Below are 57671 nucleotides of genomic sequence, written 5' to 3'. Positions count from 1 at the left end.
CCTCGAGCTGGTTGGCGGCGGTTGCACCGCCCCATAAGAAGTTTTCCGGAAATCCTTTTTGGATTGCAGTCATCTGTTACGCTCCTTCTCCTCCAGTGTGGCTTCTGCCCCCTCTGGCTTCTAGTGTATTAGTGTTAGCAAAAGCTCGCCGTTTCTTGCTTCCGTACCCGTATTCTTCAGGACATCCAGATAACCGGCAGAGTTGGTTACAATCACAGGTGTTGCCGTCACGAATCCGGCTGCGCGGATTGCATCCACATCGAACTCCAGCAGCAGCTGGCCCTTTTCGACTTTGTCACCTTCCTGCACCTTTTTATGAAAATGCTTGCCCTTCAGCTTGACTGTGTTGACCCCAATATGGATTAACAGCTCCGCACCGCCTTCAGAGGTGATACCAATGGCATGACCCGTAGGGAATACGGTCGTTACAGTCCCATTCACTGGAGAAGTCAATACGCCGGAGGATGGCTCTATCACAATCCCTTTTCCCATTGCCCCTGTGGCGAAAGCTTCATCAGGCAGACTTTCCAGCGGCAACAGCGCACCCGTAAGCGGACTGAAGATCAACTCTTTATCGATTTGTGTAATTTCCTGGTTCACAAACGGCCGGGAAGTATTCTCTGTAGCCGCTGCTTCAGGGTCGTCAAACCCAAGCACGAATACCAGAATAACGGCCAGTACAAAGGCCACCACAATCCCTATAGCCGCCCAGGCAAATCCTGTACCGAAATACGTTGGCAGCGCAAGCAGCCCCGGCAAGGAGAAGGCAATAGCTCTGGCACCACCTGCAGCGATAATTGCTCCCCCTATTGCCCCTGAGATACAGGCGTAGATGAATGGCTTTTTAAGCTTCAGGGTGACCCCGTAGATGGTTGGCTCGGTGATCCCGAACACAGCAGCCAATGTAGATGATCCGGATAACGCTTTTAACTGCGTATTCTTGGACTTCAGGAACACGCCGAATACAGCACCAGCTTGTGAGAGTACAGCCGCCGCCAGAATCGGCAGCATGGTATCGTAACCAAGAGTAGCAATGTTGCTGAGCATAATCGGGACAAAGCCCCAGTGAACACCAAAGATAACGAACACCTGCCAGAACGCTCCGGCGATGGCCCCGGCGACAAGCGGACTGAGATTATACAGCCAGGTGTACCCGGAAGCCAGTCCTTCACTGATCAGAGAGCCCACAGGCCCAAACGCCAGGAATGTCAAAGGAATGACAATCAGCAATGCGAACATCGGAACCAGGATATTTCGAACCGATTCATGGATAATCGAACGGAACCCTTTCTCTACATAGGATTGTACCCATACCGCCAGAATGATCGGAATAACGCTGGAGGAGTAATTGACCAGTACAATCGGTATTCCCACAAAGCTCAGCGTTCCCGTGGAGCCGACAGCAGCAATGACCGACGGGTAGATTAGTGCTCCGGCTATGGCGATGGATACGAATTGATTAGCTTTAAACTTGCGTGCCGCCGTTACCGCGAGGAATATCGGCAGGAAGTAGAACACACTGTCCGACGCCGCATTCAGAATCAGGTAGGTACCGCTTGTGGCGCTGATCCACTTCAGTGACAGAATTAATGCCAGCAACCCTTTGAGGACCCCTGCACCTGCAAGTGCCCCGAGTATAGGAGAAAAGATACTTGAAATAATATCTACTGCTTTACCGAGAACACCTGTACTTTCGGAGGAATCATCATCTTTGCCGCTTCTCTCCGCATCCTGTAAGGAGGTCTCCTTCATGATCTGATCAAAAACCTGGCTGACATTGTTTCCGATGACGACCTGGAATTGGCCGCTGTTCTCGACTACTGTGATTACACCTGGTGTTTTTTCGAGTGCCGCTTTATTCGCCTTCCCATTGTCCTTCAGCTTGAATCTCAACCGTGTGGCGCAGTGGAAAACCGAATTCACATTCGATTCACCGCCAACAAGCGCGATGATCTGTTTGGACAAGTCCTTGTTGCTCATATTGTTTGCTCCTTTAAATTAAGATGGATATATTTTGTGATCGTTGCAGTAGGGTTAGGATGTGCCAGCAGTTATCTTTAATTCCTCTGCAAACAAGAAAAACCTGAACTCACAGCAAAAGGAAACGTCAATTCACGCTTATTTTGCCATCAGTTCAGGTTTTGCCTGCCTTACCAGTAACACCCTGTCAGATGATCGTATTTAGTTGTCTGTTCCTTATCCTCTTGGCGATACCACCCCTATTCCAGGCTGTTACGCTCCGTGACACGCTGGATGTGAATCGTCAGGTAGACGTATTCGTCCTTGCTCAGGCTCTGGGCATACGCTTTTTCCAGATAATCATTGATTTTGTTTGCGCATTCAAAAGCTTTGACATACGTCTGCTTGACCTGATTGTACAAGAAGTCCTCTCCACTGTTGCTGGTTTCCTTCTTCAGTACCCGCATGGAGAAATACTGTAAATGCGTCAGGAACCGCGAATAATTGAGTGAGCTATCATCCAGCACCACCTTATAATGATAGGTGACGATGTTGAGAATATTCTGGACAATCTCTGTCATTTTGATCGTGGACTTCATTTCATTTCCGTCCATTTTCGCATTCACCAGATGCAGTGCAATGAAGCCCGCTTCATCCTCACCTAACGCAAACCCGGTAGCCTTCTCAATAAATTTCAGCGCGTCCATTCCGATGGAGAATTCCTTTTTATAGAACCGCTTGATTTCAAACAACATCGCATTTTTCAGGAAAATCCCCTTCTCCATACGCTGCACAGCAAAGTGGATATGGTCCGTTAAGGTTAGATATAGATTATCGCTGAGCTCGGTGCCCAGAATCCCGTTGGCATAGGTTACGATTTCACTCGCCAGCTCCAGATGAGCCACTGGAATATCATTCAGCAGTTCGGTTAACCGGGCCGTAAATTCGTTTTCATTAAGTAGGAAGATTTTATCGACTTTGGCGGGATCCACATAATCGCCTGCCACTTTATTGAAGGAAATGCCTCTTCCCATCACAATAACTTCCTTGCCCTTCTGGTTTTTCGTCAGGAGCACGTTGTTGTTCAGCACCTTCTCAATAATCATCTGTAGTCACCTCCTGTCACATAGTTTGTACAAAAAAAGCCTAAGTTGATCCCAATATCATTAATTAAATGATACTCGAATCAGCTTAGGCATTGCCCGCGTTACCGGTCACAATCCTGTATTACTGCTATTGTAGCATAAATAAAAGCGATTACAAGGCTTTCGTTATTAATTTTACGGAAAAATTATTTCCAGAGTCTCTCCCCAGGTTTGGACCATTGGTCCCATGGCGAGGCTGATAGCAGATACTACGTAAGGCTTATGCTCACGAACTAGGCGGATGCTTATGAACCCCGTTTGTTCGAGGGTGTTCAACGATATGAATACAATCAACACTTACTAGGAGGTAAAAATGCTGGACATTCATCAACGGCTTGCAGAGTTGTATACCTTAAGCCGCAAGCGCCCGTTGACAGACGATGAAGTAGCCGAGCAACGGCATTGCCTGCAGGCAAACGCCAAGTACTGCTGGGAAATGGCACGGCTGAACAATGAAGCCAGGCTTGCCGCAGATACAGATGATGCTGAGTGGCAGCAGGAGATCAGCGCGCAAATGTATGAAGTCAGGGTGACCGGCAGAGCAGGCAAAAGGCGCAAATAAAACAGCCCCTTCCTCACATGAATATGCCGGAAAGGGCTGCTGCTGTTATATTCTACAGGAAGCGGAACTGCGCTTCGATCAAGCCGTTATAGATGCCGTCACGCGCTGTAAGCTCGGCATGGGTACCTTCTTCTTTGATCTCGCCGTGATCCAGTACGACAATCTTATCCGCATGCCGGATGGTAGACAGCCGGTGGGCGACGATGAAGGAGGTCCGGCCCTGAAGCAGAATTTTCAGCGCCTCCTGAATCTTGATCTCCGTCTCGGTGTCAATGCTTGCTGTCGCCTCATCCAGGATCAATATCCGCGGATTGGCCAGCAGCGCACGTGCGAAGGACAACAGCTGGCGTTGTCCCATGGAGAGCGCACTTCCGCGTTCCTCGACCTCAGTCTCGTAACCACCAGGCAGCTTGCTAATGAAATCATGGGCGTCCACTGCCTTTGCCGCATCCTCGACCTCCTGGTCCGTAGCATCCAGCCGCCCGAAGCGGATATTATCCCGGATTGTCCCTGAGAAAATAAACGTATCCTGCAGCACGATCCCGATCTGCTCGCGCAGACTCTGCAGCGTCACGTCACGTGTATCCCTGCCGTCGATGGTGATCCGTCCGCTCTTGATATCATAGAACCGGCCGATCAGGTTGATGATGGTGCTTTTTCCTGAGCCCGTATGACCGACAAGCGCAATCGACTGGCCGGCCTTCACATCGAGATCGATGCCTTTCAGGGCTGCCCGGCCTTTTTCATATTCAAACACTACCTTATTAAATTGAATGTCGCCCTGAATCTTCGGCAGCGGCGTTGCCCCTGGTTGGTCTTGTACGGCAGGCTGCTCATCCAGATACTCAAAGATCCGTTCCGAGGAAGCCATCGCCACCAACAGCTGGTTATACATCTGGCCCAGGCGGTTGATCGGGTCCCAGAAGTTGCTGACATAGGTACTGAATGCCACTAGAAAGCCCACGGTAAGATCACCGGTCTGGATCAGGTATGCCCCGAACCAGAAGAGAATCATCGTTCCGAAGCCGCCTGTAATTTCAATAATCGGTCCAAACGCCTGGTTCATCGCCGACGCCTTGTTCCAGGATTTCCGGCTATCCATATTCATGGCGTCGAAATAGTTCATGTTCTCCTGTTCCTGGGTGTAGGCCTGGGTCACTCTGATCCCTTGAATCGACTCATTCAAATGGGAATTGATCCGCGAGTTCTTCATCCGCACATCCTGCCAGGCAATCCGGATCTTCTGGCGCAGCTTGGTGGAGACAAAAAACATAACCGGTACAGTGATCATCACCGCAAGCCCCAGCTTCCAGTTGATCAACAGCAAAATCACCATGATTCCGATTAATTGCACACTGTCGATCATCAGATTGACGACCCCGTTGGTGAACAGATCCTGCAGGGAGTTGATATCATTGGTGACCCGAACCAGCACCGAGCCGGCCGGACGTTTATCAAAAAAGTTGAAGGAAAGCTTTTGAATATGCCGGAACAGGTCTGAGCGCAAATCGTATATGACCCGCTGCCCGATTACATTCGTGTATTTAATCCGGTAGACCCCAGCGATCCATTGGATCAGATAGAGTACAATTACAGCAGCCGTCAAGGTGTACAGCAGGGTCAGACTGGGATTCCCCGACTTCGGAGCAATCGCCTTATCGATAGCCATACTCGTCAGGTAAGGGACCGTCAGCTTCGTAATCGTGCCGAGGATCATCATCACCGACACGAGCGGCAGCATTTGCCTGGCATAAGGCTTCATATAACTGAACAGCCTGGTGAACTGCTTCCAGTCGAACGCCTTGTCAATGACGTCATCATCCTTGTACACGAACCGTTCGTCTAGCGTTTGCTCCTGGGCCGAACCTTGCTTCATTTTTACGGATTTCTCTTGGTTAGCTTCCAGCTTCATGCCGTATCACCTGCCCCTCTTCCATTGTCCCTGGCCAGATAATCAGCATACTGAATCCGGTAGACATCCTGGTAAGGACCAGGAACCTCTATCAGCTCATGGTGGGTACCCTGCTGAACCATATGACCTTCATTCATGACAATAATCTGATCGGCATGCCGCAGCGAGGAGATCCGGTGGGCAATAATCAGGGTGGTCCGTCCGCGCATAACCTCCTGGAATCCGGCCTGGATCTCATGCTCGGTCTCCATATCAACGGCACTGGTGGCATCATCGAGGATTAGAATCCGCGGATTCTTCAGGAGTGCTCTGGCAATCGCAATACGCTGCTTCTGACCGCCTGAGAGTCCCATCCCCCGTTCGCCAACCACCGTATCATACCCGTCCGGCATTTCCATAATAAAATCATGAGCCTTCGCTAATTGTGCGGCACGGATGATCTCTTCCATGCTCACATTCTTCAGGCCGTACGAAATATTGTTGCGGATGGAGGAGGAGAACAGGAACGTCTCCTGGAAAACCGTAGCAATCTGTGACCGCAAGCTGCGCACATTATATTCACGGATATCGACACCATCCAGGGTTATGCTGCCTTTATTCACATCATAAGCCCTCATCATCAGCTGGATAATGGTTGACTTCCCGGAGCCGGTACCGCCCAGGAACCCGATGACCGCCCCTGGCTTGGCGCTGAAATGAATGTCCTTGACTGCAGGCATTTTGTTGCCGTAGGCAAATGTCACGTGATCAAAGACGACTTCGCCCTTTACTTCAGCTGCCACAAGCTCACGGGCATTATCTTTATCCTTTACATCGATAGGCTGGTTAAGCACCTCAAGCACACGTTCTCCCGAAGCTTTGGATTGCGTATAGTTGTTGATATGGAAGCCAAGACCCCAGACAGGGCCGATAATATACCAGATTAAGCTGAAAAAGGCTACAAGCTCGCCAAGCGACATCCGTCCCTTAATGACCAGTGTTCCGCCAACCCCGAGCAATATCGCTACGCTGACCGATGCCAACAGCTCCATCACCGGAAAAAACTTGCTCCACAGCTCCGCGGCAAAAATCTGATTATCCTTGTAGCGTTCATTACGGTGTGAGAACTTCTCTACCTCGAAGGATTCTCTGGCGAACGACTTGACCGTCCGCACACCGGTAACATTCTCCTGGACAGCCGTTGTAAGAGCGCTAAGCGCAAGCCGCATCTCCTGAAAGGCCGGGTGAATCTTGGATTCGAATCGGAATGCAACAGCAGCCAGAAACGGCATAGTGATCAGTGTGACAAGGGTCAGCTGCCAATTGATCGTGAACATCATAATGGAGCCAAACAGCACCATAAAAAACACATTGAGCAGTTGGGCAAATCCGAAGCCGATGAACAGCCGGATGGCCTCAAGATCCCCGGTCAGCCGGGACATCAGGTCACCTGTCTTCGCCGTGTCATAATAGCGGAAAGACAGGAATTGCAGCTTCTCATAGCAGGCATTGCGCAGGCGGTAGGCCAGAAAGTTACCCAGCCGTCCTCCGAAAAATCCATGCCCAAACTGCAGACAAGCCTTAACAAAAACCACAGCCAATACGCTTAGAGCAAGAACGGGCACCTCAGTAAACTTCATGGGCACAATAACATCATCAATCAAACGTCTTAACAAGTTGGGGGTAATAAGCCCCACTGCAGTTGCGGCCGCCAAACAAACAATCGACAGAATCAGATAGTGCAGCTTCTCCCGATAAAAGCCCCGCAGTTGCCTGAGAACATCCATATCTCTCCTCCTTAAAGCTTTAGATTTTTAGCGCTTCCATTTTTAGTGACTTTATGCAGTTTATCACCCCTGATTTAATGCGGCAAAGGGGAGAAATCACCGTTTTCTCGGTTTTTCCCGAAAGAATCGGTCTTCCTCTCCAGGAAAAGGACAGCTTCAGCTTTAAATGCTTCCATTTCCTCCAAAATCCTATTGGATTAAGATTATCCAAGATTCAGCCTGTTTTCCTGCTGGTGAGTACAGACTTTTAATGTATTTTATGTATATTTATTCTTTCCGAATAAATTGACGCAACGAAAAAGCTGCCTTCTCAAACAGATTCATCTGTTAAAGAAGACAGCCTAAATCAAGAAGAAGACGAACTTTACAGTTCGCCTTCTGCCCTTTACTTTTTGTTTTTGTTAACCGATGGAGCCTTCCATCTCGAACTTGATCAGACGGTTCATTTCTACCGCATACTCCATCGGCAGCTCTTTGGTGAATGGCTCGATGAAGCCCATGATGATCATCTGAGTCGCTTCGGCTTCGGTAAGGCCCCGGCTCATCAGGTAGAACAACTGCTCTTCGGAGACCTTGGAGACAGTCGCTTCATGCTCAAGCACGATGTTATCGTTCATGATCTCATTGTAAGGAATCGTGTCCGAAGTGGACAGGTTATCCAGAATGAGCGTATCACATTTGATGTTGGATTTCGCACCTTCCGCCTTACGGCCGAAGGAAGCAAGACCACGGTATGTTACCTTACCGCCGTGTTTGCTGATCGACTTGGAGACGATCGTCGAAGTCGTGTCCGGAGCCAAGTGAATCATTTTGGCACCTGCATCCTGATGCTGGTCCTTGCCGGCAACCGCAATGGACAATACAGAACCTTTGGCTCCGCGGCCTTTGAGTACCACTGCAGGATATTTCATGGTCAGCTTGGAACCGATGTTGCCATCGACCCACTCCATCGTAGCGTTCTCTTCCGCAACGGCACGTTTGGTAACCAGATTGTAGATATTCGGTGCCCAGTTCTGAATGGTTGTGTAACGAACGCGTGCGTTCTTCATACACAGAATCTCAACCACCGCACTGTGAAGCGAGTTTGTGCTGTAGATTGGAGCCGTACAGCCCTCTACATAATGCACGAAGCTGTCTTCATCGGCAAGAATCAGTGTACGCTCGAACTGGCCCATATTCTCGGAGTTAATACGGAAGTAGGCCTGGAGAGGCACTTCGCATTTCACACCCTTTGGAACATAGATGAAGCTTCCGCCAGACCATACCGCACTATTCAGTGCAGCAAATTTATTATCCGTAGGCGGGATAATCGTACCGAAGAACTTTCTGAACAGTTCCGGGTGCTCACGTAGTGCTGTGTCAGTATCGGTGAAGATCACACCCTGGTCTTCAAGGCTCTTCTGCATGCTGTGGTAGACAACCTCGGATTCGTACTGCGCGGAGACCCCGGCCAGGAACTTCTGTTCCGCTTCCGGGATACCCAGCTTGTCGAAGGTCTCTTTAATCTCGGAAGGAACTTCCTCCCAAGTCTTACCTTGCTTCTCGGATGGTCTTACATAATACTGGATTTCGTCAAAATCCAACTCGTCAAGATTACCGCCCCAATTAGGCATCGGCATTTTGTAGAATTGCTCCAGAGATTTCAGACGGAATTCCAGCATCCACTCCGGTTCATTCTTGATGGCGGAGATTTCTTTAACAATTTCGGCCGTAAGTCCCTTACCAGACTGGAATATCGACTTATGCTCGTCACGGAACCCGTATTGGTACTCTTCCATATCAGGCGCTTTCTTAGCCATGGTGTCAGCCTCCTTGTTTTTAGTGTTCTTGATGATGCTCTTCTTCCACGTCTATACCTTTGCGAAGTGCATTCCATGCGAGGGTCGCACATTTGATCCGCGCCGGAAATTTATTAACACCGGAAAGGGCTTCGATATCTTCATAGTCTCCAAAATCCACTGCATCCCCCTTCATCAGGGAGGAGAAGCGGTCAGCCAGCTCGAGTGCATGCTGGACGGTCTGGCCTTTGACCGCTTCCGTCATCATGGAAGCCGACGACATGCTGATTGAACAGCCTTCGCCGCTGTAACGGGCATCCTTGACGATGCCGTCCTCCACCTTTAGCTGAAGCGTAATGCGGTCACCGCAGGTTGGGTTGTTCAGTTCAATCTTCAGAGCGTCATCTGCAAAAGAACCACGGTTCCGGGGATTTTTATAATGATCCATAATTACGCGTCTATACAAGTCATCCAAGTTCATAGGCGAAATACTCCTTTGCCTTGATTAAAGCCTGCACCAGCGCATCTACATCCTGTTCCGAATTGTACAGGTAGAAGCTGGCACGGGCGGTCGAGCTGACCTGCAGCCAGCGCATCAGCGGCTGGCAGCAGTGATGCCCGGCACGGACAGCAACGCCTTCAGCATCCAGCACAGTAGCCACATCATGAGGATGAACATCCCCAAGATTGAAGGTGACCACACCGACCTGCCGGCTGCGAGGACCATAAATAGTCAGTCCGTCCACCTCCGAGAGGCGCTCTTCCGCACATGCGGCAAGCTCCATCTCGTGGCGGTGTATTTCATCCATCCCGATTTCCTGAAGGAAATCAATCGCTGCCCCGAGGCCAACAGCACCGGCGATAATCGGTGTACCGCCTTCGAATTTCCATGGAAGCTCTTTCCAGGTGGATTCATACAGACCCACATCATCGATCATTTCACCGCCGAACTCAACAGGCTCCATTGCCTCTAGCAAGGCTTTTTTGCCATACAAGGCGCCTATACCTGTAGGTGCAAGCATCTTATGACCGGATAATGCGTAGAAATCGCAGTCCAGGTCCTGAACATCCACCTTCATATGCGGTGTGCTCTGAGCTCCGTCCACAACAATTACAGCGCCGTGACGGTGAGCGATGGCTGCCAGCTCTTTTACCGGATGGGTAACACCCATTACATTGGAGACATAGGCGATGGCGACGATCTTGGTTCTATCCGTTATCGTCTCCTCGGCATCTGCAAGTGTAATCGTTCCATCCTTCTGCAGCGGAAGGAATTTCAAGGTTGCCCCTGTCTTCTTCGCAAGCTGCTGCCATGGAATGAAGTTGCTGTGATGCTCCATCTGGGTGATGACAATTTCGTCGCCTTCACCCACATGGGCCGGGCCGTAAGACGAAGCCACAATATTCAGGGCGGTTGTTGTACCGCGGGTAAAAATAATCTCCTTCGTGCTGCGGGCATGAAGGAATTTGGCCAGCTTCTCGCGGGCTCCTTCATATGCATCCGTAGCGCGGCTGCCCAGTGTATGGACACCGCGGTGCACGTTAGCGTTATCCCATTCATAATAAGACTTCACGGCCTCAATGACCTGACGCGGCTTCTGTGAGGTTGCCGCGCTGTCCAGGTACACCAGAGGATGTCCGTTGATTTTCTGGTTCAGTATGGGAAATTGCTCCCGGATGGCGCTGTTAATCATTGGCCTAACTTCCTTTCCACAAGAGATTGGAGCTGATTGCGCAGTCCCTCCAGTGGAATTTGCGACACTACAGGTGCAAGGAAGCCGTATATAATCAGTGTTTCTGCATCATGCCGTGAAATCCCCCGGGACATCAGGTAGTACACCTGCTCGTAATTGACCTGTCCTACGGAAGCGGCATGGCCTGCTGTAACATCGTCTTCATCAATAAGCAGAATCGGGTTGGCGTCGCCACGTGCTTTGGGACTCAGCATCAGAACTTTCTCCGTCTGCTGGCCATCGGCCCGGGTTGCGCCTTTCTCAATTTTCGTAATACCGTTAATAATAGAGGTTGCGGAATCGCGCATTACTGCACGGGTAATCATATCGCTCGGTGTGTTTTTGCCAAAATGCTGGGCCTGTGTTGTATAGCTGAGCTTCTGCGCGCCCGATCCCACTGCGATGACTTTGGCATCCGAGCTGGATCCGTTGCCTTTCAGCACGGACTTGGTGTCGCTAGCGGTATCACCGTAGTTCATCTCGCCTACAATCCATTCAATCGTTCCATCATTCTCAACAATAGCGCGCCGGTAAGTCACGTCGGTCGTATCCTCACCCAGCTGATGAACCGTAGCATAACGCACCTTGGCACCAGCGCCTACAAATACTTCCACCGCACCGTTGTGTAGTCCGGCTTCCGCTTTGTCCGATACATAGTTGTCGACATAGGTCAAAGAACTATTAGCTTCGGCTACAATCAGAATATGCGGAACAAAAGCAGCTTCAGCATCATCTGTGAGCAGAACCGCCTGCAGCGGGGTCTCAATAATGACGTTCTTAGGTACATAGAGGAATACCCCGCCGTTCCAAAGGGCCGCATGCAGCGCAGCAATGGAATGCTCGTCAGGCAGGACAGCTTTGTGCAGATAACGCTGCACCAGATCCCCATGCTCTTTGACTGCTGTTTGCAGATCAGTGAAAATAACGCCCTGAGCCGCTAGCTCCGGAGCAAGCCGGACATACACGGCGCTGGAGTTGCGCTGAATGATCAGACTGCCTTCCTCCTGATCCTTGATCAGAGCCGCAACAGAAGCAGGGGCTTCACTAAGTGAAGTAATGGTCTGGCTTGCTTTGTAGCTTCCATAAGTATTCACATTCCAGCGGTCAATCCGGGTCTTCTCCAATTTCGGCAATGCCAGCCCAGCGGCCAGCGTAAGTGCGTTCAAACGGCTGTCCTTCAGCCAGCCCGGTTCGCCGCTGCTCTGCGACAATTCGCTGAGCAGCTGTGCATCCACCGGAAGAATGGTTTGCGTCGTCATAAGTGGTTTCCTCCTTCCTGGCGTCTCTTAAGCTTCCTGTCCTACAGTTTCATCTTCAATGCCAAGCTCTTCCTTTACCCATTCATAACCTTCTGCTTCCAGACGCTCGGCCAGTTCGGAGCCGCCGGATTTCACGATCCGTCCCTGCATCATGACATGCACATAATCTGGCTTGATGTAATTCAAAAGGCGCTGATAGTGGGTAATCACAAGAAAACCGCGTTCCGGGCTGCGCATGGAGTTGACGCCTTCAGCGACAATTTTGAGCGCATCAATATCAAGGCCGGAGTCAATTTCGTCAAGAATGACGATCTTAGGATCCAGCATCATCATTTGCAGAATTTCGTTGCGTTTCTTTTCGCCGCCGGAGAAGCCTTCGTTCAAATAGCGGTGCAGAAACTCAGGGTTCATATCCAGTTCTTTCATTTTGGCTTCCATTTGACGGATAAAGCGGATCAAGGAAATCTCGCTTCCCTCTTCACGGCGGGAATTGATCGCACTGCGCAGGAAGTCGGAGTTCGTTACACCGCTAATTTCACTTGGATACTGCATCGCCAGGAATAGACCGGCACGCGCGCGTTCATCCACAGCCATTTCGAGCAGGTCTTCGCCTTCCAGAACAGCCGTACCCTCAGTAACCACGTACTTGGGATGACCCATCAGAGCCGAAGCCAGGGTGCTTTTACCGGTACCGTTCGGTCCCATGATGGCGTGAATTTCGCCGCCCTTCATTTGAAGGTTAATTCCCTTCAGAATTTCTTTTCCTTCAATTGATGCTTTCAGTCCCTCAATGACAAAATCTGCTGCCATAATAATGTTTCCCCCCATTGTTCGATTTGCGAAATCAGAAAGCTGTATTGTAACAGGTTATCCCTGATGCCAGCAAAATTAGATTTTATATCATATTATAATTATTATAAAGTGTAACGGAGTGATTATCAATGATTCTCACTAATTTTATTACAAACCATGTTTTTTTACAAATATCTATTTTCAATCCATGTAATCATTTAAAGTCTTGTATTTGAAAAAAATCAAAAAAGAAAGCCCCCGTACTGGAGGCTTTACTTCTATTGTAGATGCGATTATTCGCAATGGATGATCAGCCCAGGAAAGAACGCAGCATCCATTGGTTTTTCTCCAAATCGCTGCGGATTTTGATGAACAAATCGGCCGTTGGCTGATCACTCACCTGCTCGGCCAGCTCAATGCCTTCAGTAAGCTCTTCGGCCACGGTGGCGAAGTCTTCAATCAGGGTCTGAACCATGCCGCGGGTATCTTCTTTGCCTGTAGCTTCCTGAATGGTAGCCAGTTCAAGATATTCTTTCATGGTAGCCGCCGGACTGCCCTTGATGCTCAGCAGACGTTCAGCCACCTCATCCATTTTGAGGGTAACATCATCATATAGTTCTTCAAATTTCACGTGCAGGGAGAAGAATTGCTCTCCTTTCACATACCAGTGATAATTATGAATTTTGACGTATAGTACGTTCAGGTTTGCAACCTCACGGTTGAGTACTTGTTCGAGTGAAGTTGTGTTGACTTTGCCAGATGCTTTAGCCATTGTAATATCCCTTCCTTATCCATAATTTAGCCGGCTGCCTGTCCATGGTCCGGCATGCAGTTGTCTATACTGAATTTACCCTTTCATACTGGAGACGAAACATGAAATATCCTTTCTGGTGCAAGACACCAAGTCTGAACGCCTTCCTTGTTGATGGCTTATTCTGTAGGATGAGCCAAGCCTGTCCGGCTTATGCTTTTCCAGAAGTATCAACTTTGGACTGAAGTGGTGGAAGCAGCAAAAAGAGGCCCGGAGGCCTCCCTTAATAAAGTACCGGGCAGGGTGAGAGCAGCTTACAGCATAAGAAGCAAGGCCTCCGCCCCGGTCATTCCCGGTACAATTCCCAGCTTCTCAGCTTCTATGGTTACGGACTCCATAGGTGCAGACAGAAGCTGCGGCAATGTCCGCACACCAACGGCCCGGGCTGCTATAATCCTGCGGTCGCTAAGCGTTCCATTGAGCAACCCCACGTCAAGCGCTCCGCACATGATATACCCTTTATCCGTGCTGATCGACAGCAGCGTAGTCTTGGGAAGCTTTACTTCGACACCAATCATTACATGACCACCTACGACAACAGGCTCCATGGTAACCAACCAACATGACCTCCTTGTTCTTGATCCTCCATCACGTTGTATGTGTATGCTTTATTGGGGATCAGTGTGCGGATGAAGGACTAGTTCTCCGCTAAATGAGGGTCAATAGTCCTGATTTCCCAATAAGGAGGTATATGCTTATTCATGAATTAATGGTATAGTTTATATACTTTTAAAATAGTATTTTCAATAGTGTCTACTGACAAAGCTGGGGGATTTATGGACAAGAAACTACAACACACGGACGGCAATTATTTATTCAATGTCGACATCCTGATCAACGCCCGTACTAACCCGCTTGCACTGCAATACTTGCTTGAAATGTTGAACAGCAATGAGAAAATCACGGATTTCAACATTAACTCAGGTCTTGAGCTCGGAAAAACAATTGATAACCTCCTCCGGTCCGCGAAGCTTGCACTGAAGCAGGAACCCGCCACGGCTGCTCATGTACCTTTTAAATTGCCAGTGAAGCAACCGGGTAAGCAGGCTGAAAAGCCTGAACCCAAGAATGTCCCCGCAGTCACACCTGCGGCTACAACTGCGGCAACTCCTGCAGATGCGTACGGTAAAATCAGACTATACATTCAGAACAACCAACTGGTCCGGCTCCGCGCTAACCGGCACGGCAAACAGGTGTCTATGCCCTGCCGTATCCTGAATTTTGATGAAGCCGCCAATTCACTCAGTGTATATCATGTGGATGAGAAGCAAGTGTATACTTTCAAGCTCAATGAAATCGACGAATTTTCGTAGACCATGTACACCTTCACCACCAGACAAACAAGCACCTGTCCCGGAAGGAATCTTCGGGGCAGGTGCTTGTTTGTATTTTTATGGTCTTCGTTCTGAGTATCCATCAATCTTTTCGTGAAAAAGCTTCCCAAGCCAGACAAAGCCACCCGGCAATAAAACATACCCCGCCAAGAGGAGTAATCGCTCCGAGCACCTTAATGCCGGTAATACTCAGCATGTACAAGCTGCCGGAGAAGAAAATAATCCCCAGCATCAGCAGCCGTCCCGCTAAGCGCAGACGTGAGCTCTCCCCCCATTGACCTGCCGCCAGCCCAATGAGAATCAGTCCAAGCGCATGAATCATGTGATAATGCACACCGGTCTCGTAGACCTTCAGGTAGTCTTCACTGATCACAGTTTTAAGCAGATGCGCTCCGAACGCGCCTATGCCGACAGACAGCATGACCAGCAAGGCTCCATAGGCTATAAATCTTCGTTGCATGGATACACAGCTCCTTCTATTGAACTTCTCCTATCTTACCGTACCTGGACGTTGTATTTCCAGCAGCCGTAAGTTTGGAACATTTTGCAAACCGGGCTTGCATTTGCCGCCATCTTATGGAAAAGTGGGTACTACCATCATTTATATCAAATAGGATACAAGGAGTGCCTCACATGGACGATTATTCTCCGCCACAAGAAGAGCAAGTTCTGTATGAAGAAAACCCCCGGGATTTCAAACATTCCGGCCCCGGTATTGCCTCGTTTGTTATCGCCCTGATTACCCTTGCCGGCTATATTATTGCCTTTGTCGTTGTAGGTGCTAACGTCTCCTCCGTCACAGGTGGAAGCGACTCTTTCATTACCAATTCTGCAGAGTCTATCTTTTACCTGGGAATGTCTGTACTCGTCCTGGCAGCGGTTAATGTGATCGGGGCTGTAATCGGCATAATCGGACTTACCCTCCGCAAGCGCCGCAGGGTACTTGCTGTCATCGGCACTATAATTAATGGAGTCATTCTGCTGCTGTTCATGCTGATGATTGCCACCGTACTCGTTAATGCCGGTTCAGCCTGAGGCCAAACACTTACCCATTTCAAAGAAGAGGCCGCCCCGATTTTATTCGGAAGCGGCCCTTTTTTTCCTAGTGTAAACTGCAGCCCAGTACGGAATTACCGGCTGACCATACTGTCCAGCGAAGCATAGACATGCGGTCCAAATCCCTCTGAAGCCTCCCGCTGCGGAATGTTCAGCTTGATGACATATCCCTGCCCGTCCATTTCCTTCACCACATACTCCCGGGTCAAATCGGATCCCATAGCAGTAAGATAGAGCCGGATGCCGGTCATCCGCTGGTCACGCTCCTTTTGACCAAGTGCAGTCACTTTGCCAGTAGAAGCCAGCTCCTCCTCACCCTCCAGTTGAAGGGCATCGAGATTGAAGTCGGAGGGCAGCTTGGTAATCTCGGCGTAATACCCGGGATCAACTTTCATTGCCAGCTTGCCAGTCTTCGCATCAAACGTGAAGATATCGAATACATAGAGTGAATATCCCGCTCCAGTCGCCAGGGTTGCCGTCTTTTCTTCCTCCATGCCCTCCAGCGTCAGCTTGAGTGTCTTCGTCTTGGCGAGTCTACCTGTTGAAGGTGCTGCGCTTCCGCTCTCCGCAGACTTTTCCAGCTTCGACAGCACCCGCTGTGAAATGGAGGAGTCTCCTTCTACACTTCGCTGGGCATATTCGAAGACTACAGGATCATCCATATTTAAGGTCTCTAGAGACTGCTCCAGCCCCGCACCAAGCTCAAATGATGTTGCTCCTTCTTCTGTCTTGATCTCTACCGAGTGATTATCAATCTGTCCGACATAGATACCTGTACCGTGAATCATCTTTGCTTCCTGTGCAGGAGATGAACTGGGTTCAGTTGCAGAAGAAGAACTGGGTTCAGTCGAAGGGCTTGGTGACGGTGATGCCGTGCTCTGTGCCGGAGAGGGAGAGGCGGTGGACGAAGGCTCTATCGGAGCCTCGGCCGGGGTATTACCGCTGCATGCGGTTATAGCCAGCATTAATACAGCAGTTGCCGCCAGAACAGGTAGTTTACGTTGTGATTTCATGTTGACTGCCTCCTCATTGGTGAAACGGTAATCGAATCGCCTGGCTAGGCTTACTCTTATTAACGAATAACCCTTCGCCCGGGTTGCATAAACTTTCTGCTATATAGATTGGACCGTTTACAACTTGGATAGGCATTCGCCGGACGCAGCATGCTGCAAAATTAATACAATGGTGAAGAGCCTTTTTTAGAATGACCCTGAAGGAGTGATTTCCTTGAAAATAGATATCGGCTGCGGTTCCGGCAAAGAATCTGGTTATCTGGGAATCGGCCGTGAAGGTTGCCCCGGAGTGGATATCGTGTGCAATATTAATACGGGAATTCCACTGCCGGACAATACTGCAGAATTTGTTATGGCCAGCCGTGTGCTGCCGTATGTGGACAATTTATTTGCCGTAATGGCGGAAATCTACCGGATCAGCACCCACAAAGCTGTTGTTTGTATTCTGGCCCCTTATGCCCACAGTTTCCCCCACATTTCTAATCCTCTGTTCAAGCAGAAATTCGACGAGTATACTCCCCGCCATTTAACCGGCAGCTTTTTCCAGCCTTCCTCCGGAGCCATTTCTCCGGAAATCCCCGATTATCCGGTGCCTGCGCCACCCTTTGACTATCGGCTGCTTCGGATGGAGCTGTTCTATCAGTATCCTTTTGACGACATCCTTTATGAAGCCGAGGAACTGGAGATTCTGAAGACGCTGCAGTCCAATGTCGTTCATGAAATTATGTACCATTTTGCGGTGATTAAAAAACCAATAACAGCTGAAGAGCTCGAAGACATGAGCCGCAAAGCCTACCCTGAACCCCGCGCCCTGCTCGCCCGGAGAAGAGCGATCACAGAATAGACAAGATAAACTTAATTATGTGCCCATTACAAACAATTATTACCACATTCTGTCATAGGCTAATAACAAACCGAATAAAATGCATACCGTTCTCAAAAAACGAGCGGTCTGCCTTTTTTATTGTTGTCATAACATACTGTATCTTCTGTATAAGGAGGTGAAAATCATTCCTCTAGTCGTTCGGGCTACAATTAACGCGACCGGTGCCATCACTTTCACGGGCAACACGCTAGGCCTGAGCAGGTCTGAAACAACTGGTGTACCGGGCACTCAAGATAGTATCGGGGCGTTTACCACAGTAAATACTTCCTCCACATTTGGAACCTATCCCGCTGGAACTACAAATCTATATACAAGCAACAGCTCGGCTGCCATTCTGTCGATACCTTCAGGAAGTACAGTGCTGTATGCAGAGCTGATTTGGGCAGGCTCCTATATTAACGGTTCCGTCAACCTGAGTTCTGTCATTAACAATCCGATCTCCTTCACCACGCCGGCGGGCACTCTATTCAGTGTCTCCCCGGACGCAGCGACCAGCAATTCTGTCGATTTGGGCGGCGGAGGCTTCGCCTATGTACGTTCCGCGAATGTAACCAGCATTATTCAGACAGGGGGGGCCGGAAGCTATACCGCAGGCAGTGTAGTCGGTACGATAGTAATTACTGGCGATACTACAGCGAATCATGCGGGCTGGACCTTAGGCGTTATTTACTCGAATCCGTCTCTTCCTTTCCGCAATATGTCTCTCCGGGCAGGCGCTGTGCTTGTACAGGCCAGTTCTGCTCCTGTGGTCACAACCATTACTGGATTCGCGACCCCTGTGTCAGGAGCACTGGGCGGAAGAATTCTGTTCAGCGCACAGGAAGGAGATGCCAACCGTTCCGGAGATCAGGCGCTGTTTGGTCCAACTACCTCTACCCAGGTAGCGTTGTCTGGCCCCAATAACTTCTCCACCAACTTTTTTGCTTCACAGATAAATAATGATGCCGGTGTGCTCAATACAACCGGGACCTTTGGGACCCGCAATCAGACCAACGGCAGTCCTGGAACCAACATCATTGCTGGACGTCAAGGCTGGGATATCACCAATGTCGATGTCTCCGCGAGACTCGTCAACAATCAGTCTTCTGCCTTATTGACCCTAACCACTTCTGGCGATGCCTACGTTGTCAATGGAAATGCGCTGCAGATTGACATCAATGCTCCCAAAATCACCTTAACCAAAGGCTCAAATGCGGCGGGAACCATCGTCGGAGATACGTTGACCTATACCGTAACTGTCAGCAATACGGGCACTGCCAGTGCGACCAGCGCCGTTTTGTCAGATGCCTTGCCGGCAGGCTTAACTTTTGTGACCGGAAGTGTGGTTGTAGCCGGTATACCTAGGCCTATGTATGATATAACAGCAGGCATTCCCCTTGGGACTTTGACTCTCAGCACCTCTGTGACCGTTACATACCAAGCCAAAGTCACTTCATTGCCACCTTCGCAGATTGTTGCCAATACGGCCAATCTCGCATTTACGTTCCAGAGTGTCGCGGGCGGATCGATATTGACTGGAGTTATTCCTTCAAATACTGCCTCTCTGCCGGTATACTCTCCGGTCCTTGGCATTGTCAAAAGCGCCAACACCACAAATGCCACTGTCGGCGATCAAATTATTTATACCCTGCAGATTGCTAACACGGGTAATATTGGCGCAACTACTACGCTAACCGATAATATTCCCGCCGGCAGCTCCTATGTGCCCGGAAGCTTCACAGTGAACGGAACCCCGGTAGCAGGCAATCCAGCCTCAGGTATCGCCATCGGCGTCATTGCTGCCGGAGGCAGCTCAACCGTCCAGTTTCGGGTAGTGGTAAATAGTCTTTCTCCATCGTCTCAGCTCGTAGACCAGGCAACTGCCGCATATACTTTTGTGGTACCGGACGGCAGGACGGTGGCCGGATCAGCCGCTTCCAACACGCTTACAATTCCTGTTACTCTGCCGAATGTTGTGATCGTAAAAAGCGCAAGCTTCCCTGATGTTGCCGTAGGTGACGTCCTCCTATATACCTCCATAATCAGCAATAATGGAATTGCCCAGGTCACCAATCTTATATTGTCTGACCCGCTTCCGGCGGGTAGCACTTTTGTTGCGGGAAGCGTCAATGTCAACGGATCTTCGCGCCCGTCTGCTGATCCTGGAACGGGAATAACTGTAGGTACTATTGCAGCAGGCGCCAGTGTCACCGTTACCTTTCAGGTATCTGTGACCTCTGTACCTTCACCTGCACAGCTCTCAAACCGCTCATCCGCATCCTACAGCTCCGGTGTGTTTACAGGGATCACCCAATCCAATACGACGGCAACGCCTGTCTATCAGCCAGTCATAGGGATCAATAAGAGTGCGAATACAGCCAGTGCGACTGTAGGCGGGAATGTTCTCTACACCCTGCAGATGCAGAATTCGGGGAATCTGGCTGCCACAGTTATTCTAAGTGACAACATTCCGGCAGGATCAGCCTTTGTGCCCGGCAGTGTCACCGTCAACGGTGTGGTCCGTCCATCGGATTCACCCACTGTGGGGATACCGCTGGGAGCTGTGGGCCCTGGAGCAACGGTTACTGTTACCTTCCTTACAGCGGTGCAGTCACTTCCGTCTCCAGCCGTGCTAGTGAATCAAGCCAGCAGCAGCTACACCTATCAACTGCCGAGCGGGCGCTCCCTCTCTGGAACAAGCTTGTCCAGCACAGTGAGTATTCCGGTATCCGCACCGGGCATCACCCTGATCAAGAGTGTGAATCTTACCAATGCTGCTGTCGGGGAGTATATCACCTACACTGTGGCGGTCAAAAATCCCAGTGGCGTACCTGTGAACAACGTGGTCCTGTCCGATCCGGTTCCAACTGGCGGTGCATTTGTAGCCGGAAGTGTCACCATCAACGGGACGCCGCTACCTTCCGCTAACCCTGGCGCCGGCTTTAGTCTCGGAACCATCGCTGCAGGTGCCACAGCAACCGTAACCTTTCAGGTGAATGTGAGTTTCGTGCCTAATCCGGCAGTCCTTGTGAACAGGGCAAGCGCTTCTTTCACCTCCGGTTCTTTCAGTGGTGCCGCTCTGTCAAATACGATCAGCACTGCAGTGTTCATCCCCGTTATCGTTCTTGAAAAAAGCGCGAATGCAGCACAGGCCTCTGTCGGCAGCTCCCTGTCCTATTCCATTCTTGTCAGCAATACCGGGAACATTGCCGCAACGATGAACTTGACCGACACTCTGCCGCCGCAGGCAGTATTCGAAGCAAACAGCGTGAGCATTGGTGGCACGCCTCTGCCGGGATTCAATCCCGCCACAGGCATTCCTGTAGGACCACTCGCACCAGGCGACAGTGTTACCGTCTCATTCCTGGTCACAGTTACCGCGCTGCCGCCCGGCCAGCTGCTGCTTAATACAGCGGCGGCTGCCTTCAGCTTCACCCTGCCCGATGGCCGGCAGCTTGGGGGGAATTCCGTATCGAATACACTCTCCATTCCTGTCTCCGCGCCTAACGTAAGTATTGTAAAAAGCGTGAATGTCATTGACGCCGTTACGGGTGATATTCTAACATTCACCTCCGTTCTGACGAACAACAGTATTGCTGCTGTCAGCAAGATCATTCTCAGTGATCCCTTGCCTGAGAATGCAGCCTTCATTTCCGGAACCGTAATTGTGGGCGGTGTCTCCCAGCCGCTATCAATCCCGTCCGCCGGCATTCCAATCGGCAGTCTGGGCCCCGGGGCCTCAGTCGCCGTAACATTTGAGGTGAAGATAACAATGCCGATTCCTTCACAAATCAACAACCAGTCAACCGTCAGCTTTACCTCCGGTGTATTCTCAGGCTCCTCATCATCCAACATTACAACTACACCGGTCATTCAGCCGCAAATTTCCTTGGTCAAGAGTCCCGATGCGTTCAATAAAACCATTGGCGATACTGTCATCTACTCGATTATAGTCAATAATACCGGCAATCTTACCGCAAATGTAACCCTTACAGACAACATCCCGGACGGCACTGAATTTGATCCCAACAGTGTTATTGTAGGAGGATTCCCCCAGCCGGGATCAGCCCCGGATACGGGGATCGCTGTCGGAATTGTGGCTCCGGGCGCAAGTGTGACCGTCAGTTTCACCGTCATTATTGTTTCGCTGCCCTCCCCACAGCAAATAGTCAATCAGGCTTCGGCAACCTTCACTTTTACACCGCCTGACGGACGTCTGCTGACCGGCACAGCATTATCCAATGTGGTGACGATCGGCGTCTCCGCGCCTAACGTCGCTGTGGTGAAAAGCACAACCTCTACATCGGTTGCCATTGGAGATACTATCCCTTATTCCGTCAATATTACCAACAACGGGATTGATCCGGTCAACAATATAATACTAAGTGATCCTCCCCCACCGGGAACTGCTTTTGTGCCAGGCAGTGTGTCGGTCAACGGCGTTCTTTTTCCAAATGCCAATCCGGCTACCGGGATAAGCATAGGCACATTGGCTATTGGCGCATCTGCTATAGTTTCATACAGTGTAACGGTTGTATCCCTCCCGGCTAGCGTATCAATCAACAATCAGGCCACAGTTACGTATACCTCGGGCGTTTCTTTTTCCGGCTCGGTATTCTCCAATCTGGTTAGCGTCCCCGTATATCAGCCCATTATTGCCGCCGTCAAAAGCGCCAGTACAATGAATGCCACAGTAGGCGATACCGTAACCTACTTCTTAGCGGTCAGCAATACAGGCAATTATGGAGCAACCCTAACCATTACGGATAATATTCCGGCCGGTACTATCTTTGAGCCCAACAGCGTGCTGATTAATGGCTCCCCGCTCCCTCAGGCTGATCCGTCTACTGGAATTGCCGCCGGTATTGTCGCTCCTGGAGGAACAGTAACAGTCGCCTTCTCGGTAGTGATCACTTCACTCCCTAATCCTCAAGTGCTGGTGAATCAAGGAACCGTAGCTTACAGCTTCACCTTGCCTGATGGGCGGACGCTTGGCGGCTCGGTCCTGTCCAATACCATTACATTTCCTGTCTCGAATCCGAATCTCGCCGTAGTCAAAACGACAATAACAACCGCTACCACCATTGGCGATACCATTACTTATTCAGTGACATTGACCAACAATGGGATTGCTGCTGTCAATAATGCTGTATTCACAGATGCGCTCCCTGCAGGTACTACATTTGTAACAGGCAGTGTGCTGGTGAATGGTGTGGCGCGACCCGCAACCTCTCCGGCTACAGGTGTAACCATAGGCACTATTGCCCCTGGCGCTTCAGTTACCGTAGACTTTAACGTTACGGTAACCTCGCTGCCGGCAACCGGATTGCTGAACAATCAATCCTCTGTCAGTTTCACCTCCGGAGCACTCTCTAGTGTAGGCTTCTCCAATATCCAGACTACACCAGTCTATCAGCCGGTTATCAGTGCAGCCAAAAGCTCAAGCTCTGTAAATGCGACGGTTGGAGACACGATTACTTATACGGTCAATGTAAGTAATCAAGGGAATTACCCGGCAAATGCCACTTTAACGGATACCATTCCCGCCGGGTCCACTCTTCTCGCCAACAGCGTGCTGATTAACGGTTCTCCGTCTCCGGGGTCTGACCCTGCAACAGGAATTCTACTGGGGTCGATTGCCGCCGGGGCAAGCCTTAGTGTTGTTTTCTCTGTTGTTATCGATACTTTGCCGGTCAGCCAGCAGTTGACCAACCAGGCTACTGTTTCCTATGCCTATACCTTACCGGATGCCCGGACCTTCAATCAGACATCGCACTCCAACATCAATCAGATTTCAATCTCATCACCGAATGTGCTTGTCGCCAAGACTACAGCTGCAACCGATGCCGTTATCGGGGATACCATCAGTTACAGCATCTCTGTTACCAACAGCGGCATTACACCGGTCAATAATACAGTACTCAGTGATCCCATTCCGGCGGGCGCTTCCTTTGTCAGCGGCAGCGTAGTCGTTGACGGAACTCCTCTGCCGGGAGCCAATCCGGCCAATGGCATATCACTGGGCACCGTTGCACCGGGAGCAACAATACAAGTCACTTTCAGCATCCTTGTTAATACACTGCCTACGCCAGCCATTCTGAACAATCAGGCTTCCGTGAGCTTTACCTCCGGGGCGTTCTCAGGGGCTTCATATTCCAACACTCTAGCTACCCCGGTGTACCAGCCGTTCATTAACATTGTCAAAACAGCGGATACCACAAACGCAACGGTCGGAGATACTGTAACCTATTTCCTCAACATCACGAATACCGGCAACCTTGCGGCGAATGTCACGATTACAGACACCATTCCTCCAGGCGCGCTGTTTATTCCGAACAGTGTAATCGTAAATGGCGTATCACAGCCTGGAGCTGATCCGGCGAGCGGGCTGAATGTCGGCAGTGTTGCTCCGGGTGCAACTATCACCGTGACGATTACCTTGCAGGTCACCGTGGCATCGCTGCCATCACCGCAGCAGCTTGTGAATCAAGCCGCGTCCACCTTCACATTCAGTCCGCCGGATGGCCGTCTGCTCTCTGGCTCATCTTTGTCGAACAAACTGGTTATTCCGGTCTCCTCTCCTGATGTAACGGCCGTCAAGAGCACTCCTGTTATTGATGCGGTCGTCGGAGACATAATCACGTATACTATTGTGGTCACGAATAACGGAATTGTTCCCGTGAATAATGTAGTGGTGGTTGACCCGATTCCAGAAGGCAGCCAGTTCGTCACCGGCAGTGTCACGGTGGATGGAGCCGCCCGTCCCGGCGCTAGTCCTGCTACAGGCATTGTAATTGGAACGGTTGCGCCTGGAGCCTCCTCTACCACCACCTTCCAGGTAAGGGTGATTCAGACATGAGCTCTGCTTTCCCCTTTCAACCTGTTGTAACCAATCAATCCAAGGTGTTCTTCCGATCGGCAGCGGGCATAGACTCCATTACTTACTCTAATAAGATCAACACCCCGATTGTAGGTCCGGTTCTTTCTATATTAAAAAGCGCGGATCAAACCAGTGCCTCCCTTGGAGAGACCCTAGTATACACATTCGTTGCCCGAAATGAAGGCAATGTGTCGGCATTGGCTACCCTGATAGACGCTATTCCTTCTGGCGTATCCTTTATGGCCAACAGCGTCTTGCGAGATGGAGTTCCCCTTCCCGGGGTCTCTCCTTCCTCCGGCATACCGCTGGGAACGATCTTTCCACAGACCGACGTACAGATTGCCTTTCAGGTCATTGTTGTTGCACTTCCGCCTTCACTGAAGCTGAGCAATAGAGCCAAGGCCGTCTATTCCTTTAGCACTCCGGAGGGGAGGATCGTGCAGGGAGAAGTTTTATCAAACCAGGTTACAGTTGCTCTGCTCTCCTACCAGCTCTCCATTCTGCTAGTCGCAAGCACATCTACCACATTTATCGGGGATACTGTAACCTACACACTGTGGCTAAAGAACGAGGGAACCCGGCTGCTGACCGATATTACAGCAACCATTCCTGTAACGGATGGGACCGTGTTCCTCCCCGGAAGTGTCATCTCCGGCGGTATTTATTCGCCTGATAACGACCCGGCCAAAGGCATACTAGTGGCGCCGCTGGGCACAGGTACAACCACAGAAATCACGTATCAGGTTAGAGTCACTTCAACCCCTGCAACATCAGTATTAACCACGCAGGCCGTTGTTTCTTACTACACAGGCGGGGATACGGCTGATACCAAGAGCAACACGGTCAATGTTACCGTTGTTCACTCCGGGCTGTCCGTCAGCCTAAAGGTTAATAAATCCAACGCAGCTCCCGGGGATCATCTGCGTTATGTGTTCACCGTCAGCAATAGCGGGAATCTGGCGGTGGATGCAGTCCTTGCAGATATTATGCCTGACGACACACTATTTATCTGGGATAGTGTGAATCTCAACGGAACTGCTCAGAAGGGGACCCATCCCAGAGAGGGTATTCCCCTTGGCACCCTAAGGGCAGGCTCCGCGGCTATTGTTGATTTTCTTGTCTCCATCCCGGCCGAGACCAACATACACCAGAACCCTGTAATCCAGAATCAGGGCAGCGTACAGTATACTTATAGACTGCCTGATGGACGCATTGTAAGGGAGACTGAACGTTCCAACACCGTAGTCACCTTGTTGTTCTCACCGGTCATCTCTGTTCAAGTTACAGGTGAGCCTCCAATAGCTGAACCCGGCGGTATTGCCGAATTCTATATTTCCGTTACCAACAGCGGCAACTATCCGGCTGAGGTATCGCTCATAGAGATCGTTCCCCAGGGAAGCACCCTCGCAACGGGTTATGTTACACCTGAAACCCCGTACAGCGGGATTATCCCCCTCGGTACGGTGCAACCGGGGCAAACCATCCAACTCAGCTATGTAATCCGCATCAATCCCGGTTATCTGGGCCGTGCTCTCCAGGGCTCTTTAACCGCACTCTATATGTACACTATCGATGGGCATAGATACTCCGGGGAGACCCGCTCGAACAGCTATAAAATGATCATCGAAGAAATCAGTGAATAAGAAGGTTCACATATCCCCCAGCCCCATGAATATACTTTAGTTACAACCTGCCCTTCAGTCACCCTTTGTGCCCGTACCGATTAATATTCCATGGGAGGTGGTCGTTCTGCCGCAATCATCCGGTCATTACGCGTTCGTCGTATCCAAAGAAGACTGGTCCCTTCACCGTAAAGGCCATCAGGATCAGGAACGTCATCAGCAGAAGGTCCGGGAAGCCATTAAGGATAATCTGCCTGACCTCGTGACTGAAGAAAATATTATTATGTCCGACGGCAAGCAAATCGTTAAAGTGCCTATCCGCAGTCTGGATGAGTACCGGATTATCTACAATTTCCGCAAGCAGAAGCACGTCGGCCAGGGCGATGGTGAAAGTCAGGTCGGGGATGTACTCGGCCGCGATTCCCAGTCCGCCCAGCCGGGTAAAGGCGATAAGGCAGGCGATCAGCCCGGTCAGGATACGGTAGAAGCGGAGGTCGATCTGGAGGATCTGGAGGACATCTTGTTCGAGGATATGGAACTGCCCCATCTTGCCCCCAAGGCACAAGAAGAGATCGAAGTCAAATCCATCGTCTTCAACGATATCCGCAAAAAAGGCATGATGTCCAACATTGATAAGAAGCGTACCCTGCTTGAGAACCTGCGCCGCAATGCCAGCCGGGGCAAACCCGGCATTCACAGCATCAGCCCCGACGACCTGCGCTACAAAACCTGGGATGATATCACGGTGCCTCATTCCAACGCGGTGATTATTGCGATGATGGATACTTCCGGGTCCATGGGCACCTTTGAAAAATACTGTGCCCGCAGCTTCTTCTTCTGGATGACCCGCTTCCTCCGGCGCCAGTATGAAAAGGTGGAAATTGTGTTCCTGGCACACCACACAGAGGCCAGGGAGGTCAGCGAGCATGACTTCTTCACCCGTGGCGAGAGCGGGGGAACCATCTGCTCCTCAGCCTATCAGAAGGCACTGGACATTATCGACAGCCGTTATCCGCCCTCCAAATATAACATCTATCCCTTCCACTTCTCTGACGGCGACAATCTCACCTCTGATAATGAACGTTGTGTCAAGCTGATCGGCGAGCTGCTGAAGCGCAGCAACATGTTCGGCTATGGAGAGGTTAACCAATACAACCGAAGCAGTACCCTGATGTCTGCATACCGTCATCTGAAGCAGGAGCAGTTCATGCATTATGTGATCAAGGACAAGAAGGAAGTCTATCAGGCACTGAAGACCTTTTTCGGTAAAAAGCACACTGTGCAGTAAGAAAAGACCTCTACCCGGAAAGGTGGAGGTCTTTTACTGTCGATATCCTTTTGAACCATTGACAGTTATTCGTCACTTAATAAAAGCTCAACATGCAGCACAGTATCCCCCTTGTTATCCAAATACCATTTGCCATCGGAGGCCTTGACAACCGATTTAAGATAATAAAATAGTTGTATCACTGAACTTTTATCATCCTTGTCACTGACAGTATAAACAAAATAGACTGTGGCCTTATTCGGTCCATATGAGACAACGGTCGCCTGCTTCTTGGTATACTTCAGCTCGTGTTTGAGAAAGTTGTTTTCCAGCAGCAGCTTGACCTGATCTTTGCTCAGATTCCGATTGGTATAATATGCTTCAGGAGAGCGATCCACCGCCATCAGCGCCAGTGCATCCTCATCGTTCATTGCTTGTATATATTTATCAAGCAATGTATAGATGGCTGCCTTGTCGGCATCCGGAACAGCCGCTTCCTTATTGGCAAGGGAGAGATAATCGACAGACTCTGCTTCGGTCCGGTAGACAACAATATTTTTATGAACGGCATCATAGTTCACTCTAATATTGGAGGTAGCATTGAACAAATGATTCATAACCAGTACATTGGCTCCGGAGCCCAGTATCATTGGAGCATCTTTACTGTAGGTAAATTCACGGCCGTTAAGAAAGGTCTTCCCCGATTTAAGATCAATTTTGAAGGAAGCATCCTCCGAATCTGCTGTGATCACCTTTTTGGCCGCATCGTAGTTGAACTTGAATCCTAAAGCCAGTACAACACTGCGGAACTCGATGTACACTCTGCCCCCCTGCAGGATAGGAGCAGCCTTCGGATGGATTTCCTTGCTCTGGACGAAGACACGGATCGTCTTCACGTTTGGTGCCGCTGCGGAGGCTGCTGCCGGACCCAAAGACATAACTGTCAGAACGAAGGCCAGAAAGAACACTGCAATCTTACTCATATTTAAATTCTTCATCAAATTCCTTATACCCCCATTATAATTAAAATCACCCTTTCTACTTTATCGTCAACTTCCATGTATGTCCTTTGGAGTCCTAATTAGCCTTCTCTCTATCCTTGCCCTTATCGGATTCACCGGCGTTTTTGTTCGCGGCATCACGGTCCTGCATCATTTCGTCCACGCTCTTTACCTTCAGCCGGGCAGCACCGGCATTATCAGTGAGGGTCGGGATCCGTTCACCCGAGGAGAGGCGCGCCTTCGCTTCGGCAATTGCTGCACCGTATTGCGGCAGCCAAGGTTCTCCGGCAACCAGCATCTCATCGACCATTTGCCAGATTTCCTTCGGGTTGCAGACGGCTCCGACCAGCGGGTCCATCATGAAGGCTTGGCGCAGCAGCTTGTCATCGCCATGAACGGCAGCTTCAACGGCCAGACGCTGTACGGAGATGCTGACATTACACACAGCGGCGAGACCAAGCGGCAACTCACCGACCAGCGGCATAGAGATGCCGTTATGATCGACATATCCCGGCGCTTCAATAATGGCATCATCCGGCAGATTGGCAATAATACCATTATTGACGGTATTAAAATGACCTCGGTATACTCTGCCCGTCTCCAATCCTTCAATAATATAGGAGCCATGCTCTTCACTCCGGTGTTCAGAATGGTATTCCAGTGCGGGGTCCTTCATCCAGTTGGGAAAATCAGTCTCGAACCAGTTGCGTCCCTCGGTGCATACCCGTAAATACCCCCCGGTTTCTCCGTTGATCCAGCAGCCCAGGTCAATCCAGTCCATAATTTCACCGCTGCGCTTGCGGTACCACGGAACATACTCGCTCAAATGTCCATTAGATTCGGTGCTGTAATAGCCGAAGCGGCGCAGCATGTCAATCCGCACCTTTTCCGTCCGGCTGAATTCCGGGTGCTGTTCAAAAGCTTCAAGCAGCCCTGCAGTCAGATCCCTGCCATTATGCCTCGCGGAGATATACCAGGTCTGGTGATTGATCCCGGCACAAATTATATCCACCTCGGATTTCTCCAGCCCGTAGACCTCGGCTATCTGCTGATGCCCATGCTGCACTCCGTGACACAGTCCAATCGTCCGCACACCCCCGTATTTATTGCAGGCCCAGGTCAGCATGGCCATCGGGTTCGAGTAATTGAGCAGGAGCACATCCGGCGCAGCCACCTCCCGGATATCACGGCAAATCTCCAGCATTTCGGCAATCCCCCGCTGCCCGTACATGATTCCGCCTGCACATAAGGTGTCACCCACGCACTGGTCTACGCCATACTTCAGCGGAATATCCACATCGGTTGCAAACGCCTCAAGCCCTCCCATGCGAATAGTACAAAATACGTACTTGGCATCTTTGAGCGCTTCTCTGCGGTCTGTCGTAGGTGAGATTGTGATCTTCAGGCCATTCTCCCGGATATCCCGCTGGCACAGCTCGGTGACCATCTGCAGATTCTGAGGATTAATATCCATAAAGGAGACTTCGATCTCCTTGAATTCCGGTACCGTCAACAGGTCACGCAACAAGCCGCGTGTGAACCCGATACTGCCCGCCCCTATAAAAGCTACTTTAAAAGACATTGCTATCATCCTCCCAATGAATGAATGGTTCCTGTCCATTGTAGCAAGGTGGCCGCGGGAAGCGTTACCAATATCATGACTATTTTACCGGTAACCTGTCAATAATCCTCACCTGTCTGTAGCCGTTGGCTGATGATCACTCCATGAGAAGCGTTCTATCGAATTACGGTATTCCACTGGAGTACAGCGGGTGTACTTCTTGAACAGGAGGTGAAAATATTGCCTGCTGCTAATCCCCACATAGTCAGCGATTTCCGCAACAGGGATTTCGCTCTGTCCCAGCAGCATCTTTGCCTTCTCCATACGCAGCATATTCAGGTAGTCCGTTAGTGTCCGGCCCGTATGCGCCCGGAAGATGCGGTGCAAATAGCCGGGATGAACGCTGACCTCGGCAGCTACCTCTTTGACCTGAATACCGCGGTCATAATTCTGATGCAGAAATTCAATCGCGCGCCGCACATAGAGCTGCGAGGGCTGCTGGCTGGTCTGAAGCTGTTCCCGACGAAGTCTGGATAAGCGCAGCAGCAGCTCGGCAAACAGCAGCCCGATCATTATGCCCCCTTGCCCGGCCCCCCGCGCTTCACCATCGCCGCCGTGCCGGTCCAGCTCCAGTACAAGCGATTTAAGCACATGAAATACCTCTTCAGGGTCCGGCAGCACCAGACTGCGGAATGGCATACGCAGCAGTGCGGCCAGGTCCTCTTCCTCCCCGGCCAGTCTGGCGATGGAAGGGGCCGCTCCCGTAGAAGCTGTGAAGCCAAATTCAACATTCAGCATCCGGCACGACGTGCCCTCCTCGACAATTAGACGGTGCGGCACATTAGCATCCAGCATAATCAGCTCTCCCCGCTTCAGGCGGAAGCGTTCCTCTGCATTCGCATCCTGCCACACATCGACTATACAGCTTCCCGAAATCAGGTACATGATCTCCGTCGAATGATGCTGATGGTACGCCATCGTATATGAATTCCACTGCTTATAATAGTAGGCAAAAAAATGCGGACTATACTCCCCTTCCAGCAAAGCCTGCTGAAACAGGCTTCCATTTAATTCTGGCAAGCAAGCCTCCCCCTTTCAGTATGCAGAATGCTCATTTCTTCCTATAAGGCCTCTCGATGCCTTCTGTTATAGACTAAGTGTATCCTTAGAATCCTGCCAGAACAAGAATCGGATAGGTTCAACGCGAAACAGACGATGCCAAAAAGCCCCCCGCCGATGATTCGACGCAGGGGCCTACTTTTTCCAATCAAGCTTATCCGTGAAAAGAAACCAGCGACTGCTTCAGCTCCTCAGCGAGCGTCTCCAGCTTGCCGGACAGAGCGACCAGCTCCTCGCTCACGATGAATTGCTGTGAGGACATGGAGGCCACTTCCTCCGTGGAGGCACTGGTCTGCTGAACTACCGCCCGGACACTGGCCATGGATTCACCCAGCAGCTGCTGGCACTCTGTCAGTGCCGTGACCGACGCCGACGACTCATTCAAATAGCCGATGAACTGCTCCATCTCTGCCCGGACATCTTCAAAGATAATAGAAGATTCCCGTACGGAAGCAATCTGTTCACGAAATAGCGGAGCAGTCTCGCCCACAACCTGGACCGTATTGTCAATATGACTGCTGATTTCCTCTGTAATCCTTGACACGGAGGCAATTGATTGGTTGGACTGATTGGCCAGCCCGCGGATTTCGTCTGCAATCACAATGAAACCTCTTCCGGCTGCTCCAGCTCTAACAGCCTCAATGGAAGCATTGAGCGCCAGAATATTCGTCTGCTTGTTCACAGCAACCATTGGGGTCAGGATGCTGCGGATCAGATGTGTGCTTTCTCTCAGTCTGATGGAATTTTCCTGAATCAAATCCATCATCCGCACAGTGGATTCGCTCTGGGCAACCAGTGTCTTCATCAGCTCCGCTCCCTGGTCACTGACTGTGATGACCTTCTCCGCCGAAGTATCCATGGCCTGATTGATCTCCTTCACTTCCTTAATCTGGAGATTCATCAATTCCACGTTGCGGTTACTGCTCTCTGCTTCAAGCGCCAGACTGGCTGCCCCGTGGGCAATTTCTTCAGTGGCAGCCGCCACTTCTCTTGCATGGGTGGAGGTCGTACTGGACGCATTCACCAACTGCTCCGAGGTAGACAGAACCTGAGCTGCCGAGCTGCCGCTCTGGCCTGCTAATAATGAGATCTGCTCCATCATCTTGTTGAAGCTGTGGCCCAGCCGGCCAATCTCATCCTGGCCTTTGAAGCTCGTGCGCACCTGAAGATTGCCCTGCTCGCCTTCCTCCATCAGCCGGGCTAGCTTGCCCAGAGGACGGCCAATCTGGCGGACCAGAAGGTAGCCGATCAACAGAGCAATCACAACCGCAGCGAGGACAACCAACAGTGTGATGTAGAGCAGCTTGTCCGCAGATTTGGTAAAATCACTAACCGGAGCATATCCCATCAGCGTCCACTTGGCCGTATCCAGCGGCTGATAGACCACAAGCTGAGGAGCACCCTGCTCGTTTTCACTTGTGAACGAATGAAGCTGCCCCTTCGGTGGCTCTGTTTCAGGGTGTATGTATGAGGCTTCGCCGAGTAGCTTGTTGTCCGCTCCATACACAATACTTTCTGACGGGTCCAGAATGCGGATCTCACCGGCACGCCCGATATGCAGATTGGAGAGAATATCTGTAAGCGCCTGACCCTTGATCTCAATCAGCATGTAGTACTCCGCTTCGGGATGCTTGATATTCCGTAATAGCCTGCCCATCGTCATCGAAGACTCGGCATACACATCGAAGAAGCCTTTGGCCCTTACCGAGAACCAGACGGGATCGCCTTTGGCTTCATCAATCTGTTTTACTCTTGCCAGAATGCCTTCGTCGCTGCGGACGGCGCTGATGCCTGTCGACTTGTAAGATTCGGACTCCACCAGGTTTCTTGAGATAAGCCGGATGCCCAGCATCCGTTCATCCGAGCCTTTGACCGAGTCCAGCTTGCGGCGGATCCGGTCCTCAGCCGCCGCTTTGGCGACAGTTCCGGCTCCCGGACGGTTCACCGTCTCCATATCTGCTTTTAAAATAGAATCCACGGCAAACTGCCGCGAAAGTGCTTCATACTCGGCAAATAGAAAATCCAGCTTGTCTGCAGCCTGCACGATGGACTGGGAGGAAGCAGCAGCAACCTGATCTGTAATGATGCCTTTTGCTGCATAATATGAAGTCAGACCCAGGACCGAGGACAGCAGCACAATCGTACAGAACAAAATGACGAACAACTTGATGCCTACCGATCTAAATCGTAAGTTACGCGGGCGTTTCATTACACTCTCTCCTCAGGACAAAATAAAGGTACAGCCCTTAATAGACAACATAAAGGCTGTACCTTGTGTTTCGGTGATTCATGAAGCAGGCAAGACAACTATCCTTTGCTGGCGCCAGCGGTCAAACCGTCAACGAGCAGACGCTGCAGGAATCCGAACAGAATCATAATCGGCACAGAGATCAACACCGCCCCCGCTGCGAACAGTGTGAAATTGGAATTCTGCATCGTATTGACCATATCCCACATCCCGACAGCGACCGTCCAGTTCTCCTTGGTCCGCAGAATCAGCTTGGCAAAGATGAAATCCACCCACGGGCCGACAAACTGAGTAAGCGCCATATAGGTAATCATAGGCCGGGAGAGCGGAAGAATAATCCGGACAAAAATACCGAAATTGCTGGCTCCGTCAATCCGCGCCGCTTCATCCAATGATCGTGGAATGGTATCCAGGAAGCCCTTGGCGATCAGCGTACCGCCAAGGGGCGCTCCTGCCGCATAGACGATAATGAGTGCCATGTGCGTATCCAGCAGGTCGAACTGATTGAGTAGCAGATAGATCGCAATCATACTCATGAAGCCCGGGAACATCCCGAGAATGAGCAGTACCGACATGGTAGTCTTACGGGTTTTGAAGCGGAATCTGGATAGAGCGTAACTGGTCAGAAGGGTCAGCACCACACCGATCAGCATAGAGAATACGGCAATCTTAAGTGTATTCGCATACCAGGTCCCAAACATATAGACCGGTGAAGTGAACAGTTCCTTGTAATGCGCTAACGTAAAGTGTTCAGGAATCAGCGTTTTGCTGTACAAAGACTTGCCCGGCCGGAAGGATGCTAGCAGAATCCAGAGTGCCGGATAGATTGCAGCAATCGCCAGCGCAATCAGAACGATGTAACTGAGGCTCAAGCGAATAGCGCTCGTAAGCTTGCGTCCGATAATCATTGAATCATATCCTCCTCTTGGAATGATTTGGTCCGGCGGTAATTGTACAGGGAGAACCCGGCTACAATAATGAAGAGTATAATGCCTATTGCGGAAGCCATATTATTTTTGTTCTGATCCGCCGTCAGCTTGTAGAGCCACGTTACCAGCAAGTCCGTTGATCCGGCATACTGATAATTCCCGTTGACCGGATTCCCCTGAGTCAGAAGGTAGATTGCATTAAAGTTGTTGATATTGCCGGCAAATTGCATAATCAGCGTAGGTGCAGTAGAGAACAAGATCATTGGCAGCGTAACAATACGGAACTTTTGATAATTGGTCGCCCCGTCGACTTCGGCTGCTTCGTACATGTCTCGCGGGATCGTAGTCAGCACACCCATAATCAGCAGCATCGATACTGGAATCCCTACCCACATGTTGACAATAATAACAGTGAACTTAGCCCAGAACGGATCTGTCAGCCAAGGCAGCTTTCCAAGTCCGAAATAGCCGAGATACTGGTTGATCGGGCCGAACTGCCCGTTGAACAGATTGCGCATCAGCAGCAGGGAAATCATCTGCGGAATCGCATAAGGCAAAATAAGAATCATTCTCCACAAACCCTTGAAACGGATACCTTTTTGATTAATCAGCAGAGCGACAAGCATCCCGCCGAAATAAGTAGTTATTGTGGATAGAACCGCCCAGACAATCGTCCAGGTAAGTACACCGTAAAAGGTATGGCTCCATGATTTGAGGACCAGCAGATTACGGAAGGTTTGAAACCCTACCCAGTCCACCAGCTTCGCCGGCGGAATATGATCCGGTGCGGCAAAGTTTGTAAAGGCCAGCATGATCATAAAGATAATCGGCATAATGGTAAAGAACAAAATACCGAGACCCGGAATCAATAAAAAGCTCTGGGCAAACTTGTAATCCAGAATGTAGCGTACAGACTGTTTGAATGTATTCGAAGGACGACCGTTATCGCGTTCTTCTCCGGTTTTATGGGCATCCCTAATATTCATATACCAGGCAATCAGGAATAACACAAAGAACATCAGGGTGATCAAGCTTTGAATCAGAATGACGATGGAATGGTCTCCAGCCACCATTTTCGTGATTCCCTTTACCTTTACCAAATGGCTTGGAGAGTCCCCTAGTGAAGTAATCCCCCAAAAAGCCCTTCCCAAATTAGCGATGAAATAGACCAGAGCTCCAGCCTCTACAGCTAAAAAAATAAGCCCTTTAATGAATTGGCGGTTATATATTTGTCCCAATCCCATAAAAATGGTCGACAGTATTGCGGCTCTGCTGCGGTGTCGCTGCATTTCTCTTCCGTTCTCCTCTCCGCGCGGAATTCAGGAAACCGCCCGCCGCTACCCGGAGCGGCGGGCGAATGAATATCCACTATGTGCTAATGATGTGCTGTTTAAAAACCTCTGTTACTTAGAAGTTGAACCGTTATTGAGGTCTTTGATCTGCTGAACGGCCTTATCCATTGCCGCCTTCGGATCAGCGTTGTTATCCCAAATTTCCGGAAGGGCCGCATTCACAGGGCTCCATACGTTGCCCATTTCAGGAATGGACGGCATTGGCTGGGAGTTCTTCGCCTGCTCAGCAAAAGCGGAGATGTACGGATCACCCGTAATCTGTGCATCCTTCAGCGCTTCATTGTTGGTTGGAATGGAACCGATCAATTTATTGAGCAGGAGCTGTGCATCCTTGCTTGACGCAAAGTGAGCGTATAATTTGGCTGCGTTCGGATATTTCGAGTAAGCATTGACACCGAAAATTTTGATGCCGGAGAATGAAATTGCTGTTTTGCCGTCAATAGTTGGGATTGGGGCAACACCCAGCTTGTCACCAAGCGCTTCCTTGTAGGCGGCAAGCTCCCAAGGACCTGTCATATCCATGGCTACATCTCCGGAGCTGAACAAGCTGCGTTTGATGTCTGCAGTAATATCACCGCTCTTGACAGGCAGTGCTTCCTTCAATTTGACGAAAGTCTTCAGACCTTCAATGGCACCTTCGTTGTTCAGGCCGATATCGTCTTTGTCTGTGCCGTCTTTACCGAACAGGTAACCGCCGGTAGTGGCAATGAACGGATAGCCAAAGTACATGTTGCCCACTTCCCACATAATTCCATATTTACTCTTCGCCTTGTCTGTGAACGTTTTGCTGAAGGCAATCACGTCATCGAAGGATTTAGGAGCTTCTTTGACCAACGATTTGTTGTAGTAGAGCGCATAAGTTTCTGCCGCTCTAGGATAGCCGTACAATTCGCCGTCGAAGGAGGAGCCTATGATGGAAGCCTCTGTGTTGTCTGCTTTGGTCTGCTCAGTAAAGATATCGTTTGGAAGCAGCAGGCTTGCGCTTACGGCTTTGCCCAGATTGTCATGCGGGATCAGTACTACGTCTGCAGCCAGACCGGATGGACCATCCTGTGTAAGCTTGCCTACTTGATCCGGCGGAGCTATCTCTTCAATTTTCACGGGAACGTTATATTTAGCTGTAAATTGTTTGGCGATTTCTTCGGCAAAAGGTCTCTCTTCTTTACTCTCCCATACAAGCAGCGATGCGCCGTCTTCCGGTGCAATTTCACCAGTTGCAGCAGCATTACCGCTGTTCGTAGCAGCATTAGTAGCTGTAGCGTTGTCTGTTGGTGCATTGCTTGCCGCAGCATTTCCCCCGTTATTGCCATTGTTGTTAGAACCGCACGCCGTGATGGATACTGCCATAGAGAACGCTGCGGTGAGAACCATGAGCTTTTTCATTTCCATTGCTTAAACCCCTCCTAATTTGTGTATCATACCTCACGCTTACGATGATGCCCCAGATCTTGCGCAAACGATTTCAGGGGATTCAAAAAAAAAGTATGTATTCGTTGTTGCCCCTTCTATATACGCTTCATCAAGTTCTGGAAAGCGCTTCATTTCCTATTTCATAATACAACAGGAATCATAATTGCAAAAACGTTTGCACATAGTAAATTTAGGCGAATTTGTTCGTTTTTTTTATAAAAAAACCGGTTTCCTCTCTATTTCAGAAGGAAACTCCTATTTTTTCCGTTTTACAGTAGTTAATCACTATAAAATTGTGTTCAGCGGAGATTTATTCTTGATAAATGGTTATTTTTATGTTATTAATAATATTTTTTACAAAAGAAAACCGGTTTTCTTTGTATTTTTATTTTGTGCAATGGTTTGTACTAAAGTATTGAACCTATAATTATTCCGTGCTATAATCCAAAACATTATAAGCAGCCTGTCCTTTCAACAAGGCACCACTGCCGTCCTTTCATTTCAAACAACTAAAAGGCAATGTTACTTCAAAAAGGTACAACCTCGGACAAGCCACCCGGCGGCGGTTGTGCCTTTTTGTTGTGTACATAGAACGGACCGGTTGGTGCATTAAGGCATAAAAAAGGGTGCAACAAGGCATAACGGATTCATATTTCATGTTATTACCTTTTTGTGGTGAAATACGGCCTTATTCATCTGTAACGCCTAAGGGATGACTGCTGCCTATTTAGCAGAGATTCCGTCCAGGTTGCTTATACTCACAAAACCCAGCGTGTGCTTCCGAAGCCAGTTTTGTACGAAGCTGTTCCAGGTTGCTTATGCTCACAAAACTTTTAGGGGGAATTATGAATGTTGCTTGAAGCTGTCTACCACCGTCCGCGTTTAAACTGGTCTTATGCCTATGATCACGAGACGATTCATCTGCGCTTGCGCGCCAAAAAAGGGGATTTAACCGAGGTCTTCGCCTGGGCCGGAGATAAATATGCCTGGGATGCCACCAAGGAGCTAATCCCGATGACCCTTTTCACCTCGGATGCGATGTTCGACTATTGGGAATGCTCTTCGGTCCCCAAGCACCGGCGGCTTAAATATGGATTTCTGCTGCAAAAAGGACATGAACGCATTTGGATGACCGAAAGTGATTTCCAGACTGAACGCCCTACCAACCCCAATCGGTTGTTTGAATTTCCGTACATCAACCGCGGCGACGTCTTTATTCCACCGGCTTGGGTGAAGGACGCTATTTTTTATCAAATTTTCCCTGAAAGGTTCGCGAACGGAGATCCCAGCCGCAATCCGGCACATGTGCAGCCCTGGGGCGAAACGCCTACACCGGAGAACTTCTTCGGCGGTGATCTGCAAGGAGTCATCGACCATCTGGACCATTTGAGCGAGCTTGGCATTACCGGTATCTACTTCACGCCGATCTTTACCGCCACCACCAACCACAAGTATGATACGGAAGACTATATGTCTGTGGATCCGCATTTCGGTGATGTCGAAACGCTGAAAAAACTGGTGGACGCCTGCCACGAACGCGGCATCCGGGTCCTGCTCGATGCAGTGTTTAACCACTCGGGCCGAACCTTTGCCCCGTTTGTGGATGTACTTGAAAAGGGCGAAGCTTCCCGCTACAAAGACTGGTTCCATATCCGTGAATTCCCGTTACAGGTAGTGGATAGTGTTCCTACCTATGATGCTTTTGCGTTTGAGCCGTTGATGCCGAAGCTGAACACCGAGAACCCCGAAGTGAAGGCCTATTTGCTGAAGGTCGCGGAATACTGGATTACCGAGGCCCACATTGACGGCTGGCGGCTCGATGTGGCGAATGAGGTAGACCATGAATTCTGGCGCGATTTCCGCAAGGTCGTCAAAAGAGCAAACCCCGATGCCTATATCCTGGGCGAAATCTGGCATGAATCTGCACCGTGGCTGGAGGGCGACAAATTCGACGCAGTCATGAATTACCCGTTCACCGATGCGGTGCTCGACTTCTTCATCTATGGCACACTTGATGCCGAAAGCTTCGCTAACGCCATTGGCAAACAGCTCTCCCGCTACCCGCTGCAGGCTAGTGAAGTAGCCTTCAACCTGCTGGACAGCCATGACACTCCGCGTCTTTTGACTCTGGCTGAAGGAGACAAGAACAAGCAAAAGCTCGCTTCGTTGTTCCAATTCACCTTCATGGGCACACCTTGCATTTACTACGGCGATGAAATCGGGATGGATGGTGAGGGTGATCCCGGTTGCCGCAAATGCATGGAATGGAATCCTGAGAATCAGGACCTGGACCTGTTCAGCTACTACCGCAAGCTGATTGAAATCCGCAGCAGCCATCCTGCGCTTCGTACCGGCAGCTTCACCTTCCTGGAAGCCGGACGACACGGCAGCAAGCTGGCTTATGAGCGTCGTCTGGGTGACGACATCATCTTGGTACTAGTCAACACAGAGGAAACAGCACAAACTTTCCGCCTTGATGTGGAGGACCGCAATTGGGAGAATTTATTCACAGGCGAAGCGCTGCGCGCCGACCGCAGCAAGCTGTCGATCAAGCTGCCTGCCTACGGGTATGCGGTGCTTAAGGCGCTGCTGTAAAAGAAGCTGGAGCGGCTGTACGGTGAAGTAACTCCTGGGTGTATAGGCTTCTGACTCCGTCACAGCTGAACGCAAAACTCAAGGGGTAAAATGCAGCTGGAATAAAAAGCATCCTTAAGCTAAGGTATCCAGCGTGTGTAATACCCATAGTGGAAAAAGGATAACTAATCCAGTCTATTCCTCTTCAGGGAGCGGTCTTCGTTGGAAAAAGGATAACTAATTCCGCCATATCCGGCCGGATGTGGTGAAATAGAAATATTAAGTATACAAAATCCAACTAAAACCGCTTGTAGCCAGGATTGCAACGAATTAGTTTTACTTTTTCCACTTAGCACCATACATGCGTCCATCAGCACAATTAGCATCTCTCAGGCATTGATCAGCATTTATTAGCATCCATACAGCACAACTAAACAACTAACCAACACAAAGGGCCCTCTTCGCGACGAAGAGGGCCCTTTGTGTTACTAATTACTAAATTGATAGGACATCATGCTAATTCCCATACATTTCACACGCTCCGTGAAGCAGACAATTCTCACTGTGGTTGTAGACTCACTAAGCAGCTTATTTATCCAGCAATCTATAGACCACCTGTGCAGCTTCAGCACGGGTCATCGATGCCTTCGGCGCGAACCGGTTGTCCGCTCTGCCCTGCAGAAGCCCCTGCTCTGCAGCAGCATGAACATAAGCTGCTGCCCATGAGCTGATGCTGGAAGCATCGGTAAAGGCCGGGCTGCCATTTACAGCTTCCATCTTCTTGCCTTGCTTCACTTCCAGTGCCCGAATGATCATGACAGCCATCTCTTCACGGCTGATGTCTTCACCCGGAGCGAACAAGTCCTTGCTGCGTCCCGTCACAATCCCTTGACGGACTGCTGCGGACACATAGGAAGCATACCAGGCATCCGCCTTCACATCCGCAAATGCAGCCTGCCCGTCAGCTTGAAGTCCCAGCGCCCGTACGAGCAGTGCAGTGAATTCCGCACGGGTGACAGAAGTTTCCGGCTTGAACTCGGCAGCCGTAACCCCCGAAATCACCTGCTTCGCGCTGAGCGATTTTATCGCCGTCCCTGCCCAGTGGCCAGCCGGAACATCCGAGAAGGATTTGTTGATCTCAAGCGCTGCATATTTGCTGAAATGTGTAACCTCAGCAGTGATGACATCCCCCTGCTGCGTACCTCCGACATACTCCAAATGGTTGCCGTCACCCAGATAGTAGATACCAAGCAGCGCCTTTTCGGGATTTCCTTTAATCTGGAAGGCCAGCGTAACTGGTTCTGCAAATGAGGTTACCGGAAGAAGCGTACCGTCTTTGCGCACAATATTGAGCTTGAACTCATAGACATCCGATGCCGCTTTTACAGCCGTATGGTCCTTACTTAGACCAGTCAGCAGAGTGCTTGATGCATTACCTTGCAGCGGCACTGCTCTTAATAGAATCTGCGCACCCTCCGCATCCGCACCAGCCAATGTCCCTTGAATTTTACCCAGAACCTGGGCGGGCAGCGTGATTGTGAGACTATTCATATGGAGCACCAGATCATTTGAGCCCAGCAAGGCTGCAGCCTGAAGGGGCAATAGCACTGCTTGCTTGCCTGAAGCGAGTTCCACATTGACTTTACCGTCCTTGCCGTTCTTCAGAGTGTCTCCGCTCACAAGCTGCGTATCTGCAGCAGGTACAGCTGTCGGCACAACAGCCGAAGACGAGACTGGCGTAGACACAGGTGTCGCTGTTGGTGCAGGTGTCACACTAGGTGTAGGTGTAGGTGTAGGTTTCACCGAAGGTGTCGGCGTTGGCGTTACCTTCGGCACTGCGGCCAAAATAACCGTCCCGCCGTCATCCCTGCCCGGCAGCTCAACCGTCACCTTCTGATCCTGTGATACCGTATAGGTCTTGCCGCTGTATTCATCCACAACCGCAGCCTGTGCGGCAAAAGGAACCGGAAGGCTGACGGATACCGCCTCTGTCTTCGTGTTGATCGCTGTTACAATATGTTCAGTTCCATACTGCTTGTCAAAAGCCAGATAACCCAGCTCGTCCGAGCCGGCCAGCTTGGTACGCACACCTTTGGAATAGATCTGCGAATACTTGGCACGGATGTTCAGCAGCTTCTGGTAGTGATCGTGAAGCCCCTGTTCCGCACTCAGCTGATCCCAAGGCATATCCCCGCGGTTCTCACTGAATTCTCCTTTGGACATGTCTCCGGCATTCGCACCGGAACGGCCCAGCTCTTCCCCGTAGTAGATAACCGGCTGTCCTTTGGCCGTAATTTGCAGCGCGGCAGCCACCTTCAGCTTGCCCTTGTCTCCGCCTACAACATTGGACAAAAAGCCGTTCTCGTCATGGCTGCTCAGGAATTGAGCCATCATTCCGGTGTTGTCCATCTGCGCTTCCCGGGTTTGCAGATACGCATCCACAGCCGAAATTTTCCCGTCTGTAAAGTCTTTTGCGGCGTTCTTGAAGCCAAAATCAAGCAGTCCGTCCATCTGGCCAGACTTCAGGGTACCGCCATCGTTGTCCAAAGTGCCGCCGTAATATTCTCCGACCAGCTTGAATTCTGGATCAATCGCGGTCAGCGCATTTTTGAACGCTTTCCAGGTTGTGCCGTCCACATGCTTCACTGTGTCCACACGGAAATAGTCGATGGTATCTCCGCGCTCTGTCCGGGCATTGTCCAGCCAGCCCGTCTGCCAATCGATGACAGTCTTGCGCACTGCCGGATCTTCGGTTTTGAAGTCAGGCAGCCCTGCCAATTCACCTTTAACCGGGTCGGTGTCAGCGGATACACCGTCTGTGCGGAGCATCCCTTCAAAACGAGCCTTATCCTCAGCCGTAACGCCCGGATAGCTGTCTTTCGCCTTTAGGCCGTAACCGGCATGGTTGAGCACAACGTCCACCATAATTTTGATGCCCTTGTCATGGGCTTTCTCGATCAGTTCCTTGAACGTTGCCATATTGCCAAGATGCTCATCCAGCTGGGTGAAATCCTTGGCCCAGTAACCATGGTAAGCATACTGCGTTCCGCCGAAATCAACACCCTTGTTGAAATCGATATTGTCTACAATCGGCGTAATCCAGAGAGTATTAATGCCAAGCTTTTGAAGATAGTCCAGATTGTCGATCATTCCGCGGAAATCTCCGCCGTGATAGGCTTCCAGATGGGTTTTGTCGACACCGGCATTATTCGAACTGTCCCCGTCCTTGAACCGGTCAGTCAGCGCGAAGTAGATCCGGGCTTCATCCCAGTCAAAATCAAGCCGGTCATTTGTATACGTTCTTGCCTTTACTTCGACTTTGGCTGCACCTTTATGCGAATTCCCGTATTGATCCATTAGCGTGATCGGGATGGTCTTGATCCCCGCTGGCACAGTGTCCTTAACCGCAACCGTCTGTTTCATGAGCGCTGTATCCAGCTTCACTGCGCCCGGTCCGCCGAGGGCAGTCAGATCCATATAACCGTCCACGTAGGATACATCTTCCGAAGAAGCAGCGTTAACGGTAACCACTGCATTCTCATTGGAGTTAATAGCCTCCGGCTGGACTAATGCAGTAATCGTGACAGCCGGGATATGATAGACTGCAGCCGATTCACCGTTCACAGTGTTTTTCGGGTCGGTCAGCTCTTCGGTCACTCCGTCCCTGGTCACGAGGAAGGTATACTTGTACGTGCCTTCCTGCACATCCTTCAGCTGATAGCTGAACCATTCATTGGCCGCTTCGTACACCATTGGATACTCCGTGCCATTCACTTTGACCTTAACCGCATTGATTGCAGCCAGATTATCACTGCGGAACAGGGCATCGTCCCGGTACCGGAAGGTAATCGTCCCATCCTTCATCACCGGACCGCTTATCACCGGCTTGATATCCAGCTCTTTTACCATACTGGTCACAATTACCTTGGTAAAAGCTTCACCCGCCGTCAACGGTATAACCCGGTCATCCGGATAATCCTGCTTGCCAGTGTTCCAGTCTGTTCCCTTGCGCAGCATAAAGCCCACACTTGTGGCATTCGGTGCCACCTCAATCAGCACACTGGCCTTACCGTCCTTGAAGGTGGTGAAATCGATCTGATCGTTTTTGACCCCCGTATTCCACACCCAGAGATTCCAGTCTGTATAATCCTTATCTTTACGGACATAGGTGATCTGGACATACCTTTTGGTATCCACCGCATCTTTGGTCACTTCAACAGTAACCTTGGTGGAGAGACCGCCATAGGAGATGGTGATCGTGGCTGCACCTGCCTTAACGGCTTTGACCAGTCCTTTGCTTGTCACCGTGGCAATCTGCGGATTGCTGGAGATATAGGCCGCATTATCGGTAACCTTTCTGGAGCTGCCATCATCGTATTTAGCCATTACAGCCGTTTGATGCGTGCTGCCGGTTTGGAGCGAATAGCTTGGGCTGTCCGTTCCAAGAGAAGCCAGAACGGCGGCGGCAGCATCCTTACGGATGATCACGGCAGTAAGCGGGGCCAGCGTAATCGAATTTGCTGTGAGCGTGAAGCCCGACTGGCTTCCGGCAGGGATTGCCCCAGTTCCCGCTTGATCGTTGTCTACAAGCACCTGCCCTCCGGTCAGATCCTCGGACAGCGTCAGGGTTCTTGCTGTGTTGTCCCCGTTCATGAAGACATAATAGAGCCCGGTTCCATCGGTCGCTTTATTCTTGTAGCCGATCACCAGATCGGTTGCTTTGATCTCAGGCGCTGCGATCAGGCTGACATTGGAGTCCACCAGACTTTTGTCACCAAGCCGGAAGGCATCGGTAGATTGTCTGAGCTGAATGAGCCCCGACGTGTAAGCCCGGGTTGTATTCTGAACAGGATAGCTCACTTCATCCGTTGCTTTGGCCCAATCAAAATGGTTAACCGCATCCGAAGAATCATAGGAGTCGTGGATGAAATAGCCAAAGGATTGCCCGTTCCCATCCTTTAATTCCGTATATTTCTGCTCGGGCACCCCCGCTGCCTTCCACTGCTTGGTGCGTCCATACTCCTGGCCCGCTTGCAGGAAGGCTGTCCCTTGGGAAGTCAGCTCCAGCAGATTGCCCAGCCGGATCCGCTTCTGGATTTCCAGCTCATTCTCGGCTATTGACGGGTCCTTCTTGATCGACTGTGCAATGACATCATGCAGCGTCAGATTGTCATGGGCTTCGATATACGGCACGACATCGCCCGGATCATCCGCAGGAATATTGGAGGGCTGTGCTTTGATATTGTTGAAGATCGTAGCGATAGAACGTGCTCCGCCTGTGATGAACCGCGGCTCCCCTTCCGAGCCATAGCCGGACTTCAGCTCATTGCGGAATTCATCGGAGAATACACCGACACTATCCGTTTTGTCCATCCAGGACTGGTCTGCGCCTTTGCCGGTTAGTAGCGGATCGGAGGCCGCCCCGGCGAAGGTTTTCCAGCCTTCTCCGATGAACAGCGCCTTCGGATTGATCGCTTCAGCGGCATCATAGGCTGCCTGAACAGCATCCGCTGTCGCGTCACCCATCATATCCCAGCGCATGCCGTCTATTTTATATTCGCTGAACCAGTATTTGACCGAATCCACCATCAGCTTCTCGGCCATCTTGTGGCTGGTCGCCAGATTGTTGCCGAACCCCCCGACGAAGTTGCCGTTCGCATCCTTAAAGGCGTAGTAATCCGGCACGATGTCGTCCAGAAAATCTTTTTTGGCCATATGGGTATACACCACATCGAGAATGACCCCCATGCCCGCCTTATGGACCGCATCAATCAGGCCTTTCAGCTCCTTGATCCGCTCTTCGGGATCGGTTGGATGCTGTGAATATGCCCCATCCGGTGAGAAATAGCTGTGCGGATCATACCCCCAGTTGTATTCATTGTTCTGGGTAGAATAGGCGGATTCCCTGTTGCCCATCTTCGTCTCGTCGCCATAATACCAGGCCATCACCGGCATCAGCTGGATATGGGTCACGCCCAGGGATTTGATATAATCGAGCTTCTTCTCAAAAGCTGCATAAGAGCCCCAACGTTCGCCGCCCAGCTGGCTTTCAATCGATACATCAGAAGTGAAATCCCGTACATGGACCTCGTAAATAACAGCATCCTCGCGCTTTTGGTAGCCAGAAATAGCCCCTGCCTTGAAATCCGGCGGGTTCGTCCCGTTGAGGTCAACAATTGCCGCTTTGCCCACCCTGTCACCGTCAGGCCCTGCCGCATCCATGGTATCCACAGTGAATGCAGCCATTGACTTGGCATAAGGATCAAGTACCTGCTTGCTTACGCCGTTATTGGTTACTTCGTATTGGTAGTAGTAGCCACGCACATCCCCCGCACCACTCAGATCAGACGGCTTCAGCTCCACCGACCAGACGCCTTTATCGCCTGGAGTCAAGCTGACCTGTCCGACTTTTGCAGCAGCGTCGGTCTTGCTGTACACATTCGCCACTACACTGCTGGCCATAGGTGCCCAGAGCTTCAGGCTTGCCGACTTGTCCGCCGGATGATAGGTCGCTCCCAGATCATCTCCGGTGTAATTGTACATTTCATCAAGCATTCTCCAGCCTGCGGAAGCGGATACACTTTTCCCGGAATAAGTCACACTAAGCGGAGATTGATCCAGTTCAAAAGCTCCTGTGTCCACCTCTACCGAAGTCGTGCTCTTGATCGTCACGGCAGTGACAGGAACCGGAGTGCCCGCTTTATCCGTGACCGTTATGGCAGATTTCAACCCGGCAGCGTCCAGTCCATCCGTTAAGGTAAAGGTCAGAAGAATCTTGCTGGTGGACAGCACCTCCGCCGATACAAGACTCAAAGGCAGTTCTCCAAAAGGGGACACATATACATGATCATCACCCTTTTTGATCCACAGCTGATTGTAGCGGTCCAGCAGACCGAACGTTTTGTCGCCTCCGTCCTTGTCACCGCTGGAACGGTTCACCACCACAAAACCCATTTTTTTGGCATTTCCCTTTAGTGGAATATCCGCATAAGTCCCATAGGCATCGGTATGCTCCGCAAGAAACGGTGCTGCATCTCCCGGCCAGGTGACCGGAGGGGAAGCCACATCATCCCACAGCCATAAGCCGTATTGATTCTGATTGCTGTCCTCTCTCGTATAATGGACCCGCACGGTATTGGCCGGAAGCACCACCGGTTCGTAAGGAGTCACAATATCCGAGTCTTGCTTGATCCACAGCTCATTGGTCTGCGGTGTATTGATCGTGAACAGCTTATCGCCTTTGTCTTTGGCCTGTGTGCTGCGGTTAACGACGAGGAAGGAGACTTTCTTGGCCCCCGCCTTCAGCGGCACATCGGCATAAGCCCCATAAGCATCAGTCTGTCCTTCAGGAAAAGGGGTTGCCCCTGTCGGCCAGCCTGCAGAAGGTGAAGCTACATCATCCCATAGCCACAGTCCCTGATCGGAGTAATCCCCGGCCGGCCGGTTGTAATGAATCCGCAGCTGCCCCTCCGGTACAGGAATCACCTTTCCGGGTACAGCCGGTGCTGTAAAAGAGGCACTGACCCCGTGGTCCTGTGCATTGTACCTGAACGTGACTTTCAGATCGGCAGGAAGCTTCAGGGTCTGATCCTGGTCTGGATAGAGCTTATCTGCTTCCGGGGTATCTCCGGGAACATACACTCTATAGGCATATTCTCCTGCAGGCAGATCGGCTACCCGTTCATAGATCCCGTCAAAATCAGGATCGGACAACGTGGCTCCCGCATCAGCCGGAGAAGAATCCCGGGCATCGCCCAGCTCCGTTTGAAGTGTTCCTGTCAGCCTCGGCAGCTTATCAACCGAAAGAGGTGTATAGTACGTGGAATCGGCGATTTTCTTGGTGAGGTCATTATAATAAAAGGTTACGCTGGTCTCGGCAGTAAGCGTTATCTGAATATTGCCGTCTGTATTGACTCCGGCGGGATTGGTATAGTTGCTGTATCCGTAGCTCTCGTCCCAGGTGCCGTTCAAGGCGATCTTGTATTCATATACGCCTGCCGGCAAGGTGCCCGTGAACTTATACATCCCATTGTCCACATAGGTTAATTGTGTCACGCTGGCATCCGGATTCCAGTCACTTGTAGGCGCTGCCTCCGTTGATAATTCCGATTGAAGATTGCCAACGAGCACGACTTTAGATGTTTGCGCTTTCACATTGCCCGGATAGGAGAAATAAGAACATACAAAAACCACAATCATACAGATGGCAAATGCCTTCTTGCCCCATAACGCTCGTTTCATTGTGCGAATACCCCCCGTAATTGAATTAGCCTGAAAAGCAGGTGTTCCTCAATCTCACCGCATATTCTTGGACTAGTTCATGTTGTTCATTGCGGCTTCAATCCCTTCATCCTCTCCGTTCCTCTTCCATCCCCCCTTTATTCCCTGTCACCTAACTCCCTCCCGGCCAAATAATATTGTCTGCTATCCGCTGATTTGCTCCGTTTATGCGCAAACGTTTGCAAAAATAGGAATGTGGCGGATAAGCCATATAAAATTAGGGATAGAGAAAGGCTAATCAAGCAAAACCAACGATTGTAAGCGCTCTTTATTTCTGTTCAACATACTAATCCTCTACCTGGAGCGTTGTCAACAATCATTTCCAAATGAATCTGTAGACCTCATCTAGAATTCCAATTCTGCAACAGGTATCATTTGCACACAAACACACCCGTAATTTGCACAATATTGCACAACACTGCGGATCATCGGGTTTGAAAAATCCAGATCAGAGCAACCAGTAGTAAGTCCGTTCATTACATCGCTGATGACAGAAAAATACACCGCCCCCCTTTCAGCAGCCTTTGCAGAAAGCTCCTAATCCTCCCCTTCATCACCTGATCTCATTGGTAAAGTACAGGGAGGCACCATCTCCGGCTGTCCTGCAGAACCACTAATCATATCCCTGAACAAGAGTTTCACTATTTACAATTAACAGCTCTTCGATTAATATTACAGAGTAAAGCAAACGGTTCCATAAGGAGGTTTCTATGACAGTTACCATCAAGGACGTGGCTAAGAAAGCGGGAGTGTCTCCCTCCACGGTATCCCGGGTGTTGTCAGGCCATCCCAGAATTAGCCTAGAAACTTCCCGTAAAGTCAAAGTGATTATGGAGGAAATGGGCTACACTCCGAATATGATGGCCAAAAGCCTGGTTTCGAAGACGACGAACAGCATTTGCATTATCCTGCCAAAACCGGCTGAAGAGCTGTTCTCCAATTTATTTTTTATGGAATTGATCCGCGGGATCGTTACACAGTCCAGCCGGTCCGGCTATGATGTGCTGATCAGTTCCGGCGCGAATGAGAAGGAAGAGCTTGAGTCCGTCTCACGCCTGCTCAAAGGCCGCCGTGTTGACGGCGTTATTCTGCTGTATTCACGCAAAGACGATGCCGTGATTGATTTCCTGGAATCGGGTGGCTACCCTTTTGTACTGGTAGGGCGAAGTGACCGCTATGAGAACATCTTATCGGTGGATAACGATAATATCATGGCTGCTTACGATGCTACCAACCACTTGATATCGATGGGACATGAACGCATTGGCTTCGTCAGCGGGCCGCCCAACCTCATCGTTTCACGCGACCGGCTTGAAGGTTACCGCAAAGCGATGGAGAAGAACGGACTGGAAATGCGGGCTGAATGGATTGTCGAAGGTGAATTTTTGCAGGACAGCGGCTACAGGGCGATGTCTTTCTTCATGAATCTCCCGAACCGTCCCACAGCACTTGTAGCAGTCGATGATATGGTCTCTTTCGGTGTCCTTCGCGGGCTGAATGAGCTGAAATACAAGGTTCCTGAGGATCTGGCAATCGTCAGCTTTAACAATATTCCGCTTTCGGAATTGTCGAGCCCGCCGATCAGCAGTATCGATATCGGTATCTATCATCTAGGCTACACCGCTTCCCAGGTGCTGATCCAGAGCATCCAGAAACCGGATAACCATGACGGATATACGAACCGGTTCGTGATTCCGCACCGCTTAATCGTCAGGGAATCTTCCATGTATTCACCAGTGAAGAAGTAACTTTGCAACAAAATAAATGAAGCTATCGATGCTTCATTTATTTTTTCGACACTTGTACAAACGTTTGCGCTACATAAAGAGCAAGCTCACAAAACTTAAGCGTATGCTTTCGAAGCGAGTTTTGTACGAAGTGAATCGATGACGTTATGCTCACAAAACTTTTAGGAGGTTCAATATGTCAGAAATCAAAGCCTGTTTATTCGATTTGGACGGCGTGCTCGTCGACACCGCCAAATATCATTACATTGCCTGGAGAGAGCTCGCCGAGCAGCTCGGCTTCGTCTTCACCGAGAAGGACAACGAACGTCTCAAGGGCGTCAGCCGGACGGCATCGCTCAACATTCTGCTGGAGATCGGCGGACTGACCCTGGACGAAGAACGCAAAGCCGAGCTCGCCGAGCAGAAGAACAATCGCTATGTCGAATACATCGCCAAGATGGACAGTTCGGAGATTCTGCCGGGCGCCCTGGACTTCCTGAAGGAATGCCGGGCGCAGAAGATCAAGACCGCTCTCGGCTCCGCCAGTAAAAACGCAATGATGATCCTGCAGAACACCGGGCTTACGCCCTATTTCGATGGCATTATCGACGGCACACATACCAGCGCAGCCAAGCCTGATCCGGAAGTCTTCCTCCTCGGAGCCAAAGCCGTATATGTTGAACCTGAAGAATGTGTTGTCTTCGAGGATGCCGAAGCAGGAATCACCGCCGCTATCCGCGCCGGCATGCGCAGTGTGGGTATCGGTTCGCCGGAGACACTTTCGGCAGCGGATATCGTCGTCCCTTCGCTGGCGCATATCAGCGTTGCAGCACTCAGGGAATCATTTACAAGCGTTTGACGAACATTAACAGTTATAAGTAATGTGAGTCTCTTTTGCCCTACTTTTTTATAAAAGAACTATATGTGAGAACTGGAGTTACGTGAGAGCGGAACAGGCGAAAAGATTGTGAAGAAGCGTCAGCGCTCGCCTTTGTCCCCGGATGCTTACCTTAAGCTTCAATCGGAGCATCCGGGGACAACAGCGATCGTAACAACCTTTCGCTTGTGGAGCGGCCATGTAACTTGCAACATTGAACAGATAGTTCCATTTATATCATCCCCCATTTAAAAGGAGCCGGTACGCATGAAACAATATTTAAAAATCGACGAATGGTCCATTATCGAAGAATCCTTTGATCCGCAGACCCAGGAAATTTCCGAAAGCGTCTTTAGCCTCGGGAACGGGTACATGGGCGGACGCGCTAATTTTGAAGAGCAGTACAGCGGGCATAGCCTGCAAGGCAGCTACATGGCTGGCGTCTACTATCCAGACAAAACACGGGTGGGCTGGTGGAAAAACGGCTACCCCGAATATTTTGCCAAAGTGCTGAACAGCACGAACTGGATCGGGATCAGCATTGACATTGACGGCACACCGCTGGATTTGGCGACTTGCACCGTTAGCGATTTCCACCGGGAGCTTAATATGAAGGAAGGCACCTTGTCCCGCAGCTTCACAGCCACCACAGAGGGCGGCAAGGAAGTACGGGTCGAGACCATCCGTATTGTCAGCATGGCCCGCCGCGAGATTGGTGCCATCCGCTATGCCATCACCCCGCTTAATTTTGCCGGAGAGCTGACCATCACCCCCTACCTCGACGGTGACATTAAGAACAAAGATGCCAACTATGACGAGAAATTCTGGAATGAAGTCGAGAAAAAAGGCGCACCGGACGGCGGGCATTTGACGCTTAAAACAAAGAAACTCGATTTTCACGTGACCTCGGCTTATCTGTTCGACATTCTCGTGAATGGTGACAAGCTTACCCGTACAGCTGAAGCCATCGAGCAGGAAAAATATGTAGCCAGCAAAGTATCCTTTCCGGTAAAATCCGGCGATCAGGTGGTAATTTATAAGTATGCCGCAAATGTCACCTCCCGTAATCATGGGCTGGGCCAGTTGGTTGAGGCCGCAGAAACCGCGCTGCACAGTGCCCGGGAAGCCGGTTTTTCGGCGCTTTTGACCGAACAGGCGGAGGCTTGGAAAGATAAATGGAAGGAAAGCGACATTATCATTGAAGGCGATGTGTCAGCGCAGCAGGCGATCCGATTCAATATTTTCCAGCTGAATCAGACCTATACCGGTGAAGATGACCGGCTGAACATTGGACCCAAGGGCTTCACCGGTGAAAAATACGGCGGCAGCACCTATTGGGATACAGAAGCTTATTGTGTACCATTCTACTTAAGTACTGCGGATTCCTCGATTGCCCGCAACCTGCTGATCTACCGGTACAAACATCTGGAGAAAGCCAAGGAAAATGCCCGCAAGCTCGGCTTCAAAAAAGGTGCCCTCTATCCAATGGTGACGATGAACGGCGAGGAGTGCCACAACGAGTGGGAGATTACGTTCGAAGAGATTCACCGCAACGGCGCGATTGCCTATGCGATTTATAACTATGTGAACTACACCGGAGACCAATCCTATCTTGGCCAATACGGCCTTGAGGTGCTGGTGGAAATTTCCCGCTTCTGGGAGGAACGCGTGCACTATGTGCCGCACAAGGACAAATATGTAATGCTTGGCGTCACCGGTCCGAACGAATATGAGAACAATGTCAACAACAACTGGTATACGAACCGGATGGCTTCCTGGACGATGGAATATACATTGGAAGCGCTGGCGTATCTGCAGGAGAATGAGCCTTCCCGCTATGCGGAGCTGGTCGACAAGCTGGAGCTTGCAGAAGATGAAACGGCGAAGTGGAATGAGATTGTCGCTAAAATGTACTATGCAGCCGATGATGAACGCGGGATCTTCCTGCAGCAGGACGGTTTCCTCGACAAGGAGATCATTCAGGTCAAGGATGTACTGCCGGAGAATCTGCCGCTGAATCAAAAATGGTCCTGGGACCGCATCCTGCGTTCCTGCTTCATCAAACAGGCCGATGTGCTGCAGGGACTCTACTTCCTGGGCGACCGCTATGACCTGGAGACCAAAAAGCGCAATTTCGATTTCTATGAACCGATCACCGTTCATGAATCCTCCCTCTCCCCTTGCATCCATTCGATTCTTGCCTGCGAGCTGGGGTACAAGGAAAAGGCTTATGAAATGTACCTGCGCACATCGAGACTGGATCTTGATAATTACAACAACGATACGGAAGACGGCTGCCATACCACCAGCATGGCAGGAACCTGGATGTCGATCGTGCACGGCTTCGGCGGACTGCGTGTGCAGTCGGGCCGGCTGATTCTGAATCCATCCAACCCGGGCCACTGGACGGCTTATTCGTTCAAGATCATGTTCCGCGGCTCCCGTCTGAAGGTGAACGTTACGGATGCGTTGGTTACCGTGGTCAACGAAACCGATATTCCGGCGTCCATCACGATTCATGGCAAGGATTATACTGTGAACGGTCTGAGCAGCGTTACGTCTGAAGGCTCTTCTGTTACGGTGTAATTGCTGCCGTTACCCCGAAGCTCCGCTTCGGGGATATTTTTATAAGTTCCACTGGAAATTTGAATCGGCAAGAAAGGTGGAGGGGAATTTGGAAGTGCAGGAGCGTTAGCGTCCGCCTTTGTTCTCGGATTTCATCCGAAATATTGAACATTAATATTGAACATTAAATATAGAAATCCGAGAACAACAGCGGCCGAAACTCCAAACGTTCCCTGGAACCAACATACTTGCTAATTCTATTTTATAACCCATCTTATATTAAAATCCCATTCAAAGGAGCTAGTTTCATATGAACAGAACCTTTTGGAAAGAAGCCGTAGTCTATCAAATCTACCCTCGCAGTTTCCAGGACAGCAACGGAGACGGGATCGGGGATCTGCGGGGGATTATCTCGCGCCTCGATTATCTGCAGGAGCTGGGGGTCGATGTCGTCTGGCTGTCGCCGGTCTATAAGTCCCCAAATGATGACAACGGTTATGATATCAGTGATTACGAAGATATCATGGATGAATTCGGCACACTTGGCGACTGGGAGGATCTGCTGAACGGGCTGCATACACGCGGTATCAAGCTGATGATGGACCTTGTCATCAACCACTCCTCGGATGAACACGCATGGTTCCTGGAGTCCCGCTCCTCCAAGGATAGTCCGTACCGGGACTATTATATCTGGCGTCCCGCCGGTCCTGATGGCGAAATGCCCAACAATTGGAGTTCCATCTTCAGCGGTCCGGCCTGGGAGCTGGATGAGAAGACAGGCGAATACTTCCTGCATCTGTTCTCCCGCAAGCAGCCCGATCTCAACTGGGAGAATCCGAAGCTGCGGGATGCGCTGTACAAGATGATGGCTTTTTGGCTGGACAAAGGAGTGGACGGACTGCGGATGGACGTCATCAACATGATCTCCAAGGTCGAAGGCCTGCCTTCTGCCCATCAGGAGGGTCTTGCTCCCGGCGAGCTGGCGGGTGGCGGGGACTATTATATGAACGGACCGCGTGTTCACGAATATCTCCAGGAAATGAACCGCAAGGTTCTCGCTAAATATGATGTGATGACAGTGGGTGAAACCCCTGGAGCTACGGTAGAGGACGCCATCCTCTACACTGCTGAAGACCGGCAAGAGCTGCAGATGGTTTTTCAATTCGAGCATATGGACGTGGATTCCGGCCCTGGCGGCAAGTGGAATGTGGCTCCCTGGACCCTGACCAAGCTGCGCGACATTCTGCATAAATGGCAGGTGGGTCTGGCGGAACAAGGCTGGAACAGCCTGTACCTGAACAACCATGACCAGCCCCGGATGGTTTCCAGGTTCGGCGATGACGGGGAGTACCGCGTCATTTCGGCCAAAATGCTTGCTACCCTGCTGCACACGCTGAAGGGGACACCTTACATTTATCAGGGTGAGGAAATCGGTATGACGAACGTGAAGTTCTCCCGGCTTGAAGATTACAAGGATATTGAAATTCATAACATGTACCGGGAAAAGGTGACTGAGGGCGGCGGTGATCATGATACGATCCTCAATGCCATCCATTCCAAAGGCCGGGACAATGCACGTACGCCTATGCAATGGGACTCTTCAGCCAACGCCGGATTCACGGAAGGAACTCCTTGGCTGAAGCTCAATCCGCGTTATGAGGAGATCAATGTGGAACAGGCGCTGGCCGATCCGGATTCGATATTTTACTATTATCAGAAGCTGATCCGGCTGCGCAAAGAGCATCCTATTATGGTATACGGCGATTACGAGTTGCTGCTGCCGGAGCATGAGAACATTTATGCTTATACCCGGACGCTTGAGGGCGAGCGGTGGCTGATACTGCTGAATTTCTGTGAAACGCCGCAAACCGTAGAGCTCCTGGATGAGCTGAACGCTGTAACTGAAACCATCATCAGCAATTATCCGGAGGAGCAAGCAGCCATGGACCGGGGAACCCTGCGTCCTTATGAGGCCAGAGTCTGCCGGCTGGGGAGCTGACTTCTTCATCTCTCTAAAGCTATAATACTATTATCAGACCTGTCTTCAATGAGCAGAGAATAACAGGACTGGTGCAGGATTGGCATGATAGTATGGATACAAAGGGAGATGGCAGATTTGGAATGGCTGATCTGCATGAAAAATGCACTGGATTATATGGAGAGCAAGATGACTGAACCCATGCGCATCGAAGACGTTGCCAGGGTAGCCCATGTCTCTCCTTTTCACTTCCAGCGTATGTTCAGCATGCTGACCGGGGTAACGGTGGCAGACTATATCCGCAAACGGAGATTAACCCTGGCGGCTCAAGAGCTGGCTATTTCAAAAATCAGGGTGCTGGACGTGGCATTGAAATACGGCTACGACTCCCCCGAGGCATTCGCAAAGGCATTCCGCAAGGCACATGGGCTAACCCCATCGGCCGCGCGTGAGCCCGGAGTGCAGCTCAAAGCATTCCCCCGCCTCTCCTTCCATCTATCTTTGAAGGGAGATCAGGAAATGGAATACAAAATCGTCGAAAAAGCAGCTTTTACCGTTATCGGTAAAAATATGGAGGTTACTACACGGGATGGAGAAAATTTCCGCAGAATCCCGGAATTCTGGAATGAATGCAATGCAGACGGCACTTCGGATAAGCTGATTCAGCTCGGCACTGACCCCAATTGGCTTGGAATCTGTATGGGTATGGACATGGAAAAAGAACTGCTGTCCTACTGGATTGCAGTGGAGGGTACCCCGGAGACTAACCCCGAAGGCTATGAGACTGCTGTGGTTCCGGCTGCAAGCTGGGCTGTATTCACTTCAGTCGGCCCTATGCCCCAGGCGATTCAACAGGTATGGCAGCGGATTTTCCAGGAGTGGTTCCCGGGAACAGGCTATGAGCATACAGGCGGACCCGAGTTTGAGCTATATCCACCAGGAGATCCGAGTGCCGAGGATTACGTTTGTGAAGTGTGGATTCCGGTGATGAAGAAGTAACCGTTCTACGTTTATTTTCAAGACCAGCCGCAGGTGCGGCTGGTCTTTTTGCAGATGTAGGAGCGAAACTATTATTTTCATTTTGAGAATTGGTGCGGGCTTGGTATAATTACAGATTATACGGCTTTTATACTATGAAAGAATGTCATCCTAGAATCGGTGAAGGAGAAATTCATGTCTATCGTAAAAATCTTTTCAGACAGCACATCTGATTTGCCTCAAAGCTGGAAGGAAAAATATGATATCGGTATCGTGCCGCTGTATGTTGTGTTCGACGATGCCACTTACAAGGATGGGGTGGATATCACGCCTGAGGAAGTGTATGAACAGGTAGCTGCACGTGGTGCCCTTCCCAAGACAGCCGCACCCTCGCCTGCCGATTTCATGACTGCCTTCGAGCCGGTGATCCGGGATGGAGGCGATATCGTCTATATCAGTCTTTCCTCTGCCTTATCCTCTACATATCAGAATGCCCTGCTGGCTGCCGGGGAGTTCCCGGAAGGCCGGGTGCAGGTGGTTGATTCCGAAACGCTGTGCGGAGGCATAGCCCTCCTGGTCATAAAAGCCGCCCGTGCGGCAGCAAAAGGCCAAAACGCCCTGGAGATTGCCGCTATGCTGAAGGAGTGCCGCAGCCGGGTGGAGACGGAATTTGTTGTGGATACGCTGGACTATCTGTATATGGGCGGGCGTTGCTCCGGTATGCAGAATTTTATTGGAAGTTTGCTTAAAATCCGGCCTGTGCTGCGTTTGATTGACGGTGCCATCGTCCCGGTCAGCAAGATTCGCGGCAAGAAAGAAAAGGTCGTCGAGCAGATGCTGCAGCACGCTCTGACCCATGCAGATGAGATCGACAAGGAGCTCCTGATAGTCGCCCACACCCTGGCAGAAGAGGATGCCAGATACTTGGAGCAAGCACTCCGGGAACAGACAGGGGTGGACGAAATTGCCACCATCCATGCAGGCTGCGTGATCGGCAGCCACTGTGGCCCTGGAACAGTAGGCCTCATGTATATGCATTAATAAGACTTTTGAAGGCTGGCAAGCGATCATGCTCCAGCTGCAGCCGCAATCATATAGCTAGTGCGCTCTGTGACGAGCCCGTTGACTGCATTTTATGCAGACATGGGTTCGTTTTCTATGTGGACGCCTTGTTTTTCCGCGTCAACATTAAAGCGTTACTATATCAATTGGATTTGATATTTACATATGGGGCCTGATCGCAGCTGCGGGGAATGTTTGAACTTCCGGCCGCTGTTGTTGTAAGAATTCTTGATCTTTTTAGTGTCGGGGGTTATGG

General features: G+C 50.6%; 36 protein-coding genes (1 of these 36 running past the window's edge). 14 read left to right on the top strand and 22 right to left on the bottom strand.

The window, feature by feature from the left end:
• From A3848_RS05215 to licT, 3 genes are all read right to left on the bottom strand, one after another.
• A protein-coding gene (locus A3848_RS05215) for a glycoside hydrolase family 1 protein (protein ID WP_074083906.1) crosses the window boundary here: on the bottom strand, positions 1–73 show its 5' end (the start). 1385 nt of this gene lie to the left of the window's left edge; 73 of the gene's 1458 nt are visible here — the first part of the coding sequence; its start codon is at positions 71–73; its stop codon lies beyond the left edge, outside the window.
• Positions 74–120: 47 nt separating this feature from the next.
• Positions 121–1980 (bottom strand): beta-glucoside-specific PTS transporter subunit IIABC, encoded by a 1860-nt coding sequence (locus tag A3848_RS05210; RefSeq protein WP_074083905.1) that lies wholly within the window; start codon positions 1978–1980, stop codon positions 121–123.
• Positions 1981–2219: 239 nt separating this feature from the next.
• Entirely contained in the window at positions 2220–3065 is an 846-nt protein-coding gene (gene licT / locus A3848_RS05205) for a BglG family transcription antiterminator LicT (protein WP_074083904.1), read from the bottom strand.
• 352 nt (positions 3066–3417) lie between these two features.
• Here licT and A3848_RS05200 point away from each other — a divergent pair, with 352 nt between their 5' ends.
• Positions 3418–3666 carry a DUF7667 family protein gene (locus A3848_RS05200; RefSeq protein ID WP_074083903.1) on the top strand — a complete coding sequence of 83 codons (249 nt, stop codon included), beginning with the start codon at positions 3418–3420 and terminating at the stop codon, positions 3664–3666.
• Positions 3667–3718: 52 nt separating this feature from the next.
• On the opposite strand, the gene A3848_RS05195 is transcribed toward A3848_RS05200, so the two are convergent.
• The 9 genes from A3848_RS05195 to A3848_RS05155 form a co-directional block, all read right to left on the bottom strand.
• The gene (locus tag A3848_RS05195; RefSeq protein WP_074084050.1) at positions 3719–5542 is read right to left on the bottom strand and encodes an ABC transporter ATP-binding protein; all 1824 of its coding nucleotides are present in this window, start codon (positions 5540–5542) and stop codon (positions 3719–3721) included.
• Positions 5543–5574: 32 nt separating this feature from the next.
• Positions 5575–7344, bottom strand: a complete 1770-nt coding sequence (locus A3848_RS05190) for an ABC transporter ATP-binding protein (RefSeq protein ID WP_074083902.1) — start codon at positions 7342–7344, stop codon at positions 5575–5577.
• A gap of 401 nt (positions 7345–7745) precedes the next feature.
• Positions 7746–9143, bottom strand: a complete 1398-nt coding sequence (sufB, locus tag A3848_RS05185) for a Fe-S cluster assembly protein SufB (protein WP_074083901.1) — start codon at positions 9141–9143, stop codon at positions 7746–7748.
• A 19-nt stretch (positions 9144–9162) separates the two neighbouring features.
• The gene (gene sufU / locus A3848_RS05180) at positions 9163–9603 is read right to left on the bottom strand and encodes a Fe-S cluster assembly sulfur transfer protein SufU (RefSeq protein ID WP_074083900.1); all 441 of its coding nucleotides are present in this window, start codon (positions 9601–9603) and stop codon (positions 9163–9165) included.
• Entirely contained in the window at positions 9590–10816 is a 1227-nt protein-coding gene (locus tag A3848_RS05175) for a cysteine desulfurase (RefSeq protein WP_074083899.1), read from the bottom strand. Before A3848_RS05175 ends, sufU begins: the two co-directional genes overlap by 14 nt.
• On the bottom strand, positions 10813–12114 hold the full coding sequence (sufD, locus tag A3848_RS05170; protein ID WP_074083898.1) for a Fe-S cluster assembly protein SufD: 1302 nt from the start codon (positions 12112–12114) through the stop codon (positions 10813–10815). The genes A3848_RS05175 and sufD overlap by 4 nt, the downstream gene beginning before the upstream one ends.
• A gap of 27 nt (positions 12115–12141) precedes the next feature.
• Positions 12142–12924 (bottom strand): Fe-S cluster assembly ATPase SufC, encoded by a 783-nt coding sequence (sufC, locus tag A3848_RS05165; protein ID WP_074083897.1) that lies wholly within the window; start codon positions 12922–12924, stop codon positions 12142–12144.
• Between the two features lie 292 nt (positions 12925–13216).
• Complete coding sequence (locus A3848_RS05160; protein WP_074083896.1) at positions 13217–13678, bottom strand: Dps family protein; 462 nt, start codon at positions 13676–13678, stop codon at positions 13217–13219.
• A gap of 293 nt (positions 13679–13971) precedes the next feature.
• A complete protein-coding gene (locus tag A3848_RS05155) occupies positions 13972–14274 on the bottom strand; it encodes a YunC family protein (RefSeq protein ID WP_074083895.1) in 303 nt (100 codons plus the stop codon).
• A gap of 219 nt (positions 14275–14493) precedes the next feature.
• On the opposite strand from A3848_RS05155, the gene A3848_RS05150 reads away from it, so the two are divergent.
• Positions 14494–15030, top strand: a complete 537-nt coding sequence (locus A3848_RS05150; RefSeq protein ID WP_074083894.1) for a hypothetical protein — start codon at positions 14494–14496, stop codon at positions 15028–15030.
• 103 nt (positions 15031–15133) lie between these two features.
• Here A3848_RS05150 and A3848_RS05145 read toward each other — a convergent pair whose 3' ends face one another.
• A complete protein-coding gene (locus A3848_RS05145; RefSeq protein ID WP_074083893.1) occupies positions 15134–15511 on the bottom strand; it encodes a DUF423 domain-containing protein in 378 nt (125 codons plus the stop codon).
• A gap of 173 nt (positions 15512–15684) precedes the next feature.
• Between A3848_RS05145 and A3848_RS05140 the strand changes: the two genes are divergently transcribed.
• Positions 15685–16086, top strand: coding sequence for a hypothetical protein (locus A3848_RS05140; protein ID WP_074083892.1), 402 nt, complete (start codon positions 15685–15687; stop codon positions 16084–16086).
• A gap of 95 nt (positions 16087–16181) precedes the next feature.
• Here the strand turns inward: A3848_RS05140 and A3848_RS05135 are convergent, their stop codons facing one another.
• Positions 16182–17120: a hypothetical protein gene (locus A3848_RS05135; RefSeq protein WP_074083891.1), complete on the bottom strand. Its 939-nt coding sequence runs from the start codon at positions 17118–17120 to the stop codon at positions 16182–16184.
• A 214-nt stretch (positions 17121–17334) separates the two neighbouring features.
• On the opposite strand from A3848_RS05135, the gene A3848_RS05130 reads away from it, so the two are divergent.
• From A3848_RS05130 to yhbH, 4 genes are all read left to right on the top strand, one after another.
• Positions 17335–17964: a class I SAM-dependent methyltransferase gene (locus A3848_RS05130; RefSeq protein ID WP_074083890.1), complete on the top strand. Its 630-nt coding sequence runs from the start codon at positions 17335–17337 to the stop codon at positions 17962–17964.
• A gap of 157 nt (positions 17965–18121) precedes the next feature.
• Positions 18122–24844: a DUF7507 domain-containing protein gene (locus A3848_RS05125; protein ID WP_143192344.1), complete on the top strand. Its 6723-nt coding sequence runs from the start codon at positions 18122–18124 to the stop codon at positions 24842–24844.
• The gene (locus tag A3848_RS05120; protein WP_074083889.1) at positions 24841–26508 is read left to right on the top strand and encodes a DUF11 domain-containing protein; all 1668 of its coding nucleotides are present in this window, start codon (positions 24841–24843) and stop codon (positions 26506–26508) included. Before A3848_RS05125 ends, A3848_RS05120 begins: the two co-directional genes overlap by 4 nt.
• A gap of 106 nt (positions 26509–26614) precedes the next feature.
• Positions 26615–27775, top strand: a complete 1161-nt coding sequence (yhbH, locus tag A3848_RS05115; RefSeq protein ID WP_074084048.1) for a sporulation protein YhbH — start codon at positions 26615–26617, stop codon at positions 27773–27775.
• 65 nt (positions 27776–27840) lie between these two features.
• Here yhbH and A3848_RS05110 read toward each other — a convergent pair whose 3' ends face one another.
• From A3848_RS05110 to A3848_RS05080, 7 genes are all read right to left on the bottom strand, one after another.
• The gene (locus A3848_RS05110; protein ID WP_178381909.1) at positions 27841–28737 is read right to left on the bottom strand and encodes a stalk domain-containing protein; all 897 of its coding nucleotides are present in this window, start codon (positions 28735–28737) and stop codon (positions 27841–27843) included.
• 94 nt (positions 28738–28831) lie between these two features.
• A complete protein-coding gene (gene melA, locus A3848_RS05105; protein ID WP_074083887.1) occupies positions 28832–30337 on the bottom strand; it encodes an alpha-glucosidase/alpha-galactosidase in 1506 nt (501 codons plus the stop codon).
• Positions 30338–30445: 108 nt separating this feature from the next.
• Positions 30446–31396, bottom strand: coding sequence for a helix-turn-helix transcriptional regulator (locus A3848_RS05100; protein ID WP_074083886.1), 951 nt, complete (start codon positions 31394–31396; stop codon positions 30446–30448).
• Positions 31397–31589: 193 nt separating this feature from the next.
• Positions 31590–33644, bottom strand: a complete 2055-nt coding sequence (locus A3848_RS05095) for a methyl-accepting chemotaxis protein (protein ID WP_074083885.1) — start codon at positions 33642–33644, stop codon at positions 31590–31592.
• A 98-nt stretch (positions 33645–33742) separates the two neighbouring features.
• Positions 33743–34591, bottom strand: a complete 849-nt coding sequence (locus tag A3848_RS05090; RefSeq protein WP_074083884.1) for a sugar ABC transporter permease — start codon at positions 34589–34591, stop codon at positions 33743–33745.
• Positions 34588–35901: a sugar ABC transporter permease gene (locus A3848_RS05085; protein ID WP_074083883.1), complete on the bottom strand. Its 1314-nt coding sequence runs from the start codon at positions 35899–35901 to the stop codon at positions 34588–34590. Before A3848_RS05085 ends, A3848_RS05090 begins: the two co-directional genes overlap by 4 nt.
• Before the next feature lie 114 nt (positions 35902–36015).
• Complete coding sequence (locus tag A3848_RS05080) at positions 36016–37353, bottom strand: sugar ABC transporter substrate-binding protein (RefSeq protein WP_074083882.1); 1338 nt, start codon at positions 37351–37353, stop codon at positions 36016–36018.
• An 870-nt stretch (positions 37354–38223) separates the two neighbouring features.
• Between A3848_RS05080 and A3848_RS05075 the strand changes: the two genes are divergently transcribed.
• Positions 38224–39969, top strand: coding sequence for an alpha-glycosidase (locus A3848_RS05075; protein ID WP_074083881.1), 1746 nt, complete (start codon positions 38224–38226; stop codon positions 39967–39969).
• A gap of 567 nt (positions 39970–40536) precedes the next feature.
• Here the strand turns inward: A3848_RS05075 and A3848_RS05070 are convergent.
• Positions 40537–48189, bottom strand: coding sequence for a pullulanase (locus A3848_RS05070; RefSeq protein WP_074083880.1), 7653 nt, complete (start codon positions 48187–48189; stop codon positions 40537–40539).
• Positions 48190–48938: 749 nt separating this feature from the next.
• On the opposite strand from A3848_RS05070, the gene A3848_RS05065 reads away from it, so the two are divergent.
• The 6 genes from A3848_RS05065 to A3848_RS05040 all read left to right on the top strand — a co-directional run bounded on the left by A3848_RS05065 (position 48939) and on the right by A3848_RS05040 (position 57394).
• Entirely contained in the window at positions 48939–49976 is a 1038-nt protein-coding gene (locus A3848_RS05065) for a LacI family DNA-binding transcriptional regulator (RefSeq protein ID WP_074083879.1), read from the top strand.
• 175 nt (positions 49977–50151) lie between these two features.
• Positions 50152–50814 carry a beta-phosphoglucomutase gene (gene pgmB / locus A3848_RS05060; protein ID WP_074083878.1) on the top strand — a complete coding sequence of 221 codons (663 nt, stop codon included), beginning with the start codon at positions 50152–50154 and terminating at the stop codon, positions 50812–50814.
• Positions 50815–51099: 285 nt separating this feature from the next.
• Positions 51100–53418 (top strand): glycoside hydrolase family 65 protein, encoded by a 2319-nt coding sequence (locus A3848_RS05055; RefSeq protein WP_074083877.1) that lies wholly within the window; start codon positions 51100–51102, stop codon positions 53416–53418.
• 289 nt (positions 53419–53707) lie between these two features.
• Positions 53708–55396 carry a glycoside hydrolase family 13 protein gene (locus A3848_RS05050; RefSeq protein ID WP_074083876.1) on the top strand — a complete coding sequence of 563 codons (1689 nt, stop codon included), beginning with the start codon at positions 53708–53710 and terminating at the stop codon, positions 55394–55396.
• A 117-nt stretch (positions 55397–55513) separates the two neighbouring features.
• Positions 55514–56374: an AraC family transcriptional regulator gene (locus tag A3848_RS05045; RefSeq protein WP_178381914.1), complete on the top strand. Its 861-nt coding sequence runs from the start codon at positions 55514–55516 to the stop codon at positions 56372–56374.
• 174 nt (positions 56375–56548) lie between these two features.
• On the top strand, positions 56549–57394 hold the full coding sequence (locus tag A3848_RS05040; RefSeq protein ID WP_074083874.1) for a DegV family protein: 846 nt from the start codon (positions 56549–56551) through the stop codon (positions 57392–57394).
• Positions 57395–57671: the final 277 nt, after the last annotated feature.

The organism is Paenibacillus sp. P32E (assembly GCF_001909085.1).
GTDB classification, from domain to species: Bacteria; Bacillota; Bacilli; order Paenibacillales; family Paenibacillaceae; genus Paenibacillus_AQ; species Paenibacillus_AQ helianthi.
Note: the sequence above shows the minus strand (reverse complement) of the source record. Positions and strands in the feature narration are given on the sequence as shown.

Excerpts from the sequence above, each read along its gene's own strand:
- A3848_RS05070 (WP_074083880.1), bottom strand. The coding sequence starts at position 48,189 with ATGAAACGAGCGTTATGGGGCAAGAAGGCATTTGCCATCTGTATGATT.
- A3848_RS05110 (WP_178381909.1), bottom strand. The coding sequence starts at position 28,737 with ATGAGTAAGATTGCAGTGTTCTTTCTGGCCTTCGTTCTGACAGTTATG.
- A3848_RS05120 (WP_074083889.1), top strand. The coding sequence starts at position 24,841 with ATGAGCTCTGCTTTCCCCTTTCAACCTGTTGTAACCAATCAATCCAAG.
- A3848_RS05135 (WP_074083891.1), bottom strand. The coding sequence starts at position 17,120 with ATGAAATCACAACGTAAACTACCTGTTCTGGCGGCAACTGCTGTATTA.
- A3848_RS05210 (WP_074083905.1), bottom strand. The coding sequence starts at position 1,980 with ATGAGCAACAAGGACTTGTCCAAACAGATCATCGCGCTTGTTGGCGGT.
- sufD (WP_074083898.1), bottom strand. The coding sequence starts at position 12,114 with ATGACGACGCAAACCATTCTTCCGGTGGATGCACAGCTGCTCAGCGAA.
- A3848_RS05065 (WP_074083879.1), top strand. The coding sequence starts at position 48,939 with ATGACAGTTACCATCAAGGACGTGGCTAAGAAAGCGGGAGTGTCTCCC.
- melA (WP_074083887.1), bottom strand. The coding sequence starts at position 30,337 with ATGTCTTTTAAAGTAGCTTTTATAGGGGCGGGCAGTATCGGGTTCACA.
- sufB (WP_074083901.1), bottom strand. The coding sequence starts at position 9,143 with ATGGCTAAGAAAGCGCCTGATATGGAAGAGTACCAATACGGGTTCCGT.
- licT (WP_074083904.1), bottom strand. The coding sequence starts at position 3,065 with ATGATTATTGAGAAGGTGCTGAACAACAACGTGCTCCTGACGAAAAAC.
- A3848_RS05160 (WP_074083896.1), bottom strand. The coding sequence starts at position 13,678 with ATGGCTAAAGCATCTGGCAAAGTCAACACAACTTCACTCGAACAAGTA.
- A3848_RS05075 (WP_074083881.1), top strand. The coding sequence starts at position 38,224 with ATGTTGCTTGAAGCTGTCTACCACCGTCCGCGTTTAAACTGGTCTTAT.
- A3848_RS05040 (WP_074083874.1), top strand. The coding sequence starts at position 56,549 with ATGTCTATCGTAAAAATCTTTTCAGACAGCACATCTGATTTGCCTCAA.
- sufC (WP_074083897.1), bottom strand. The coding sequence starts at position 12,924 with ATGGCAGCAGATTTTGTCATTGAGGGACTGAAAGCATCAATTGAAGGA.
- A3848_RS05080 (WP_074083882.1), bottom strand. The coding sequence starts at position 37,353 with ATGGAAATGAAAAAGCTCATGGTTCTCACCGCAGCGTTCTCTATGGCA.
- pgmB (WP_074083878.1), top strand. The coding sequence starts at position 50,152 with ATGTCAGAAATCAAAGCCTGTTTATTCGATTTGGACGGCGTGCTCGTC.
- A3848_RS05095 (WP_074083885.1), bottom strand. The coding sequence starts at position 33,644 with ATGAAACGCCCGCGTAACTTACGATTTAGATCGGTAGGCATCAAGTTG.
- A3848_RS05085 (WP_074083883.1), bottom strand. The coding sequence starts at position 35,901 with ATGCAGCGACACCGCAGCAGAGCCGCAATACTGTCGACCATTTTTATG.
- A3848_RS05090 (WP_074083884.1), bottom strand. The coding sequence starts at position 34,591 with ATGATTATCGGACGCAAGCTTACGAGCGCTATTCGCTTGAGCCTCAGT.
- A3848_RS05175 (WP_074083899.1), bottom strand. The coding sequence starts at position 10,816 with ATGATTAACAGCGCCATCCGGGAGCAATTTCCCATACTGAACCAGAAA.
- A3848_RS05055 (WP_074083877.1), top strand. The coding sequence starts at position 51,100 with ATGAAACAATATTTAAAAATCGACGAATGGTCCATTATCGAAGAATCC.
- sufU (WP_074083900.1), bottom strand. The coding sequence starts at position 9,603 with ATGAACTTGGATGACTTGTATAGACGCGTAATTATGGATCATTATAAA.
- A3848_RS05200 (WP_074083903.1), top strand. The coding sequence starts at position 3,418 with ATGCTGGACATTCATCAACGGCTTGCAGAGTTGTATACCTTAAGCCGC.
- A3848_RS05140 (WP_074083892.1), top strand. The coding sequence starts at position 15,685 with ATGGACGATTATTCTCCGCCACAAGAAGAGCAAGTTCTGTATGAAGAA.
- A3848_RS05145 (WP_074083893.1), bottom strand. The coding sequence starts at position 15,511 with ATGCAACGAAGATTTATAGCCTATGGAGCCTTGCTGGTCATGCTGTCT.
- A3848_RS05150 (WP_074083894.1), top strand. The coding sequence starts at position 14,494 with ATGGACAAGAAACTACAACACACGGACGGCAATTATTTATTCAATGTC.
- A3848_RS05190 (WP_074083902.1), bottom strand. The coding sequence starts at position 7,344 with ATGGATGTTCTCAGGCAACTGCGGGGCTTTTATCGGGAGAAGCTGCAC.
- A3848_RS05195 (WP_074084050.1), bottom strand. The coding sequence starts at position 5,542 with ATGAAGCAAGGTTCGGCCCAGGAGCAAACGCTAGACGAACGGTTCGTG.
- A3848_RS05050 (WP_074083876.1), top strand. The coding sequence starts at position 53,708 with ATGAACAGAACCTTTTGGAAAGAAGCCGTAGTCTATCAAATCTACCCT.